This window comes from Parahoeflea halophila (assembly GCF_900220985.1).
Lineage (GTDB): Bacteria > Pseudomonadota > Alphaproteobacteria > Rhizobiales > Rhizobiaceae > Hoeflea > Hoeflea halophila.
In genome coordinates this window covers 72,302-128,002 of the sequence record NZ_OCPC01000006.1, presented here as the reverse complement: position 1 = coordinate 128,002, position 55,701 = coordinate 72,302, and the positions used below count along the sequence as shown (strand labels likewise).

57 protein-coding genes and 1 pseudogene are annotated in these 55,701 nt (G+C 60.7%); 25 read left to right on the top strand and 33 right to left on the bottom strand.

The genetic code is table 11. From position 1 onward, the window contains the following. Positions 1–34: 34 nt before the first annotated feature. The 13 genes from lpxB to rpsB form a co-directional block, all read right to left on the bottom strand. The gene (lpxB, locus tag CRO46_RS17990; RefSeq protein ID WP_097109186.1) at positions 35–1,198 is read right to left on the bottom strand and encodes a lipid-A-disaccharide synthase; all 1,164 of its coding nucleotides are present in this window, start codon (positions 1,196–1,198) and stop codon (positions 35–37) included. Beyond that, entirely contained in the window at positions 1,195–2,079 is an 885-nt protein-coding gene (locus CRO46_RS17985) for an LpxI family protein (RefSeq protein WP_097109185.1), read from the bottom strand. The genes lpxB and CRO46_RS17985 overlap by 4 nt, the downstream gene beginning before the upstream one ends. Positions 2,080–2,084: 5 nt before the next feature. Continuing rightward, positions 2,085–2,915: an acyl-ACP--UDP-N-acetylglucosamine O-acyltransferase gene (gene lpxA / locus CRO46_RS17980; RefSeq protein WP_097109184.1), complete on the bottom strand. Its 831-nt coding sequence runs from the start codon at positions 2,913–2,915 to the stop codon at positions 2,085–2,087. After that, positions 2,915–3,385 (bottom strand): 3-hydroxyacyl-ACP dehydratase FabZ, encoded by a 471-nt coding sequence (fabZ, locus tag CRO46_RS17975; protein WP_097109183.1) that lies wholly within the window; start codon positions 3,383–3,385, stop codon positions 2,915–2,917. Before fabZ ends, lpxA begins: the two co-directional genes overlap by 1 nt. Beyond that, positions 3,382–4,446 (bottom strand): UDP-3-O-(3-hydroxymyristoyl)glucosamine N-acyltransferase, encoded by a 1,065-nt coding sequence (gene lpxD / locus CRO46_RS17970; protein ID WP_097109182.1) that lies wholly within the window; start codon positions 4,444–4,446, stop codon positions 3,382–3,384. The genes fabZ and lpxD overlap by 4 nt, the downstream gene beginning before the upstream one ends. 50 nt (positions 4,447–4,496) lie before the next feature. Continuing rightward, entirely contained in the window at positions 4,497–6,851 is a 2,355-nt protein-coding gene (bamA, locus tag CRO46_RS17965) for an outer membrane protein assembly factor BamA (RefSeq protein WP_097109181.1), read from the bottom strand. A 203-nt stretch (positions 6,852–7,054) separates the two neighbouring features. Next, the gene (gene rseP, locus CRO46_RS17960) at positions 7,055–8,182 is read right to left on the bottom strand and encodes an RIP metalloprotease RseP (RefSeq protein ID WP_097109180.1); all 1,128 of its coding nucleotides are present in this window, start codon (positions 8,180–8,182) and stop codon (positions 7,055–7,057) included. Positions 8,183–8,287: 105 nt separating this feature from the next. Beyond that, a complete protein-coding gene (locus CRO46_RS17955) occupies positions 8,288–9,124 on the bottom strand; it encodes a phosphatidate cytidylyltransferase (protein ID WP_097109179.1) in 837 nt (278 codons plus the stop codon). Further along, a complete protein-coding gene (locus tag CRO46_RS17950) occupies positions 9,124–9,867 on the bottom strand; it encodes an isoprenyl transferase (protein ID WP_244577956.1) in 744 nt (247 codons plus the stop codon). The genes CRO46_RS17955 and CRO46_RS17950 overlap by 1 nt, the downstream gene beginning before the upstream one ends. Before the next feature lie 38 nt (positions 9,868–9,905). Next, positions 9,906–10,466, bottom strand: a complete 561-nt coding sequence (gene frr, locus CRO46_RS17945) for a ribosome recycling factor (RefSeq protein WP_097109177.1) — start codon at positions 10,464–10,466, stop codon at positions 9,906–9,908. A 62-nt stretch (positions 10,467–10,528) separates the two neighbouring features. Then, complete coding sequence (gene pyrH, locus CRO46_RS17940; protein ID WP_097109176.1) at positions 10,529–11,251, bottom strand: UMP kinase; 723 nt, start codon at positions 11,249–11,251, stop codon at positions 10,529–10,531. Positions 11,252–11,357: 106 nt separating this feature from the next. Continuing rightward, positions 11,358–12,281: a translation elongation factor Ts gene (gene tsf / locus CRO46_RS17935; RefSeq protein ID WP_097109175.1), complete on the bottom strand. Its 924-nt coding sequence runs from the start codon at positions 12,279–12,281 to the stop codon at positions 11,358–11,360. Positions 12,282–12,431: 150 nt separating this feature from the next. Continuing rightward, complete coding sequence (gene rpsB, locus CRO46_RS17930; protein WP_097109174.1) at positions 12,432–13,220, bottom strand: 30S ribosomal protein S2; 789 nt, start codon at positions 13,218–13,220, stop codon at positions 12,432–12,434. 371 nt (positions 13,221–13,591) lie between these two features. On the opposite strand from rpsB, the gene CRO46_RS17925 reads away from it, so the two are divergent. Next, positions 13,592–14,269, top strand: coding sequence for a type 1 glutamine amidotransferase domain-containing protein (locus CRO46_RS17925; RefSeq protein WP_097109173.1), 678 nt, complete (start codon positions 13,592–13,594; stop codon positions 14,267–14,269). 103 nt (positions 14,270–14,372) lie between these two features. Here the strand turns inward: CRO46_RS17925 and CRO46_RS17920 are convergent, their stop codons facing one another. From CRO46_RS17920 to CRO46_RS17910, 3 genes are all read right to left on the bottom strand, one after another. After that, complete coding sequence (locus CRO46_RS17920; protein ID WP_097109172.1) at positions 14,373–15,677, bottom strand: Hsp70 family protein; 1,305 nt, start codon at positions 15,675–15,677, stop codon at positions 14,373–14,375. A gap of 197 nt (positions 15,678–15,874) precedes the next feature. Further along, positions 15,875–17,578: a hypothetical protein gene (locus CRO46_RS17915; RefSeq protein ID WP_097109171.1), complete on the bottom strand. Its 1,704-nt coding sequence runs from the start codon at positions 17,576–17,578 to the stop codon at positions 15,875–15,877. A gap of 504 nt (positions 17,579–18,082) precedes the next feature. Further along, positions 18,083–18,901, bottom strand: a complete 819-nt coding sequence (locus tag CRO46_RS17910) for a cell envelope integrity EipB family protein (RefSeq protein ID WP_097109170.1) — start codon at positions 18,899–18,901, stop codon at positions 18,083–18,085. 124 nt (positions 18,902–19,025) lie between these two features. On the opposite strand from CRO46_RS17910, the gene CRO46_RS17905 reads away from it, so the two are divergent. From CRO46_RS17905 to CRO46_RS17890, 4 genes are all read left to right on the top strand, one after another. Then, entirely contained in the window at positions 19,026–19,493 is a 468-nt protein-coding gene (locus tag CRO46_RS17905) for a RidA family protein (RefSeq protein WP_097109169.1), read from the top strand. Between the two features lie 6 nt (positions 19,494–19,499). Continuing rightward, entirely contained in the window at positions 19,500–20,237 is a 738-nt protein-coding gene (locus tag CRO46_RS17900; RefSeq protein WP_097109168.1) for a glycerophosphodiester phosphodiesterase, read from the top strand. Positions 20,238–20,360: 123 nt separating this feature from the next. Further along, complete coding sequence (locus CRO46_RS17895; RefSeq protein ID WP_097109388.1) at positions 20,361–21,554, top strand: GNAT family N-acetyltransferase; 1,194 nt, start codon at positions 20,361–20,363, stop codon at positions 21,552–21,554. Between the two features lie 109 nt (positions 21,555–21,663). After that, complete coding sequence (locus tag CRO46_RS17890; RefSeq protein ID WP_097109167.1) at positions 21,664–22,092, top strand: HIT family protein; 429 nt, start codon at positions 21,664–21,666, stop codon at positions 22,090–22,092. A 17-nt stretch (positions 22,093–22,109) separates the two neighbouring features. Here CRO46_RS17890 and CRO46_RS17885 read toward each other — a convergent pair whose 3' ends face one another. Beyond that, positions 22,110–23,048: an SHOCT domain-containing protein gene (locus CRO46_RS17885; protein WP_097109166.1), complete on the bottom strand. Its 939-nt coding sequence runs from the start codon at positions 23,046–23,048 to the stop codon at positions 22,110–22,112. A gap of 297 nt (positions 23,049–23,345) precedes the next feature. On the opposite strand from CRO46_RS17885, the gene CRO46_RS17880 reads away from it, so the two are divergent. After that, positions 23,346–23,858, top strand: a complete 513-nt coding sequence (locus CRO46_RS17880; RefSeq protein WP_097109165.1) for a hypothetical protein — start codon at positions 23,346–23,348, stop codon at positions 23,856–23,858. 7 nt (positions 23,859–23,865) lie between these two features. Here the strand turns inward: CRO46_RS17880 and CRO46_RS17875 are convergent, their stop codons facing one another. The 6 genes from CRO46_RS17875 to CRO46_RS17850 all read right to left on the bottom strand — a co-directional run bounded on the left by CRO46_RS17875 (position 23,866) and on the right by CRO46_RS17850 (position 29,566). Beyond that, positions 23,866–24,237: an AzlD domain-containing protein gene (locus CRO46_RS17875; protein ID WP_097109164.1), complete on the bottom strand. Its 372-nt coding sequence runs from the start codon at positions 24,235–24,237 to the stop codon at positions 23,866–23,868. Further along, entirely contained in the window at positions 24,234–24,962 is a 729-nt protein-coding gene (locus tag CRO46_RS17870; RefSeq protein WP_097109163.1) for an AzlC family ABC transporter permease, read from the bottom strand. The genes CRO46_RS17875 and CRO46_RS17870 overlap by 4 nt, the downstream gene beginning before the upstream one ends. A 200-nt stretch (positions 24,963–25,162) precedes the next feature. Further along, on the bottom strand, positions 25,163–25,822 hold the full coding sequence (locus tag CRO46_RS17865; protein ID WP_097109162.1) for a DUF1236 domain-containing protein: 660 nt from the start codon (positions 25,820–25,822) through the stop codon (positions 25,163–25,165). A 286-nt stretch (positions 25,823–26,108) separates the two neighbouring features. Continuing rightward, positions 26,109–28,646, bottom strand: a complete 2,538-nt coding sequence (clpA, locus tag CRO46_RS17860; RefSeq protein WP_097109161.1) for an ATP-dependent Clp protease ATP-binding subunit ClpA — start codon at positions 28,644–28,646, stop codon at positions 26,109–26,111. A 10-nt stretch (positions 28,647–28,656) separates the two neighbouring features. Continuing rightward, positions 28,657–29,004, bottom strand: coding sequence for an ATP-dependent Clp protease adapter ClpS (clpS, locus tag CRO46_RS17855; protein ID WP_097109160.1), 348 nt, complete (start codon positions 29,002–29,004; stop codon positions 28,657–28,659). Positions 29,005–29,236: 232 nt separating this feature from the next. After that, entirely contained in the window at positions 29,237–29,566 is a 330-nt protein-coding gene (locus CRO46_RS17850) for a phasin family protein (RefSeq protein WP_097109159.1), read from the bottom strand. Positions 29,567–29,852: 286 nt separating this feature from the next. On the opposite strand from CRO46_RS17850, the gene CRO46_RS17845 reads away from it, so the two are divergent. Continuing rightward, entirely contained in the window at positions 29,853–31,253 is a 1,401-nt protein-coding gene (locus CRO46_RS17845; RefSeq protein WP_179759112.1) for a D-alanyl-D-alanine carboxypeptidase, read from the top strand. A 90-nt stretch (positions 31,254–31,343) separates the two neighbouring features. On the opposite strand, the gene CRO46_RS20355 is transcribed toward CRO46_RS17845, so the two are convergent. The 4 genes from CRO46_RS20355 to CRO46_RS17825 form a co-directional block, all read right to left on the bottom strand. Continuing rightward, entirely contained in the window at positions 31,344–32,039 is a 696-nt protein-coding gene (locus CRO46_RS20355; protein WP_097109158.1) for a DnaJ domain-containing protein, read from the bottom strand. A gap of 5 nt (positions 32,040–32,044) precedes the next feature. Then, complete coding sequence (locus tag CRO46_RS17835; protein ID WP_097109157.1) at positions 32,045–32,809, bottom strand: hypothetical protein; 765 nt, start codon at positions 32,807–32,809, stop codon at positions 32,045–32,047. 90 nt (positions 32,810–32,899) lie between these two features. Continuing rightward, positions 32,900–33,337, bottom strand: a complete 438-nt coding sequence (locus CRO46_RS17830; protein ID WP_097109156.1) for a DUF1489 family protein — start codon at positions 33,335–33,337, stop codon at positions 32,900–32,902. Between the two features lie 108 nt (positions 33,338–33,445). Beyond that, on the bottom strand, positions 33,446–34,846 hold the full coding sequence (locus CRO46_RS17825) for an L-serine ammonia-lyase (protein ID WP_097109155.1): 1,401 nt from the start codon (positions 34,844–34,846) through the stop codon (positions 33,446–33,448). 603 nt (positions 34,847–35,449) lie between these two features. On the opposite strand from CRO46_RS17825, the gene CRO46_RS17820 reads away from it, so the two are divergent. From CRO46_RS17820 to CRO46_RS17800, 5 genes are all read left to right on the top strand, one after another. Then, positions 35,450–36,145, top strand: a complete 696-nt coding sequence (locus CRO46_RS17820) for a DUF599 domain-containing protein (protein WP_097109154.1) — start codon at positions 35,450–35,452, stop codon at positions 36,143–36,145. Then, a complete protein-coding gene (locus CRO46_RS17815; protein ID WP_097109153.1) occupies positions 36,142–36,444 on the top strand; it encodes a DUF3253 domain-containing protein in 303 nt (100 codons plus the stop codon). Before CRO46_RS17820 ends, CRO46_RS17815 begins: the two co-directional genes overlap by 4 nt. Then, positions 36,441–37,355, top strand: a complete 915-nt coding sequence (locus tag CRO46_RS17810) for a DMT family transporter (protein WP_097109152.1) — start codon at positions 36,441–36,443, stop codon at positions 37,353–37,355. The genes CRO46_RS17815 and CRO46_RS17810 overlap by 4 nt, the downstream gene beginning before the upstream one ends. A gap of 169 nt (positions 37,356–37,524) precedes the next feature. Next, positions 37,525–38,505, top strand: coding sequence for a heparan-alpha-glucosaminide N-acetyltransferase (locus tag CRO46_RS17805; RefSeq protein ID WP_244577954.1), 981 nt, complete (start codon positions 37,525–37,527; stop codon positions 38,503–38,505). Positions 38,506–38,565: 60 nt separating this feature from the next. Beyond that, a complete protein-coding gene (locus CRO46_RS17800; protein WP_179759111.1) occupies positions 38,566–39,030 on the top strand; it encodes a methyltransferase family protein in 465 nt (154 codons plus the stop codon). A gap of 33 nt (positions 39,031–39,063) precedes the next feature. On the opposite strand, the gene CRO46_RS17795 is transcribed toward CRO46_RS17800, so the two are convergent. Continuing rightward, a complete protein-coding gene (locus tag CRO46_RS17795) occupies positions 39,064–39,450 on the bottom strand; it encodes a MerR family transcriptional regulator (RefSeq protein WP_097109149.1) in 387 nt (128 codons plus the stop codon). Positions 39,451–39,534: 84 nt separating this feature from the next. Next, a complete protein-coding gene (gene mgtE / locus CRO46_RS17790; RefSeq protein WP_097109386.1) occupies positions 39,535–40,908 on the bottom strand; it encodes a magnesium transporter in 1,374 nt (457 codons plus the stop codon). Positions 40,909–41,466: 558 nt separating this feature from the next. Here mgtE and CRO46_RS17785 point away from each other — a divergent pair. Continuing rightward, the gene (locus CRO46_RS17785; protein ID WP_097109148.1) at positions 41,467–41,754 is read left to right on the top strand and encodes a hypothetical protein; all 288 of its coding nucleotides are present in this window, start codon (positions 41,467–41,469) and stop codon (positions 41,752–41,754) included. 85 nt (positions 41,755–41,839) lie between these two features. Here CRO46_RS17785 and CRO46_RS17780 read toward each other — a convergent pair whose 3' ends face one another. After that, positions 41,840–43,117, bottom strand: coding sequence for a glycerate kinase type-2 family protein (locus CRO46_RS17780; RefSeq protein ID WP_210421544.1), 1,278 nt, complete (start codon positions 43,115–43,117; stop codon positions 41,840–41,842). Between the two features lie 461 nt (positions 43,118–43,578). Here CRO46_RS17780 and CRO46_RS17775 point away from each other — a divergent pair, with 461 nt between their 5' ends. The 4 genes from CRO46_RS17775 to CRO46_RS17760 all read left to right on the top strand — a co-directional run bounded on the left by CRO46_RS17775 (position 43,579) and on the right by CRO46_RS17760 (position 46,745). Next, on the top strand, positions 43,579–44,634 hold the full coding sequence (locus CRO46_RS17775) for a sugar phosphate isomerase/epimerase family protein (protein ID WP_097109147.1): 1,056 nt from the start codon (positions 43,579–43,581) through the stop codon (positions 44,632–44,634). 280 nt (positions 44,635–44,914) lie between these two features. Beyond that, positions 44,915–46,093, top strand: a complete 1,179-nt coding sequence (locus CRO46_RS17770) for a Gfo/Idh/MocA family protein (protein WP_097109146.1) — start codon at positions 44,915–44,917, stop codon at positions 46,091–46,093. A 229-nt stretch (positions 46,094–46,322) separates the two neighbouring features. Next, the gene (locus tag CRO46_RS17765) at positions 46,323–46,517 is read left to right on the top strand and encodes a PLD nuclease N-terminal domain-containing protein (protein ID WP_097109145.1); all 195 of its coding nucleotides are present in this window, start codon (positions 46,323–46,325) and stop codon (positions 46,515–46,517) included. A 39-nt stretch (positions 46,518–46,556) separates the two neighbouring features. Continuing rightward, positions 46,557–46,745 carry a hypothetical protein gene (locus tag CRO46_RS17760; RefSeq protein WP_097109144.1) on the top strand — a complete coding sequence of 63 codons (189 nt, stop codon included), beginning with the start codon at positions 46,557–46,559 and terminating at the stop codon, positions 46,743–46,745. Between the two features lie 336 nt (positions 46,746–47,081). On the opposite strand, the gene CRO46_RS17755 is transcribed toward CRO46_RS17760, so the two are convergent. Together CRO46_RS17755 and CRO46_RS17750 are read right to left on the bottom strand one after the other, a co-directional pair. Next, positions 47,082–47,666, bottom strand: a complete 585-nt coding sequence (locus CRO46_RS17755; protein ID WP_097109143.1) for an RNA polymerase sigma factor — start codon at positions 47,664–47,666, stop codon at positions 47,082–47,084. Position 47,667: 1 nt separating this feature from the next. Then, positions 47,668–47,958 carry a NepR family anti-sigma factor gene (locus CRO46_RS17750; protein ID WP_244577953.1) on the bottom strand — a complete coding sequence of 97 codons (291 nt, stop codon included), beginning with the start codon at positions 47,956–47,958 and terminating at the stop codon, positions 47,668–47,670. A 48-nt stretch (positions 47,959–48,006) separates the two neighbouring features. Between CRO46_RS17750 and CRO46_RS17745 the strand changes: the two genes are divergently transcribed. The 4 genes from CRO46_RS17745 (at position 48,007) to CRO46_RS17730 (ending at position 50,623) form a co-directional block, all read left to right on the top strand. Continuing rightward, positions 48,007–48,819: a response regulator gene (locus tag CRO46_RS17745; RefSeq protein ID WP_097109141.1), complete on the top strand. Its 813-nt coding sequence runs from the start codon at positions 48,007–48,009 to the stop codon at positions 48,817–48,819. A 45-nt stretch (positions 48,820–48,864) separates the two neighbouring features. Next, the gene (locus tag CRO46_RS17740) at positions 48,865–49,029 is read left to right on the top strand and encodes a DUF1328 domain-containing protein (RefSeq protein WP_097109140.1); all 165 of its coding nucleotides are present in this window, start codon (positions 48,865–48,867) and stop codon (positions 49,027–49,029) included. A 179-nt stretch (positions 49,030–49,208) separates the two neighbouring features. Further along, a complete protein-coding gene (locus CRO46_RS17735) occupies positions 49,209–50,150 on the top strand; it encodes a sensor histidine kinase (RefSeq protein WP_179759110.1) in 942 nt (313 codons plus the stop codon). Between the two features lie 137 nt (positions 50,151–50,287). Beyond that, positions 50,288–50,623, top strand: coding sequence for a hypothetical protein (locus CRO46_RS17730; RefSeq protein WP_097109138.1), 336 nt, complete (start codon positions 50,288–50,290; stop codon positions 50,621–50,623). Between the two features lie 36 nt (positions 50,624–50,659). Here the strand turns inward: CRO46_RS17730 and CRO46_RS17725 are convergent, their stop codons facing one another. Further along, positions 50,660–51,910 (bottom strand): DUF2254 domain-containing protein, encoded by a 1,251-nt coding sequence (locus CRO46_RS17725; RefSeq protein WP_097109137.1) that lies wholly within the window; start codon positions 51,908–51,910, stop codon positions 50,660–50,662. A gap of 301 nt (positions 51,911–52,211) precedes the next feature. Between CRO46_RS17725 and CRO46_RS17720 the strand changes: the two genes are divergently transcribed. The 4 genes and pseudogenes from CRO46_RS17720 to CRO46_RS17705 all read left to right on the top strand — a co-directional run. Further along, positions 52,212–52,736 carry a pyridoxamine 5'-phosphate oxidase family protein gene (locus tag CRO46_RS17720; protein WP_097109136.1) on the top strand — a complete coding sequence of 175 codons (525 nt, stop codon included), beginning with the start codon at positions 52,212–52,214 and terminating at the stop codon, positions 52,734–52,736. A gap of 113 nt (positions 52,737–52,849) precedes the next feature. Beyond that, entirely contained in the window at positions 52,850–53,047 is a 198-nt protein-coding gene (locus CRO46_RS17715) for a CsbD family protein (protein WP_097109135.1), read from the top strand. 64 nt (positions 53,048–53,111) lie between these two features. Next, complete coding sequence (locus tag CRO46_RS17710) at positions 53,112–53,894, top strand: Crp/Fnr family transcriptional regulator (protein WP_097109134.1); 783 nt, start codon at positions 53,112–53,114, stop codon at positions 53,892–53,894. A gap of 260 nt (positions 53,895–54,154) precedes the next feature. Further along, positions 54,155–55,369: pseudogene (locus tag CRO46_RS17705) on the top strand (CHASE domain-containing protein); the annotation flags it as partial. Positions 55,370–55,701: the final 332 nt, after the last annotated feature.

Here is a 55,701-nt window from a genome sequence, read left to right as displayed (position 1 = left end):
CGGCGGCAGCACGATCGGATGCCGCAGAGACGTTTCAGCGGCCGGCGAGCACGGAAAGCACTGTTGCGGCGGCCTTTTCAGATGCGGGCACCCCGACTTCCATGCGGGCACGGATCAGGTCGAAATCCGAGAGCATGGCGGCGCGGTAAAGCGTATCGGTGGCGAGCTGGTTGGCCTGGCGCGCCAGCCGCTCGGGCCGAAGCTGATTGTCGTAATACTCGGAAATGACAACATTGTCGGCGATCATGTTCGGCAGCGCGGCGGTCCAGGTGGTGACGAGCCTGGTAAGCTGCCGCGAGACCGGATCAAGCTTGTAGCAGGACATGTGCGGCACCCCGGCAAGCGCCAGCTCGAGCAGCACGGTCCCCGAGGCGGCGATCGCCACATCGGCTTCACCGAAGGCCTGCCACTTGGCCGCGTCGCCGGTCACCACCCTGCAGGGGACATCCCAACCGAGGATCTCGTCGCGAATCTGCGCCTGGACATGGGCGCCCGCAGGCAGCACGAAGCTGATCTCCGGATTGATCGCGGCCAGCGTCTTGGCGGCCTGAGCCAGGACCGGGGCCAGGCGTGCGACCTCGCTGCGGCGGGATCCGGGCAGGAGTAGACACATTGGCGGCCGCCCGGACGAAGGATCCTGCCGGTAGGCCTGCTGCGCCCGGTGCGCCGCCTCGAGTCCGGGATCCTCCATCAGCCGGTGGCCGACATAGGTCAGCGGCGGGCCGCCGAGGTCCTTGACGATTTCGACCTCGAAGGGGAAAACCGACAATACGTGATCGACATAGGCCCTCATCGCCGGTGCGCGTTCCGGCTTCCAGGCCCAGACGGTCGGGCAGACATAGTTGATGATCTTGATCCCCGGCGCTGCTGCTCGAACCTTCCGGGCAACCCGATGGCTGAAATCCGGGCTGTCGATGATCAGCAGGCAATCAGGCCTTGCGGCAATGATGGCGTCCGCAGTCTGGTTGATCCGCATGACCAGTTTGGGCAGCCGGGCAATGACGGCGGAAAAGCCGATGATCGACAGTTCGGTAAAATCAAACAGCGAGGTCAGCCCCTCGGCCGCGAGCCGCTCGCCGCCAACGCCGATCAGCTGCGGCTGTTCGCCGGTCTGGACCGCAAGCTGCCGAACCAGCCCGGCGCCGAGGATGTCACCGGAAGCTTCGCCCGCGACAACGGCCAGCTTCAGCGCTGTCATGGCGACACCTCCTGCTCTTTCGGATCTATCCCGATAACGAAGAGGCCGAGCCGGTCGGCTCCCGCGATCACCTGCTCGCGCTCAAGAACCAGGGCACGCCCGGCTTCCAGAGCGATGCCCGCGAGACCCGCGGCCTCGGCCTTGATCACCGTCTGGGCGCCAATCGATGGCAGATCGGCGCGCAGGTCCTGTCCGGGCTTGCACAGCTTGACCAGGACGCCGCCATGGCGCGAGGTCAGGCGCCCGCTGGCCCGCAGCTCCGCCACCCGCTCCAGCATCGCGTCGGTGCCTTCCAGCCCCTCCAGTGCGACCACGCGGCCGCCGACCGACACCGCACCCTGCCCGACATCCAGCCTGCCAAGCGCAAGCGCGGCGGCAGAGGCGGCACGGATGTCCTTCAGATCGGCCTTTCCCGGCCCGACGCGACCGAGCGGACCGGACTGACCGAGCAGCTCCGGCGCGACCTGCTGTGCGCCCAGAACAGCAACGCCTTCGTTTTCCAAAATCTTGATGACAAAGCGCAACAGCTTGTCGTCACCCGCCGATGCGAGAACCCGCAGTGCTGCAGGAAAGGCAATGAGCGAACGCCAGGTGGGACGGAGTTCGCTGATTTCGGGCCGCCGCCCGATGCCGCCGGCCAGAACGACAGAACCGATACCTTCGCGCCGGGTGGTGGCGGAAAACCTGGACAAATCAGCCAGGCTGATCTCGACCGTGTCGAAGCCGGACCAATCCTGGTCGGCCTCGCCCTTGATGCGGAAAATATAGGGATCATGCCCCAGATCGCGTGCTGCACGCGCAACCAGCAGCGGGAATTGCCCCTTGCCTGCGAGGATCGACAATCGTCCGCTGATGTCCGGCGTGCCGGATGCAGCACCCACCGGGATCAGCCCCGCTGACCCCGGGCCGGCGAAGACAGAGCCCGGTCACTCTCGGCATCGATGAAAGCGATGATATCGGCGATGGCTTCATTCTTGTCCGTCTGCTCGCGAACCCGGGCGATGTTTTCCCGGATCGGGGACTGCGAATCGAAAATCGTCTTGAAGGCGCGCCGCACCGCGTGGATGGCGGGTTTTTCGAAGCCGGAGCGCTGCATGCCGATGATGTTGAGCCCCATGAGGACGCCGGGATTGCCGTTGAGCATGCCGTAGGGAATCACATCATTGCTGACCGCCGCAAGGCCGCCGATAAAGGCGTGGTGGCCGATGCGGACGAACTGGTGCACGGCGGCACCGCCGCCCATGATCACGCGGTCTCCGACCGAGACATGGCCGGCCAGCAGGACATTGTTGGACAGGATGACATTGCTGCCGACATGGCAATCATGGGCCACATGGGAATAGGCCAGGAACAGCGAATTGTCGCCGACCGTCGTCTTGCCGCCGGCGTCGGGCATTCCGGTGTGCATGGTCACCCCTTCGCGGATGGTGCACGAGCGGCCGATGACCAGCTCGGTGTCCTCACCGTGATAGTGGATGTTCTGCGGCGCACAGCCGAGGACCGCGTTGGGAAACACAACAGTGCCTTCGCCAATGGTGGTGGACCCCTGAACCACGACATGGCTCATCAGGCGCACATTGTCGCCCAGCCTGACCTTGGGGCCGACATGGCAGAATGGGCCGATTTCGACATTCATGCCGATCTGCGCGCCGTCCTCGACGATGGCAGCGGGATGGATTTTGGCCGGATGCAGGGCGGCGCGCGCAGGCGTTGTCATCAGGTTTCGCTTTCTCCGGGAGCCAGCATGGCTCCAATATCAGCTTCGGCGGCCTTGACGCCGTCAACGGTTGCTTCGCAGTGGAAGCGCCAGATGTTGCCGCGCTGCTTGACCTTGGTCACGTGGTATTCAAGCCGGTCGCCGGGAACCACCGGTTTGCGGAACTTGGCATTGTCGATGGTCATGAAATAGACGATGTTGTTGCCGCCGCCGGTGGCCTTGGCGCAGATGGCACCGGCCGTCTGGGCCATGCCTTCGATGATCAGCACGCCCGGCATGATCGGGTTGCCGGGGAAATGGCCGGTGAAATGCGGCTCGCTGGCGGTCACGTTCTTGATGCCGACGGCAGACTTGTCGCCGTCAATGGATTCGATCCGGTCCACAAGCAGGAACGGATAGCGGTGCGGCAGCAGCGCCATGATCTCCCGAATGTCGGCCGATTCCAATGTGGTTGTCGCTGTGTCCGTCATCTATCCTCTCCGCCCTTCTTCGTCGTCTTGCGGCCGAATGCACGCGCATTGGCGGCAGCCGCATCAAGCAAAAAGCCTCTCATCGGGCGGGCCGGCTGGCCGCCCCAGCGGACACCGGGAGGCACATCGCCCGCAACGCCGCTCAATGCTGCAATCTGAGCGCCGTCACCAATGGTCACATGACCGTTGATGCCTGCAGCGCCCCCGATCATGACGCCGTCGCCAAGTGTTGCGCTGCCGGCAATTCCGACCTGCGAGACAAGCACACAATAACGGCCGACGCGCACATTGTGCGCAATCTGCACCAGATTGTCGATCTTCGTGCCCTCACCGATGACCGTGTCATCGAGCGCGCCACGATCAATGGCGGTTCCCGCACCGATTTCCACGTGATCCTGGATGATGACACGGCCGATCTGCGGTATTTTATCCAGACCGCGTGGCCCGGGAACATAGCCGAAGCCATCCTGCCCGATACGCGCACCAGGATGAATGACGACATTGTTGCCGATGAGCGCATGCTGCACGGTGGCCCCATGACCGACATGGCAATTCCGGCCGATCCGGGTTCCGGTGCCGATGGCGGCACCCGATGAGATGACAGTGCCAGCCCCGATTTCTGCGCCCGCGCCGACAACCGCGAAGGCCTCGACAATGACCCCGTCTTCGAGCCTGGCCGTTGCGTCGACATGAGCCGCCTCCGAAACCGCTGTCTCACCGGTCAGGCGCATAGGCTTGACCGACGACGGAACCAGAGCCGCAATAGCACGCGCGAAGGCCGACTGCGGTGCAGCAACGACCAGGGCCGCAACGCCATCGGGTACGCGGGCTGCCAACTTATCGGTAACAAACACGGCCGCAGCACGGGTTTTTTCCAGATCGGGAGCGGATCTGCCGGAACTGGCAAATGTGACTTCGCCCTCACCAGCCCGCGTCAGGGACGCAACACCTGTGACCTTGCGCGCCGACAGCGACGGATCAGCCAGTTCCGCTCCGCAAAGATCAGAAAGATCCGAAAGCGAGATGCCTTCATGCGGAGGAAAGAAGCGATGATTGTCCATAAAGTGCCCGGATGGGTGGACCGGGCGGCGTTGCCGCCACCCGGATCAAATCAGAAGCGTGTCGAGGCGCCGAAGCCGAATTTCTTGACGTCGTCGTAGCTCTTCTTGACGACCGGCTCGGCGTAATACACGCGCAACGGACCGAATGGCGATGCCCACATGATGCCGACGCCGACCGAAGCGCGCCAGTCCATGCTGTTGCCGACCAGGGTCTGGGTGCCGAAATCAGCGGCGGAGATGTCGTTGCCGTACAGTGTCGCCGCATCGGCAAACGCATTCAGGCGCAGACCGAAATCACGCGAGACCGCCGGCATTGGTGCGGACACCTCGACCGATCCGTTGAAGTAGGTGGTGCCACCGGCAGCGCCCACATCCGTCGCGCCGTTGAAGACGCGCGGGCCGATGCCCCTGGTGTCGAAACCACGGATGGTTTCCTCGCCGAGGAACAGGTGATCGAAGACCCGCAGATTGTTGCCGCCCGTGGCCATGACATGGCCGCCGCCGACAGTCACCTGGCCAATCACGTCAGCCGAATCGGACAGCATGTGGAAATAGCTGGCCTTGGCGGTGGTCTTGAGGAAGTTGGAATCGAAGCCGAGACCGGCATATTCCTGCGTGAACCGCGCCGAGACGCCTTCGCGCGGAAGGGTGCTGCTGTCGAGCGTGTTGTAAGTCAGCGTGTAGGACAGCGAGCCGATGTCATGGCTACCCTTGGCAATGGTGCGGTTGATCGCCGCCAGCTCTGGCGCCGAGGCGACCGTCGAAACACCGGTATACTTGGTCTGCGTGTACTTGAATGCGGTCGACAGATACAGCTCTTCGGTGATCGGCGCGCCCAAACGCAGGTTGATACCCTGAACGGACTCTACGAAGCCGGTATAGCTCGAGTCTCTCCTCTTGAAGACATCAAACCCGGCAGCCAGGCGATATCCGAGGAAATAGGGCTCGGTAAAGGACAGCGCATATTCGCGGGTGTTGGAACCACCACCGACGGAGCCGCGAATGAACTGGCCGCGGCCGAGGAAGTTGCGCTCGGTAATGTCGACCGAGGCGGTCAGGCCGTCAGTGTTGGAGTAACCGCCACCGATACCGAACTCACCGGTCGACTGGTCCTTCACATCAACGATCAGCACCACACGGTCAGGCTGCGAGCCAGGCTGCGTGGAAATATCGACCGAAGAGAAGAATTTCAGGTCTTCCAGACGCTTCTTGGCGCGACGCACCAGGACCTGGTTGAAGGCATCGCCTTCGGACAGATCAAACTCGCGGCGGATGACATAATCGCGGGTCCGGGTGTTGCCACGGATCTCGATGCGCTCGACATAGGCACGGGTGCCCTCATCAACCAGATAGACCACCGAGATCGTGCGGTTGGTGTAGTCGCGGTCGCCGCGCGGCGTGATCTGCGCGAAGGGATAGCCCTGGGTGGCGACACGGTCGGAAATCGCCATAATCGTGTCTTCGACGTCCTTGGCGCTATAGACCGAACCGCTGCGGGTCTCGATCAGCCGGCGCAGCGATTCCGTATCGATGCCAGGAACGGTGCTTTCGATCGAGATATCGCCGAAGACGTAGCGTTCGCCCTCTTCCACCGTGATGGTGACGACGTATTCGTTGTTGCTCTCGTCAAGCTCGGCAAAGGACGAGATCACCCGGAAGTCGGCATAGCCGCGGTTGTAATAGAAACGGCGCAGCAGCTCTTCATCGGCGCGCAGCTTGTCTTCGTCATAGACGTCCTTGCGGCTCAGGAACGACAACAGACCGGATTTCTTGGTGGTGATGACATCGGCCAGACGACCGTCGCCAAATGCCTGGTTGCCCACGAAGTTGATCGAGGAAATTTTGGTGCGATCACCCTCGTTGATTTCAAAGGCGACATTGACGCGGCCGCCATCGACAGGAACCAGGCGCGTGGTCACGGTCGCATCGCTGCGCCCGATGGCTGCATAGGCATCACGAATGGCCTGCACGTCGGCCTGAAGGATGAGATCATTGAAAGCGCCAAGCTGGCGGCTCTGAACGGCCTGCCTGAGGGCGGCGTCCTTGATCTTCTTGTTGCCGTTGAAGACGACCTGATTGATGATCTGGTTTTCAGAGACGGTTACGATCAGGGTCGAGCCGGAGACATTGATCTGAACGTCGGAAAACAGGCCGGTGGCGAACAGCCGCTTCACCGATTCATCGATATCGTTGTTGTTGAAGCTGGCACCGGGCGAGATCGTGAGATTGCCCCGGACGGTCGATGCGTCAACGCGGGAATTTCCGCGCACGTCGATGCGATTGACGACTGCTGCTTCTGCTACTGTCACCCCCGCAAGCGTCACTGCGCCCGCGCCTGTCACAACGATCCCCGCCGTCAGCGCAACTGCTGACACAGCGTTCAAAAGGTTTGAACCGGCCTTCATTGATCTTATTACCTTTTTTTACTCGGATGCCCCAAACGGCGACACACTGCGTGAGTCATGACTGGCGTCCGTTTTACCCGCTTTTGCTATACAAGCAAGGGACGGAGTTAATTTCTATTTACTTCCTTTGCAGACGTGACGATTCCGCCACGCCTACCCAATATCAGGGTAAACAGACCGTTAGCACGGCCTGACCCTCAATTTCAACCAACCAGCATGGAAACGTCATTCCATGTGGCAAACAGCATGAGCGCCAGAACCAGTGACAGGCCGACGCGGTAGGCCCATTCCTGGGCAACCTCCCCGGGCGGGCGGCCACGCACCGCCTCGATGGCATAAAACACGAGATGTCCGCCATCCAGCATCGGCACCGGCATGAGGTTGAGAAGGCCGATGGAAACCGACAGCACCGCGGCGAGCTGGATCAGCGCGCCAATGCCCAGAGTGGACATATCCTTGGAGTATTTGGCGACCCGGATTGGCCCACCCAGCTGGTCGGGTTTTTCGCGCCCGGTGATTATGTTGCCGATGTAATCCACCGTGCGTGTGACGATGTACCAGCTTTGCGCCACGCCCTCGCCGACGGCTTCAAGCGGTCCAAATTCACGAACCCGGAAATTGCCGGAATCATTGTTCGTAACGACCCCGATACGGCCGATTTCCATCTTGTTGCCGAAGGGGTCGGAGATTTCGGTACGGGCCGGTGTCAGGGTGACATCGACCATCTCGCCGGCGCGGTCGAGTGTCACGGTGATCGGGACCTCAGGACGCACGCTGACATAGCGCTGAACATCATCGAAGACTTCGACCTGGATGCCGTCGATGGCGACAAAACGGTCACCGGGAAGAATTCCTGCCGCCTGGGCTGCACTTGCGGGCTGAACCTGGGCGACCACGGGATCGGCGATCACCTTGCCATTGACGCCAAACATCACCGAAAAAATGGCGATCGCAAGAATGAAGTTGGCGAACGGGCCGGCTGCAACAGTAGCTGCACGGCGCCACAGCGATGCGGCTGCAAAGGAGCCTTCGCGCTCGATGGCATCGAGATCGGCAGCACCGGACGGCAGGCTGGTGGTGTTTTCATCACCGCGGAACTTGACGTAGCCGCCCAGCGGAATCAGCGACAGCTTCCAGCGCGTGCCGTGCCTGTCGTTGCGCCCGATGAGCTCGGGACCGAAACCTACCGAAAAGACATCGGCGTGAATGCCGCACCAGCGGCCGACCAGATAGTGACCGAGTTCGTGGACGAACACCACGATCGTCAGCACCAGCAGAAACGGTGGCAGCGCACTGAGGATGTTTCCAGCCGAGGAGGTCAGAAATTCCATGTTATCGTGTCCTTTCGTGGCGCCAGTCTGCGGGCGTCCAAATCAATCATTGCAGCTGAATCACACATCGCTCAGTCACAGGGGCCGACGCTGCCCTTGGGCGGACTATAGACCGAGCAACCTTGCGGCAAGCTCATCTATTCCACCGGCACGATCAGCAAGCGGCATCAGGTTCGCTAGCAAAAAGGCCGCAAATGCGGCGAAGACAAGACCGTCGACACGATCCATGACGCCACCATGACCGGGAATCAGCCGGCTGGAATCCTTGGCGCCGAAGCGGCGCTTGACCCATGATTCGAACAGATCACCGATCTGCGAGGCAATCGAAAGCAACAGCGCGATCAGCGGGATCATGATCCCGCCGCCCTGGCGCACGATGAGCGCCACGCCAACGCCTGCGCCGACACCAGCAGCCGCACCGAAAATGGCGCCAGACCAGGTCTTTCCCGGCGAAATCGGCGGTGCAAGTTTCGGCCCGCCAAGCGCACGTCCGCAAAAATAGGCCAGAATGTCAGTTGCCCATACGATGGCGAAGATGAACAGCATGGCAAACAGGCCGAAATGTCCCTCACCGCGGATTTCCGCAAGCGCCAGCCCCGAAAAGCCGGCATAGACAACCGCGGTCGCAGACCACAGCCCGCCACCGCGCGTCACTCCGGCCAGAACCGCGCCGCAGCCACCAATGAAGATCGCGGCCAGGGCCATCTGCGGCAGCGATGTCAGGATGAAGACGGCGGTGGCGAGAATGGCCATCCAGCCGATGGCGTTGGCAAGCGGCACCCTGGCCGTCGCATTGGTGATGGTGGAAAACTCGTAGTGCATCAGCACCATGATCAAAACCGCAAGGCTTCTGAACCAGATGCCGCCGGCCCAGGTGGCAGCCAGCACGAGAATGCCGAGTATCACCCCGGAGATGATGCGCAATCTGAGTTCACGCGACATCAGGACCCGACCGCAATGCAGGGTGCGGAAACGACACCAAAACGGCGCTCCCGGCCGGCGTATTCGACCAAGGCTTCGTGGAACGCCGCCCGGTCGAAATCCGGCCACAGGCAAGGCAGGAAGACAAACTCGGAATAGGCCGCCTGCCATAGCAGGAAGTTGGACAGCCGCTGTTCGCCGCTGGTGCGGATCACAACATCGGGGTCGGGAATGCCGGCGGTGTCCACCCGGCCGGAAACCGCTGCCTCGTCAATCGCGGCCGCATCAAGGACACCGGACTGCACATCCTCAACAAGCTTTCGTGCCGCGCGCACCAGTTCGTCGCGGGCGCCGTAATTGAAGGCGATAACAAGCGTGATCCCTGTGTTTTCCCGCGTCCGGTTTTCGGCATCGGTCAAAAGCGCGCGGATGTCGGGCTGAATGTTCTGACGGCAGCCAATCACCTTGACGCGGACATTTTCGCGGTGCAGCTCAGCAAGATCCTTGCGAACAAAGAAGCGAAGGAGTCCCATCAAATCCGAGACTTCCTGTTCCGGCCGCCTCCAGTTTTCCGACGAGAAGGCAAACAGCGTCAGGTATTCGATCCCGGCTTCGCCGGCGGTCCGCACCGCCTCGCGGACACGCTCGACGCCGGCCCGGTGGCCGGCGGTCCGCGGCAGACCCCGCGCCTCCGCCCATCGGCCGTTGCCATCCATGATGATGGCAACGTGCCGTGGCGAGCTTGTGGGTGCTTCAGATTGCATCGTTCTGGCCATTTCCCGACTGGTTACGCGAGTCGCGCCTAAACCTGCATGATTTCCTTTTCTTTCTCGACCAGCAAGCTGTCGATCTCGGAAATTTTTTCGTCTGTCATTTTCTGCACGAGGTCGGCTTCGCGGCGGCTGTCGTCCTGGCTGATATCGCCGTCCTTTTCCGCCTTCTTGATCGTGTCCATGCCGTCGCGGCGCACATTGCGGATGGCGACGCGGGCGTTTTCGGCATAGGTGTGCGAGACCTTGACCAGCGACTTGCGGCGTTCCTCGTTGAGATCGGGCAGCGGGATGCGCAGATTGGTGCCATCGACGATCGGATTAAGACCCAGATTGGCTTCGCGAATACCACGATCGACGGCGCCGACCATCTGCTTGTCCCAGACTGAGACGCCGAGCATGCGCGGCTCGGGGACGGTGACATTGGCCACCTGGTTGAGCGGCACGCGCGTACCGTAGGCTTCGACCATCACCGGATCGAGTACGTTGGCGGACGCGCGACCGGTGCGCAATGATGAGATATCACTCTTGAAGGCCGTGATTGCGCCTTCCATGCGACGTTTGAGTTCTTTCAAGTCAACGCCTTCACTCATTGCCAGTTCTCCCTGCAAACAAGCCTGTGTTCCTCGCGGCGCGCTCCTTGCGCTGACCGCGGTTAATGATCGCGTACGATGGTTGCCCGGCCTTCACCGACCATGATCTTTGCGAATGCGCCCTTCTCGTGAATCGAGAAGACGACGATCGGAATACGGTTTTCGCGCGCCAGCGCCACCGCCGCAACATCCATGACGGCAAGCCCCTTGTTGAGCACTTCGTCGTGGGTGATGTTGTCATAACGGGTGGCGTCGGGGTTCTTTTTCGGATCGGCCGAATAGATGCCGTCGACCTGGGTTCCCTTGAGGATGGCTTCGGCTCCCATTTCGGCGGCGCGCAGTGCAGCGGCTGAATCGGTGGTAAAGAAGGGGTTTCCCGTGCCGCCGGCAAAGATCACCACCCTGCCCTTCTCGAGGTGATGCAGTGCGGCACGCTGGGAAAAGCTCTGGCAGATTTCCGGCATCGAGATGGCCGAAAGCACTTCCGTGTCGATGCCGAGCTTGCGCAGCGAGGTGGCAAGAGCCAGCGCGTTGATGACAGTCGCCAGCATGCCCATGTGATCGCCGGTGACCCGGTCGCCGCCCTTCGAAGCTACCGCGACGCCGCGGAAGATGTTGCCGCCGCCGACAACAACGCCGACTTCGACGCCCATGCTGCGAACTTCAGCGATATCGGCGGCGATCCGGTCAACCACCGCGACATCAATGCCAAATCCCTGCTCGCCCATCAGGGCTTCGCCAGAGGCTTTAAGAAGGACGCGTTTGAACAGGGGCTCTGAGGACATGGATTGTTCCGGATTTGATGTGTCAGGCCCGGATACACGAAGGGCACCGCGTTGTCACGCGATGCCCTTCCGGTTTTTTCGACAATGCGCCGCTTGGGCGACCGTGTCAGCCCTTTGCGGCTGCGGCCACTTCTGCCGCGAAGTCGCTCTCTTCCCGCTCGATACCTTCGCCGAGCTGGAAACGGACGAAGCCGGCGATCTCGACGGGTGCGCCTGCATCGGCAGCGGCTGCCTCAACGGCCTCGCCGACGGTCTGGTCGGGGTTGACGACAAAAGCCTGCGAAAGAAGGGCCACTTCCTCGTAGAACTTGCGCATCCGGCCCTCGACCATCTTCTCGATGATGGCTTCCGGCTTGCCCGATTCGCGCGCCTGTTCGATGAAGACGCTGCGTTCGCGGTCGGCGATGGCCGGGTCGACGTCGGTCGAGGTCAGCGCCAGCGGGTTGGTGGCGGCGATGTGCATGGCGACCTGGCGGCCGATTGCAGCAAGAGCGTCGGTGTCGCCTGTGGACTTGACCGCAACGAGCACGCCCAGCTTGCCAAGGCCATCGGTGACGGCATTGTGAACGTAGGTGGCGACAACGCCATTGTCGACGCTCAGCTTGGCCGCACGGCGGAAACTCATGTTCTCACCGATATGGGCAATCGCGTCCTTGACTGTGTCGGTGACCGACTTGCCGGTGGAAGGCACGGTGGCTTCGCTGACGGCTTCGGCCGAACCATCGGTGGACAGCGCGACGGATGCGATCGAACGAGCCAGTTCCTGGAAACCGTCGTTGCGGGCAACGAAATCGGTCTCGGAGTTGACCTCGACCACGACGGCCGAATTGCCTTCGGAGGCAACGGCGATCAGGCCTTCGGCAGCAGTACGGCCGGACTTCTTGTCGGCCTTGGCAATGCCCTTGGCCCGCAGCCAGTCAACGGCTGCTTCCATGTCGCCGTCGGTCTCGCCGAGCGCCTTCTTGCAGTCCATCATGCCGGCGCCGGTCTTGTCGCGCAGCTCTTTTACCATTGCAGCGGTAATGCTCATGTCAGCCTCTTCATTCTGGGGTGTCCGGTTTCGCCGTCACGTCGGCACATGACCGGGTATCACCTGGCGGCATGCAACCATGCCATTGAAATGTGACAGCCCGGCAAAGCGCAATGGCTTGGCCGGGCCGGAGTTGTCCGAAACCCGGATTTATGCCTGTGCGGGAGCGTCCGCAGCAGCTTCCGGTGCGGCTTCGAGAGCCGGCTCAGAAGGTGCATCCATTTCGCCCAGATCAACACCCGAGGCGCCCTGCTGACGTGCGATGCCGTCGATGCAGGCGCGGCTGATCAGATCGCAATAGAGCGAGATGGCGCGGCTGGCGTCGTCATTGCCCGGGATCGGGTAATCGACAACGTCGGGATCGCAGTTGGAATCGATGATTGCAACGACCGGAATGCCAAGGCGCTTGGCTTCCTGGATGGCAATGCCTTCCTTGTTGGTGTCGATGACGAACATCAGGTCGGGGGTGCCACCCATGTCGCGGATACCACCCAGCGCGCGGTTGAGCTTTTCGCGCTCGCGCTCGAGATTGAGGCGTTCCTTCTTGGTGAAGCCGGAAGCTTCGGCAGACAGGATCTCATCGAGCTTCCGCAGGCGCTGGATCGAGTGGGAAATGGTCTTCCAGTTGGTCAGCATACCGCCGAGCCAACGGGCGTTGACGTAGTACTGCGCCGAACGGGCGGCAGCATCTGCAACGATCTCGGACGCCTGACGCTTGGTGCCGACAAACAGCACGCGGCCGCCCTTGGAGACGGTGTCGGACACAAGCTTGAGAGCCTGGTTCATCATCGGCACGGTCTGGCCGAGGTCGAGAATGTGAAGATTGTTGCGAGCGCCGAAGATGTACGGCTTCATTTTCGGGTTCCAGCGGTGAGTCTGGTGTCCGAAGTGCACGCCTGCTTCAAGCAGCTGGCGCATGGAAAATTCCGGCAATGCCATGCCTTTTACTCCTGTTTCCGGTTGAACCTCCGCAGGGCGTGAGCGCTAGGCGCCACCGGCGGACCGATCCGGATTTCTCCCGGACCAACCCATGCCCCACGTGTGGAATAGGCGTCGCTTACAGCCACGCGTCAGGATTTGCAAGGGCGAAGCTGGAAAAAGCCGCCGGGACGTCCTCACAACAGGTCAGATCGCGCCGATCACGAAACAGTTGATCCGCGCAGGCCTTCACAAACCCCGGAAAGTGACCAGATACAGCCTTCCCGGCCGGAACCGGTAATCCGCATTTGCGGTGCCGGGGACGGAGGCGCCTCCGACTGGCTGCGGAGCGCCGGCATTTCACATCTCGAACATGGACTGGACGTAATCCAATGAAAATCCTGATGGTACTCACCTCTCACGACAAACTTGGCGACACCGGCGAGAAAACCGGGTTTTGGCTCGAGGAGTTCGCAGCTCCCTATTATGTTCTCAAGGACGCTGGCGCCGACGTGGTTCTTGCATCGCCCAAGGGCGGCCAGCCGCCGATCGATCCCAAGAGCGACGCCGAGGACGCGCAGACCGACGCCACAAGGCGGTTCAAGGAGGATGCTGCGGCACAGCAGGCGCTGGCCCAGACCACCCGGCTTTCTGAAGTCGACGCCGATGGCTTTGACGCGATCTTCTATCCCGGCGGTCACGGTCCCCTGTGGGACCTCGCCAATGATGCCGACAGCAAACGCCTGATCGAAGCATTTGCTGGGTCTGACCGTCCGGTTGGCGCAGTGTGCCACGCACCGGCGGTGTTCAAATCCACCAATGGCGCCGACGGCAAGCCGTTGGTGTCGGGCAAGCGGGTGACCGGTTTCACCAACACAGAAGAGGAGGCTGTCGGCCTGACCGATGTGGTGCCCTTCCTGGTCGAGGACATGCTCAAGCAGAATGGCGGTCACTATCAAAAGGGTGATGACTGGGCCTCGTTCGTGCTGACCGATGGAAAGCTCGTCACCGGCCAGAACCCGGCTTCATCGGAAGAAGCGGCCAAGGCGTTGCTGGCGCTCATGAAGTAAGCTCTCGGCCAACTGGCGCGATATGAGGTCCTGCCTCTATCGCGCCATTGCATCCGTCAGCTTATCCCAAACCAAGAAACGGACCCAACGCGGCCCCTGCCCCTCATGCCGCTGCAGGCACGGTCCAGTGCTCGATGTCGTCGCGCTCGCCGATCAGGGCCAGCCCGTGGGCGATGGAGATCAGTTCGCCGCCAGTCTCGATGCGGTCCGCTGCAAAACGCCCGGTAAAGATGCGGCGTACCGCCGGCACGAACGAGGTTCCGCCGGTGAGAAACACCTTGTCAACGGCACAGGCATTGGTGCCGGTCTTTTCCAGAACATCTTCGAGCGCTGCGGTGATGCTGGCGATATCCGGTTCGATCCAGGCTTCGAAATCCTGCCGTTCGATGATTTTCTCTCCAGCCTTGCCCAGCGCCGGGAACCGGAACTCCGCTTCGTCCGCCTCAGATAGCGCCATTTTTGCTGCCGAAACCGCGCGGTGCAGCTGATAGCCCTCATCATGTTCGATCAGGTCGATGAACAGTTCCAGCTTGTCGGGCTCGACCGCCTGGCGGACCAGCGCCTTGAGATCGGCAAATTCCCTGGTGGTCTTGAAGATCGACAGCTGGTTCCAGCGCGAGAAGTTGCGGTAGTAGCTGCCTGGTACATCCAACCTTTTGCCGAAGCTCTTGAACTGGGTGCCTTTTCCGATTTCGGGCGCCACGAGATGCTCGATTATGCGGGCATCGAACTGGTCTCCGGCGATACCGACGCCGGACTGGCCGACAGGAACGGCGCTGACGCGCCCTGCCCTGCTTTCAAAGCGGATCAGCGAGAAATCGCTGGTGCCGCCGCCGAAATCGGCCACCAGCACGGTGGCGTCGTGATCGAGGTTCCGCGCAAAGTAAATGGCCGCAGCCACCGGTTCGTAGACATAATGCAGTTCAGGAAAGCCCAGCCGGGTCAGTGCATCGCTGTAGCGACGCATGGCCAGACCGGCATCGGGATTTGAACCGGCGAAATGCACCGGACGCCCGGTCACCACGCGCTTTGCGTCCGACGGCCAGTTGTCTCCGGCATAGTGCTGCAGCCGCCTCAGGAAGACCTCCATCAGGTCCTCGAACTGGAATTTGCGGGCGTGCACCATCGTGCCCTGGAACAAGGACGAGGCGGCGAAGGTCTTGATCGACTGGAGGAAGCGGCATTCACCGGGATTGTCGATGAAGGCACGGATTGCCGCACTGCCGGCTTCGACCTGAAGCGCACTGGCGCCGAGCTGCGGGTCCTTGATGAAGGACAGCGCCGTGCGCATGGTGTCGCCGGTTCCGGCGGGCGACTGGAAGCTGACGGAACTTGTTTCTGCCCCCTCGCTCACCCGGGCCATCACCGTGTTCGTTGTGCCAAAATCGAGCCCAAGCGCAGTCGCCATGGCGTTGCTCCAACAGTCTTTGAGAAAATGGATGCGGGCATAGAGGATTGCCGTCCGCAAAAGAGCGGGCCTCATGCCACAGTGCAACGGCCCAGTCCACCCGGCTGCCAGGTTCCTTCATCGCTTGAATTGCCGTCAAGCGCCGGATTGGCAGGGGGCCAGGGCCTATGGCCGGACAGTGAGTGTTCGCAACGGGGCTACTGCGTTGCGTAGCGCGGGTGTTCGAGCGCGTCGAAGCAATCGGTCAGCTCAATCTGCTCAAAACCCTCATAGGCGCGGGCATAATCCGCGAGCAGCTTCTTGCGGGCTGTGGTCACCGGACAGGTGGGCAGCAAAACGATGTCGGTTTGCGACAGCGCTTGCGCTTCCTCATCTGTCAGCGGCAGGACCGCACGGAAAGGATCGCCGCCGATCGATACCCCACGCGCCGGGGTGCGGCCCATCACAGCGGTGATGGGATTGGCGAAGTCGCGCACATCGATGACCTCGTAATGGCGCCCGAGCCGGGCTTCACGGTCGCGGAGCGCCCCGATCGCCTCATCCATGGTCTCAAGCACGGTAACCTGGAACCGGTGATCGAAATAAAGCCAGTAGGCCGGCAATATGTTGGCGTCCGCGTAGGCCTGATAGGTCTCACGGCCGCCGACAAGGATTGGCCGGGCTTTTCGGGCGGCATCGACGGTCAGGGCCTTGGCGCTGAAGCGCATGCTTTCAGGCAGGTTTCTGGTGGCGATGGAGACATCCCGTACTGAGGTGGCGACGGCACGTGCCGTCGAGTGCAGCATCTTGGTGATGGTGGGAAGCACGACCAACGCAATCAGCACGACAAGGGGCGACAGCCGCGTCCGGCGCTCGGGTGCGGTGGCGAGTAACAGCACGAGCAGAAACGGCCATACCGAGACAAAGGCTGCACCGCCAAAATTCTGCGATTCGAACAGGATGTCGGCGACAATCATGACACCCAGCCAGAGCCAATCCTGATCAAGCCGGTTCGGCCTTGGCTTCCGCGGATGATCGTGATCGAAGGCCACCAGCAGGTTGCCCGCGCCCCAAAAACGCGAGGCCAGAAGATAGGCGGCGAACAGCGAGGCCGCGAAAATCACGTCAAAGCGGGCGCTGACGGTTGTAAACAGATTGGCCACGAGCACCGCATCGTTGTTGGCAAGCAGCCGGAGTACCGAGCCCAGATAGGCCGAAACGCTGCCGGTGAGCACTTCCAGCACGGCGGCGACAGACAAACACAGCGCCGCGATGATTGCGGAGGTGGCGATGCCGATCCGGCGAGAGACAGCGGCAAACGCCAGCATCAGCCCAGCAACCGCGAACCCGTTGATCTTGGTGAAGGCGAGCGTCAGCAACAGGACCGAGACCAGACCGATCAGCGCGGCGCGGCCGCGCACAAAGAACAGCGTGGCGACCAGAAGGTACAGAAGCACTGCGGAGTGCCGGTTGTAATAGGCAAAACCGTCGACGCCGGGAAACGCGTTCCAGGACATGATGTTGAACGGCAGGATCGAGACCATGAGGTAAGGCAGCAGCAGCCCGAAGGCCGCGATGGCGCCGCGCTCAAGCGCATGGTGGCAGATCACAGCGACGACCGGCAGTGTGAGCAGCATCAGGCTCCACTGGATGACGAGCACTACATTGGCATCGGGAAAAGCAGCACTCAGCAGACCGAACAGAATGTAGTTGAGGGGGCCGACCGGGGCATGGAAATCCCTGTAGATTTCCTGGCCGAGAGACAGGCGGTGAGCACCATCGATATAGATGTAGGTGTCCCAGAAACTCTCTCCCAGGGGCAGAACGACGGGCAGGCTGAGGCAGGCAGCCAGGATGACGACAATGGCAGTCAGCGTACCATAAACTGAATAATATCCATTAGTTATATCATATTTCTTCATGTTTCAGATGAACTCCGCAGCACGTTTCGCCGGCGCGGTGTCAGGGTGACGGTATATGATTGAGGTTGGATTAATCGCGCGCGGTACGGGGACTGCCTCGCTCGGCGGCAAGCGCTCGCTGCCCGTTTGCAGCTCACCGTGGTAACCGACGCTGCCACGGTGCGGGTCGCGTCACGCGAGTCGTCGCCCTCCATCGCGGCAGCGAGATCAACCGGTGCAGTGCTCAGCCGGTCAGGGCCGATGCCGAACACCAAGCTGTCCACCGTCCCGGTGAAATACGGACCTTTCTTGACATCGCCGATGAAGGAAACGGCCAAGCCGCCTTCAGCTCAGTGTGGATAGAGCCGGTGCTGGGCCGGGTTGGGATTGCCGCACCCATTGCCGGGTGGACCCTACATCGCAAATTCGGCGACCCGTTCTTTCAAAACACAACCGCGGAGCAGGTCGAAGAATTGCAACGGTCTCGCTGGATTTACCGCCATCAATGCCGGCCCCGCCGTCGGGTTACTCCTGGCACGGCTCCGGATCGTAGAGCTCGAGCTGGGCCAGCTGTCCCTGCAGGACGAAATCGCCGTAATCCAGGGTGAGATCGCGGGTGATGCCATTGTCGTATAGCTTGAAGGCGATGGAATAGACCGGCAGGCCGTCACCTTCCGCGGTTTCCTCGAAATAGGACATCGAAACCGGCCAATAGGCATCATCGGCAAGCTCCCCTGCCCGCTCGGCTTCGGCGTCGTCGGTCCCGGCCGGCTGCTTATCGCCCAGGACCGTTGTCGTGATCATCGCCTTGTCGCCTTCGTCGGAGCCATCATAGATGCGCGATTCGTAGAACCGCTCACCGTTACGGGCCTTGTCGATCAGCTCAATCATGTGCTCGGTCGGAAAATGCGCCATGGCAAGGTCGAGCGCGAGCTTCCTGGGCTGTTCGAGATCGACGGCAAGCGCGTCGCCCTTCACTTCGGCCGAGCCGCGGATCTCGTGGTCGAGCTTCTGATCAACATAGGACCGGGTGACGAAGCTGAAGGTGCCGTTGCGTACATCTTCGAAAGTCGTGGTCTGCTGGTCGGTCAGCCGCGAATCCTCGCCGGTGGCGATCTCGGTGACAAACCGGAAGCTGACAGTGTAGCCCTCGCATGCGGAGCCGTTGAATTCATAAACCATCCGGCCGACCATGCCGGAAATGCCAGACCGGTCCGAAGCATCCTTGAGCGACAGATCATAGACCGCGCGATGGGCCGCAAGCCCTCCCGCAGCCGTCGCCGGTGTGGCCAATACCGCCGGGGCGGCCAGTAGGGCAAGTGATACAATCGCAAGCATGCGCATCAGGTTTTCTCCTGTCGAATCCTGAGCCGATGTTATATGACCGGAGGTGGCAAAAGCGAGGCGGAACTTGAATGAGCCGCCAATTCGTTTGAGCAGCCTTAACAAAGCGATCCTGGAGCCCCTGATGACCGACACGATTGAATCCCGCCTTGAGGCGCGCGGCATAACGCTGCCCGAGGCCGCCGCCCCTGCCGCCAACTACCTGCCCTATGTGATCACCGGCTCGCAGCTGTTCATTTCGGGCCAGTTGCCGATGGAAAACGGAGCAATCGCGATCAAGGGCTTGCTTGGCCGTGATGTCGACGTCAAAACCGGACAACGGGCTGCCGAGTTGTGCGCCATCAATATTCTGGCGCAGGCGAAGGCGGCGCTTGGCGGCGACCTCAACCGCATTGCGCGGGTGATCAAGCTGAGCGGCTATGTCGCCTCGGAACCGTCGTTTACCGACCAGCATCTGGTCATCAATGGAGCCTCGAACCTGATTGCGGAACTGCTTGGCGATGCGGGCAAGCATGCGCGCGCTGCTGTCGGCATGGCCAGTCTTCCGCTCAACGCGGCGGTTGAAATCGATGCCGTCATCGAAATCGGATAGACCCTGATGCCCTACGACGCCACAGACATGAGCTGGTTGATCAGCCGCCCCATTGCCCATCGCGGCTATCACGACATGAACAAGACGATCTGGGAAAACACACCCAGCGCGTTCCAGCGTGCGATTGACGCCGGCTACGCGATCGAATGCGACGTGCACATTGCCGCCGACGGTGTGCCGGTGGTGTTTCATGATGACGATCTCGAGCGGCTGTGCGGACTTCGCGGCGACGTGCGGGCCCGCACGTCCCAGGAGCTCGGGCAATTGACTGTCGGCGGCACCGCCGACCGAATTCCGTCGCTGCCGCAGCTGCTCAAGCAGGTCGCAGGCAAGGTCACCCTGGTGATAGAACTCAAGGGCCGGCCCGGCGATGACGACGGCTTTGCAGATGCCGTGGTCGAATGCCTGGAGGGCTATGACGGGCCGGTTGCGCTGATGAGCTTCGACCATGCGCTGCTGCGTGATCTCAAGGCCAGCGGCGCCACCTGCCCGCTCGGCCTGACGGCGGAAGGGGTCAAGCCGGAAACCTTCTTCCTTCACGAGGAGGCCATGCAGCTGGGGCTGAACTTCATATCCTATTGCGTGCACCATCTGCCCAACGCCTTTGTCGAAGCCCAATGCGCGCAGGGAATGTCGGTCATCACCTGGACGGTGCGGGATGCCGAAGCGCGCGAAAAGACCCGGGCCCATGCCGACCAGATGACGTTCGAGGGTTTCGACCCCGACACGACGGAAGACGACTGACCTTGCCGACTGGCGTCGCGTTCATAAGTTGACGAACAGAGATATCGCGAGCGGAATGTTTTCGCCGGACGGAGACGCATGAGCACTGATACACCCGAACATACGTTGTCGACCGTCGAGGGCATGGAGGCGGTTGCCGCCGAAGAGTGGAGCAGGCTGGGAGGCGCTTCCCGCGGTTCACAAACTGAGTCAGATGCCTCGGATCCTGATTCCGGAACCGTCTATAACCCGTTCGTAAGTCACGCTTTTCTGTCTTCCCTTGAAGCATCGGGCTCGGTGTCGGCCGAGACCGGATGGCTGCCACGCCACATCGTGTTGCGTGCTCCGGACGGGGCGTTGGAAGGGGCGATGCCGGCCTATGTCAAAAGCCATTCGATGGGCGAGTACGTGTTCGACCATGCCTGGGCAGACGCGTTTGAGCGGGCCGGCGGACGCTATTATCCGAAGCTGCAATGTTCCGCGCCGTTCACGCCCGCGACCGGCCCGCGGCTGATGGTGTTGCCAGGACCGGGAGCGGACACACGCAGGCGGGCGCTGGCCGCAGGCGGCCGCTCGCTTTGCACCCAGCTGGGGCTGTCCTCGGTGCACGCTACCTTCGTGCCGGAAGCCGAGATCCCCGCCTTCGAGGCGGAGGGATATCTGCACCGCACCGACCAGCAGTTCCATTTTCAAAATACCGGCTATGAAGACTACGACGATTTTCTGGGGACACTCGCCTCGCGCAAGCGCAAGCAGTTGAAGAAGGAACGCAAGGCAGCGCTGGAAAACGGCATCAGCATCGAGTGGCTGACCGGCCGGGATCTCACCGAGACTGTCTGGGACATCTTCTACCAATTCTATATCGACACCGGCGGGCGCAAATGGGGGCGGCCCTATCTGACGCGCCGGTTTTTCTCGCTGATCGGCGAGCGCATGGCAGAGGATGTGCTGCTGGTGATGGCCAGGCGCGACGGGCGCTATGTTGCCGGGGCAATCAATTTCATCGGCGGAGATTGTCTTTACGGCCGTCACTGGGGATGTGTCGAGGATCACCCGTTCCTGCATTTCGAGGTCTGCTATCACCAGGCGATCGATTTCGCCATCGCCAGGGGGCTCGCCCGGGTCGAGGCCGGGGCACAGGGTGAGCACAAGCTGGCGCGCGGCTACCTGCCGGCGACAACGCATTCGGCGCACTATATCGACCACCCCGGGCTGAGGCGGGCAGTCGCCGACTATCTCGACAGCGAACGCCGGGATGTGGCGCATTTCGGGCAGGTGCTGAGCGAGCACGGCCCGTTCCGCAAGGGCAGTCGCCCGGCGAACGGTGACGACGGCTGACACGCATGGCGCTTCTTCCACGCGCTTGGCCCGTGGGCTAGACCCATGCGCTTGACCCGTGCTCCGGGCCGGATAAAAACAAAGTCAAAAGATCAAATGGAGACCCGCCATGACCGCGCCCCAGTATGACGACAGCAATGTGTTTGCAAAAATTCTGCGCGGAGAACTACCGGCAGAGCGTCTTTACGAGGACGAGCATACGCTGGCGATCATGGACATCATGCCGCGCGGTGACGGGCATTGCCTGGTAATCCCGAAGGCTCCGGCGCGCAACATTCTCGATGTCGACCCCTCCAGCCTGGCGCAGGTGATGGAGACCACCCAGAAACTGGCCCGCGCCGTGATCAAGGCTTTCTCCGCCGACGGGGTGACGATCCAGCAGTTCAACGAAAGTGCCGGCGGCCAGGTGGTGTTTCACCTGCATGTGCACGTGATTCCGCGCTTTGACGGTGTCGCGATGAAGCCGCATACGGGCACGATGGAAGATGCCGATGTGCTGAAGGCCAACGCCGGGAAGATCCGCGCCGCGCTTGACTGAAACTGCTGCGACCGGCATCAGATTCTTGCCAGCAACTCGGCCTTCTTGGACTGAAATTCCTCATCGCTGAGAATGCCCCTGGCGTGCAGGCTCGCCAACCGTTCGATCTTTGCGAAGATATCGAATTCGTCCACCGCACCTGACGCCGCCTCGGTTTTCGCCTCGGCTTCATCAAGTCGGAGAGGGTCTTGCGTTGTTGCTTTGGGCTGCAACGGCTCAATACTGTCCGGGGCCGGGCCAGCGGCTGACAGCGATGGAGCGGCGGGACGGGTTTCGCTGGCCGCCTTCAGAAGCGCTTCAGACAAGGCCGGTCCACTCTTCCCGTTCACCGCTCCGGTGCCAGCGTCACCGGGCTGCTCCAGGTCGATTTCCCTGAGATCGGACAGCTTCACCAGTCCGTACTGGGAGGTAAAGCTTAGTGACTGATCTGCTGACTGCTGCTGCGAAAAACCACCGATGCGGTGGTCTGCCGTATCGTAAACACGGACCTTTCCATCCCCGGTATCGATGGCAAGACGGGCAGTGTCGGGGAACCAGGCATAACGCATCTGGTTCTGGGCACCGTTCGATGCCGCATGACCAAGGCCCGCGGGCCACCAGTTGCCCGGCGTTGCACCGCCGACAGACAGGCTCGCGCCGTCACCCTGGTATTGAGACTGCGATGCCGGGGCTGACGATACGTCCAGCAATGCCGACTGCCGCATCGATTGCGCCACGTCCGTGCACAGCGCATCCACTTTGGCCTTCAGCGCGTTGTTGAACATGTCGCCGACCATGGTCATGCCGCCCTGGGACCATTGGCCCATGCCGCCGAGCTCCGGATGATTGAATTGCGCCTGGGTGCCCTGTCCGGCGATCAATGCCATCAGCAGATGTTCGACACCGTCTTCACTGACGCCATGACGGGCTGCAATATCGGCAAGAGCCTTGCGGCCCTCTTCGGTCAATTGGGTCAATCTGCAACCTCCTGTTGGGCCCGCCCGATCAGCGTCGCGCAGAACCGATACATTCAACATTAGTAATGACTTGTTGTCCAGATCTGAACAAGCGCATTATCTGAATGACAGGGCGCAAGGACCATCGACAAGCCTGGGATACAGGTCCGGGTCGAAAGAACCGATCATCGGCGTTTTCCAGCCAACCGCGACGGTTATCGGTTTCGGACCGACAGCAAGTCGCAGTCGTTGCCTTTTTTTCGCGGTATTGAAGCGCCATGAGCATTCCAGGTCCAGTTCCAGATCCACGAGGTTATCATGCAGGCCGCCCTTATCATCATGACAATACTGGGATGTGACGATTCGGCAACGCAGTGTCACTTTGTCGAAACGCGCGATGAACGCTGGGCGACCGTACAAAGCTGCGACGCGGCTTCCGAAGACAGGCTGAGCACCTACTCCGACCTGAACTACCCGGTTGTCGTCGCGGTGTGCCAGACCCCCGGCGATACCGGTCTGGCAGAACTTGTCGACGAACCGGCGCAGGAGCCCGCACTACCGGACCCGCTGTCCTCCGGCACAGCGGTTGCATCCAACCAGCAAGTTCCGAAGGCCGATATCCCGCAAGCCGGCCCGGAAAATCTCTTCGGCCAGGAGATGGCAGCATTGCCCGAACCGGAGACCGAGACCGAACCCGGCATCACCACGCGCGTGCTAAACCTGGTCCGGGAAGCGCTGCCGGAAAAGGCGAGCGTCAAGGCGCTTGTCAGTCAGCCGGTTCATGTGGTCACCGACAGCTATTCATGGGTGGTGCAGCGCTTCGAGAAGTAGCGTTGCCCTATCCGGCATCAATGAGTGCGCCGGTCAGGAACTGGCCACCGGCAAGCAGGCCAAGCGCCACGGCAATGCCCACCCAGATGCGCTTGCCGCTGATCAGGAAAGCGGCGAAACCTGCAGCCACTGCGACCAGACGCACCGATACCGGAACGTTCTGCAGCTCGCCGACCGGGTAGAGCACGAGCTTGGCGATCACCGCGGCAAGCAGCGCGGTAGCGACCGAGCGAACCCAGGTCAGGGCGGCCGAATCCTGTTTCAGACGATTGCCGATCAGCACGCCAAGCCAGCGCCAGATATCGGTGGCGAGCCAGCCGGCAATGGCGATGAACACATAGGGCCACCACCAGGCTTCGAAGCTCTGATAGCTGATCATGTACGCGCCCCGCCTTTCCAGACACGGTCTATGATGAATGCCAGCGTTCCGCCAACGACGCCGGCGTAAAGAATATCGAATTCCGGAGCGACCTGGTGAAACAAGGGCCCAAGCGCGAGGCCTACAACCATGGCGATGTGCCCTGCCCTGTCGCGCGTCGACGCCCAGATCGACGTGAGGAAATAGACCGGGGTGAGAAAGAACAGGGCCCCCGCGACCATGGCCGGCAGATTGGCAACTGTCGAGTAGATCACCGCAACCAGAATGATGTTGGCCGTCGTGACAGTCATGCCGAAGCCCGCGAAAAACGACACCCGATGCTCGTAAGGCACATTTCGGATGCGCTCCATGGTGAAGACGTAGGCGGTGATCGCGACGAAATGCGACAGCAGCAGCAGCAGCCAGGTCGGAGTTTTCTGGGTGCGGATCTCGGGGATTAGCGCTGCCACCATCGGCATCAGCCGTATCGAGGACAGCGCCACGGTCAAGAAGGCTGCGGGAAGCGACACACCGGCAAGAATCGAGCCGACGAGAAGGACCTTGGCCGGCAGCGCCCAGATCATGCCGGTCATGAAGACGGTTTCACCGAGCGGGACGCCGGCCTCAACGGCGAAGCCGCAAAAACCGACAAAGGCGCTCATGAGAATGATGGCCGGAAGAGATGCAATGCCGCGCGCGCCCTTGAGAAACCAGTAAGTCGCGCCGCCGCCTTGGTGAACTGTCATATTGTTCTGTTAGCCTCAATCGAGAGCAATTGAAAGCAGCACGCATGGGCTTTTGCGGACGGCTTGACCGGCCTGTCCGGGGAGATGCTCGCGGACATCTGAAGGGTGCAACGGTCGCGTTCGCAGACAGGTTGGTGTCCGAATACAAAAACGCCTTCGGGGCAGTACCCCGAAGGCGCTTGACAGCGTCGCGTTACCGCTTAGCGGTAGACATAGACGATCTGGCGGGTGCCTGCCTCGACCAGGACCGGCTGACCGTTGATGTAGACATATTGATATTCGTAATCGGGAACCGGGTACAGTTTGACGGTGTCGGGAACGCCAGCACCGACCACGACCTCACCTTCGAGGTAGACCGGGTCAATCCGGTTTTCGGTGACATAGGTCTTCACGGTCGGCGGGGGCGATGCCGTCAGGCCCGCGGTCGCACCGGCGACGCCGCCGATTGCTGCACCGACAGGACCACCGATCAACGCACCGGCAATTGCGCCTCCGGCGGCGCCAACGGTTGCGTTGGTCCCAGCCTGGTTATTCTCGACCACGGGAACAACGGCCGTCTGCGGCGCCATCGAGATTACGGTCTGCTGACCATCGAAATCAGCCGAAAGGTATTCCGAATACGACCATCCAGTCGTGCCGTTATAGCTGACCTGACACCATTTGCTGCCTTCAATGCAGCCTTTGACGGTGGCGGTATCGGAGTTCGCAATGGCGCCCAGCACTTCGTACTGCGGTCCGGGGCCGCTGCGAATGTTGAGGTCGGTGGTTGCAGTGGCATTGAAGTCCGCCATGGCGGCGGTGCTCGAGAGCAGAGCTGCGGTCAGGCCGGCAGCAGCGGTCATAACAATGTTGTTTCGCATGGATAACTCCTTTGTCCGATAAGCCGCCGCTATCCCGATCAGATAAGCCCGGCGCTTATGCCGCAACAATTCGCTCGCCAGCTTTTCGTTCCCGCCACATGTTTGCTCTTTTCATGGCCGTTCGAAGACTATGGCTGCCACTTATTTTACCTTGTTGCGAGCCATTTCCGCTTGGCCGGGTGACAGGGCCTTCGACATCCCGCGCCCGAACGCAATCCGGCCCCGGTTGCAAGCGGGGCCGGACATTTCTCAAAAGAATTTCCGAACTGGACCTGTTGCGCCAGGACTACTTCTTGCGCGGCACCTTGGGTACAGCGCTGGACGTTTTCTTGGCCGCCGGCTTGTCGGCAACGGCCGCGCTTGCCTCTCCGGCGCCGTCGGGCTCCGGCTTCTTGGTCTTGGCTGGCCCCTTTCCGGCTGGAGGCTTGCGCGTCGACTTGGACTCCGCTGTGCCGGTTTTGGCCTTGGCCTGAGCGCGCTTCCGGGCCGGCGCTTTCTCCTTTTTGGGCTTGACCGGCGCTTCGGCCGGAACCGCCTCGAGGATCAGGCCATGCTTGCCATCGGTTTTTTCGCCGACGGTGACCTTGACCGTGCCGCCATCCTTGAGCTTGCCGAAGAGAAGCTCGTTGGCGAGTTCCTTCTTGATGTTCTCCTGGATGACGCGGCCAAGCGGCCGGGCGCCCATGCGCTCGTCATAGCCTTTCTCGGCAAGCCAGGCGACCGCGTCCTCTCCGAGATCGAAGGTGACGTTGCGCTCGGCCAGCTGGGCTTCCAGCTGCATCACGAATTTCTGCACCACCATGTTGATGACCGAAGTCGGCAGCGATGCAAACGGAATGATGGCATCGAGACGGTTGCGGAACTCCGGCGTGAACAGCCGGTTGATCGCCTCCATGTCGTCGCCTTCGCGCTTGGAAGAGCCGAAACCGATTGCCGCCTTGGCTGCATCGGCCGCACCCGCATTGGTGGTCATGATCAGGATCACGTTGCGGAAATCGATCTTCTTGCCGTTGTGGTCTGTGAGCGAGCCGTGGTCCATGACCTGCAACAGGATGTTGAACAGGTCCGGATGGGCCTTTTCGATTTCATCAAGCAGCAGCACGCAGTAGGGATGCTGGTCGACGCCATCGGTGAGAAGCCCGCCCTGGTCGAAGCCGACATAGCCGGGAGGCGCACCGATCAGACGCGAGACGGTGTGGCGCTCCATGTATTCCGACATGTCAAAGCGCAGAAGTTCGACGCCCAGCGACGAGGCCAGCTGCTTGGCGACTTCGGTCTTGCCGACGCCCGTGGGGCCTGAGAACAGGTAGGAACCGATCGGCTTGTCGGGTTCGCGCAGGCCGGCGCGGGCCAGGCGGATCGCCGCGGTCAGCGCATCGATCGCGGTATCCTGGCCATAGACCACCGAGCGCAGCTCCTTGTCGAGATTGGCGAGAACAGCGGTGTCGTCCTTCGACACCGTCTTGGCCGGAATCCGGGCCATTGTGGCGATGGTGTTCTCGATCTCGACGTCGGTCAGCTGTTTCTTGCGGCTCTTTTCAGGCAGCAGCATCTGCGCGGCGCCGGTCTCGTCGATCACGTCGATTGCCTTGTCGGGCAATTTGCGGTCGGTGATGTAGCGCGCCGAGAGTTCGACAGCAGCCTTGATCGCATCGTCGGTGTAGCCAACCCTGTGATACTCCTCGAAATAGGGCTTCAGGCCCTTGAGGATCTCGATGGCATCGGGAATCGTCGGTTCGGACACGTCGATCTTCTGGAAACGGCGCACAAGAGCCCGGTCCTTCTCGAAGAACTGGCGATACTCCTTGTAGGTGGTCGAGCCGATGCACCGGATGGCGCCCGACGACAGAGCCGGCTTCAGCAGGTTGGAGGCGTCCATTGCACCGCCCGAGGTGGCGCCGGCGCCGATCACGGTGTGGATCTCGTCGATGAAAAGCACCGCGTCCGGCAGGTCCTCAAGTTCCTTGACCACCTGCTTGAGGCGCTCCTCGAAATCACCGCGGTAACGGGTTCCCGCAAGGAGCGAGCCCATGTCGAGCGAATAGATCACTGCATCGGTCAGCACGTCGGGGACATCGCCCTCGACAATGCGCTTGGCCAGCCCTTCCGCTATTGCCGTCTTGCCGACACCGGGATCGCCGACATAGAGCGGATTGTTCTTGGAGCGGCGGCAGAGAATCTGGATGGTGCGATTGACCTCACTCATGCGCCCAATCAGGGGATCGATCTTGCCTGTCTTGGCCTTCTCGTTGAGATTGACGCAATAGGCGCTCAGCGCATCCTGCCCCTTCTTCTTGCCGGCTTCCTCGCCGACGCCATCGGTTTTCGCGGACTCGGATTCCGGCTCCTCGACCCCGCGCACCGGACGGCCTTCTTCGGCCCCGGGGCGCTTGGCGATGCCGTGTGAGATGAAGTTGACCGCGTCATAGCGGGTCATTTCCTGCTCCTGCAGGAAATAGGCAGCGTGGCTTTCGCGCTCGGCAAAGATTGCCACGAGCACATTGGCACCGGTCACCTCTTCGCGACCGGACGACTGGACATGAATCACCGCACGCTGGATGACCCGCTGGAAGCCCGACGTCGGCTTGGAATCCTCGTCATAACCGGTCACCAGATTGCCGAGTTCCTTATCGACGTAATCGCTGACGGTGCGGCGCAGCTGGTCGATGTCGACATTGCAGGCGCCCATGACCGCCGCCGCATCCGGATCCTCGATCAACGCCAGCAACAGATGCTCAAGCGTGGCATATTCGTGATGCCGCTCATTGGCATAGGTCAGCGCCTGATGGATCGCCTTCTCGAGACTGTTTGAAAAGCTAGGCAATTTCAGGTCCTCATTTCTTTTCCATCACGCATTGCAGCGGATGATGATTTTCGCGTGCACAATCCATGACCTGGGTCACTTTGGTTTCCGCCACTTCGTAGGTGAATACACCGCACTCACCGACGCCGTGATTGTGCACATGCAGCATGATCCGGGTGGCCTGCTCGCGGTCCTTCTGGAAAAAGCGCTCCAATACGTGAATCACGAATTCCATCGGGGTGTAGTCATCATTGAGCAGCAAGACCCTGTACATGCTGGGTTTTTTCAGCTGCGGCTTGGTCCGAGTGATGACGGATGTGCCCCTTCCGGAGTCCCCGCCATCGCTTTTCTTGTCCGCCTGCAAGCGTATCAGATTCATGCTTTCAATCACTCTGGCCAAATCCTGTCATGTGCACCCGGCGCGCGCGAAAACGAAGCACCGGGCATTGCACCTAACTTAGTCTTTCCTGCGGGGATTTTAAGCCCCCTTGATTGAGGAAGGAAGAGATTTCCATCGGCGTAGGGATTGACGAAAAAACCCGACCGCAGAGTATGCGGCCGGGTTGAAAATTTTCGCTCAGCCGCTGTTCGCGGCTGATCGCTACCAGCGCTTAGGCGGAAGCCTTGGCGGCAGCTTTTTCGAAAGGCTTGTAGGCTTCCTTGGCGATGTCGGCGTAGAGTTCGCTCATCTTGGTAGCCTGGGCAACGAATGCCTCGTAGGAATTCTTGGCGTAGTCGGTCTGAATTTCGATCGCCTTGTCGAGGCTCTTGGCAGAGACCAGCTTTTCGACAGTGGCGGTGCCGTCTTCATAGGACTTCTTGGAATATTCGGTCGCTTCAGCAGCGATCTGCTGGAAACCCTTGGTCATCGAGGACATCGTGGTCAGCATGCTGTCCATGGCTTCCTTGCTCATCTTCGAAGTGCTGTCAAAATTCATCATCTCAAGGTTTCCTCTCGTTGGGGAAGTTGGTGACCGAGATTTAGGTGCAGCGCACAAAATTGTCAAGCTATATTGTGCGTCGCACCAAAACCTCAGATGGATTTTCCCGTTTCACTCGGGCACAGCGAGGTCTTTTGTCCTGAGCGTTTTCGGGACGGACTGCGGAAAGGAATGATTCATCATAAACGGATTGGTAACGACGGCGCACTAAGATCCACCACAATGACTGATCATGGAGGGCGTCGGTCAGAAACCCTTTCACCCGCAAGTTCATGAGTGAGTTCCAGTGTACCAGCGTAAATTGAGTTCAATCGACCGGTTTGCCGCCCTTTCCTCCTCCGTGCTCCAATTGCTTGCCCTTGTTGGCCTTGCACTGGCTTTGGGAAGCGCGCCGGCAGCCGCCAATTCGAAATATGCAGGCATTGTGGTCGACGCCAAGACAGGTAAGACACTGTATGCCCACGATGCCGACGAGCTGCGCTATCCCGCCTCCCTGACCAAGATGATGACGCTTTACCTGGTGTTCGAAGCGCTTGAGCGCGGCGCCATCAGGCTAGATACGCGGATCAAGTTCTCCGCCAATGCAGCCAAGGAACCGCCGACCAAGCTTGGCGTCGGCACCGGCCGCTCGATCACTGTGGAGCAAGGCATCTATGCGCTGGTGACCAAATCCGCCAATGACGCGTCGACCGCGATTGCCGAGCACCTGGGTGGTTCAGAAGCAAAGTTCGCCCGCATGATGACGGCCAAGGCCCGCGCACTGGGCATGTCGAAAACCACGTTCCACAATGCCCACGGACTGCCGAACTCGAAGCAGGTGACGACCGCACGGGACATGGCCCGGCTCGGGATCGCCCTGCGCGAACATTATCCGCGGCAGTACAAGTATTTTTCCGCCCGCTCCTTTACGTTCGGCAAGACCCGGATGGGCAATCACAACCGGCTGCTGGGCACCGTACGTGGCGTCGACGGCATCAAGACCGGCTATACCCGCGCATCCGGCTTCAACCTGGTTTCATCGGTCATCGACAGGGACCGCTCGATTGTCGCCGTCGTCATGGGCGGGCGTACGGGCGCCAGCCGCAACGCACAGATGAAAGACCTGATCGCACGCTATCTGCCCAAGGCCTCCACCCGCGGCTCCGGCAATCTGATTGCCCGTGGCGCGATGACGAACATGGCCATCGACGTTGCAGCGCTGGAGCTTCCCAAGGTTGGGCCGGTGCCGTCGCAACGACATGAGGCAAATCAGCGGCTGGCCTTCGCCTATGCGGCGCCGACACCGGAACCGGTCGTAGGCCGCTCCGCGCTGGTCAATTCGCTGATCGCTCAGAAAGTCGCCATCCCGACGCCAGCCCCGGCTGTGGTCCCGCCAATGCCGGTGGCAGCCGCGCCGAACGAGGCTATCGATCCGGTCACCACCGCGTCGACCGCCCCCAGGGACGGTTGGATGATCCAGATCGGCGCGATGCCGGACCGCAATGCGGCAGTGGCGCTGCTGACCGAGGCACAGGACGCTGGCGGTAACTCGCTGACCGGCACCGAGCCGTTCACGATGGCCTATGCCAAGGGCAATGAGCAGCTGTACCGGGCACGGTTCGGCGGATTTGACGGTCAGGCTGCCGCGACGCGCGCCTGCGCCACACTGAAGAAGAAGGGTTATGCCTGTTGGGCAACAGCCAACTGAACTGAAAAATGCGCAGCGCTTGTTCAGCGCTGCGTCCGGGAGTCCCAGTCCCGGACTATCCACGTTTTTTGTACTGCGTATTCGGGGAATTCAGTCATGTCGACTCAAGAGAACAGCTTTGGCCTCGTTGATGCGGCCAGCAAGAAAGGCAGACCCGCCCGCATCGGGATGCATCCGCTTCATGAGGCGGCGATGCGCCTCGCGGATCTCGGCTTCACTCGCCCCCGGGCCAAGACCAAGGACCTCGTAAGCCTCCTTCTGTGTCATGGCGCCCGAGCCATGCGAAGCTCCCACGCCCGCGTCGTCATCCATGTCAAAGCTGGCACGCCAGTCGGGCGTTCGGCGGTCAAGATACGCTTCCAGTAGACCGAGACTCTCGGCATCGGCGGCCAGTTCAGCATGCAGTTGCATAAGATCGGGTTCGTCGAGATGGTTGAGTTCGGCACCCTCGAAGCTTCCCGCCAGCACCAGGCCGTTCATCTCGCCGGTGTCGAGATCGAGCTCCATTTCCAGCGCCGCTGAACGGACATAGGATTGGCCGCCCGGTTGGCGTGTGGCGCGGGCAGCGCGACGCGCGCGCGTATAAAGCACTGCGGAAAACATAAGCAGCGGAATGCCGAGCCCGGCCCGTCCAAGCAGGGTGAGGACAGCCCCCACCCCCGCAGCGGCGACAGGAAAGCCATAGCGCAGGGTAGTGGCCAGGGCGGAAGGCTTGACGCTGAGCACGCCCGCCACCAGAGCCATCAGGATCAGCAGCCCACCCAAAAACACCGCAATCGCACTCATGATCGTTAGGATCCTCCATCCCCGGACGGTCCCGGTCCGAGCTGTTCCAGCAACAGCTGAGCGGCCTTTGCTCCCGATCTTTCCAGCGCCAGCCGGCCGCCGGTCGCATAGGCTGCGACAGCGCGCAGCAATGCCGCGAGTTCCGATGCGGCATTCTGATCGAAGCGGACATAGGCGCCGCCGGTGACACGGGCAATTTCGCGAAATCCCGTTGCCGCAGCCGGATCGTGGCCTTCATGAAACATGAAGCATGGCACTTTTCGCAGGGCCAGTTCACCAGCGATGACGGCGAGCTTGTCGATGTCTTCTTCCATCGCATCGCCGATATAGACGAGCGCGCTTACCGGGTTCTTCCTGGCCTCGTCGGCGACATGGCGCAGCAACCGTCCGATCTGGGTCTGGCCGCCTCGGCAGTCGATTCGGGACATCAGATCGGCAAGCTGGCGGGTGTCGTCGACCCAGCGTGAGGCGCGGCATTCGCCAAGACCGCGGAAATAGACAAGCTGCACAGACAGACCGCCGGTTTTGCCGACGGCGTCGAACATCTCCGCCTGAAGTTTGCAGGCGCTGTCCCAGGTCGGTTGACGGCTCATCGTGGCATCAAGCGAAAAGGCCAGTCGTCCGGAACCGGTGGCTGCGGGAACGACAGACTTAGCGGCTGAGAGGAAGGCTGCGATCTCGGAGCGCGATGACACAGGCACATTGCCCGCAGACCCGGCGGCACTGCGTTTTGACAGGGCATTGTCAGATCCGGTTTTGTCTTTGGCCATGGGATCCGGGTATCAACTCATCGGTTGCTGCATTTATCCTCAATGTGGCGCTTTATCCGGATAACACAAGTCCCGGGTGGCAAGTCCGTTCTACAGAAGTCCGAGGCCAGCCAATTCGCGCTTGAGTTCGGGTGGCAGGTCCTCGCCATCGGCGCCAGAAGCCGCAAGATCGGGCGGCGCATCCTTGGGATCGAGATAACGCCAGCCCTGAAACGGGCGGCGCGGAGCCCAGGAGGTCTCGTGCAGAACCGGTTCCAGGACCAGATGACAGCGCGAAATGCCGTCTGCGTCGGTAAAGGGGCGAATTTCGAGCAAACGCTGACGGGCCTGGATGTTGCCCTTGATCACCCAGTAGAGCGATCCGCCGTCGACGAGTTCGGCGGCGCGCTTGGGGACCATGCGGGTGGTGTGAATTTGCTCCGGCGTCTGCGCGGCTGCTACAGCCATGGCGAGACGGCGCTCTATCCAGTCACGCTGATCTTCGACGCTTTCCGCGCCGACACATAGTTTCAGTAGGTGAAGTGCCATATCCAATTACATCGGGTGCCGGTGCTCCCGGGTCAAGACGGGTGCAGACCAAACCCGGCACCATCCACAGAGCGTGCGATCAGGACGCCTCTTGTCCTTGCCCGAATGTCAGCACTCGACCACGTTGACCGCGAGGCCCCCGGTGGAGGTTTCCTTGTAGCGCTCGTTCATGTCGAGACCGGTCTGCCGCATGGTCTCGATACAGGCATCGAGCGGCACGAAGTGCTTGCCGTCTCCCTTCATCGCCAGCGACGCGGCGGTAACTGCCTTGACCGCGCCCAGCGCATTGCGCTCGATGCAGGGGACCTGGACAAGCCCGCCAACCGGATCGCAGGTCATGCCGAGATGATGCTCGAGCGCAATCTCGGCGGCGTTTTCGATCTGCTCGGGCGTGCCGCCCATGACGGCGGCCAGACCCGCCGCAGACATAGCAGCAGCCGATCCGACTTCGCCCTGGCAGCCGACTTCGGCACCGGAAATCGAGGCGTTGTGCTTGATTATGCCGCCGATGGCGGCCGCAGTCAGCAGGTAGTCGCGAATGGCTTGCTGATCGGCGCCGTCATGAAACTGCATGACGTAGCGGATGGTGGCCGGGATGACGCCTGCCGCGCCGTTGGTCGGTGCGGTGACGACGCGGCCGCCCACGGCATTCTCCTCATTGACCGCCATGGCATAGACGCTGAGCCAGTCGTTGGCGAGCAGCGGGTTGCGTCGGTTCTGCCGCCATTCATCCTGAAGTTTGTCATGCAGGATGCGCGCGCGGCGGCGCACCTTGAGCCCGCCCGGCATGATGCCCTCGCCCGACAGGCCGCGGTCGATGCAGCCGTTCATGGCGCTCCAGATCCGGTCCAGCCCGGCATCGAGCTCTTCGCCCGAGATGTGAATTTCCTCGTTGGCGCGCTTCATCTGGGCGATGGTCAGCCCGGTCCTGGCCGCCATCTCCAGCATCTGCTTGGCATTGCGGAAAGGATACGGAACGGCCTTGTCGACCGGAGCCTTTGTCTTGCTCTTCATTGCTTCCAGCTCGGTGTCGGAGACGACAAATCCGCCGCCGACCGAATAATAGATTCGCCGCAGCAGCGTGTTGCCGTCCGGGTCGAGGGCGGAAAACGTCATGCCGTTGGCATGCCCGGGAAGGGCCTGCTTCTTGTCAAAAACCAAATCCGCCTTCGGGTCGAAATGGTAGTCGGGATGGCCCGGAGGACTGATCTTCCGGTCCTGCTCAACGCCGGCGATGATCTCATCCATGCGGTCGGGGTCGACCTGGTCCGGCAACTCGCCGGTGAGGCCCAGCACCACTGCCCTGCCCGTGCCGTGGCCAACACCGGTGAACGCCAGCGAGCCGTGCAGGCTGACCCGGATGCGGTCTATTCTGGCGCCGGCAGGACGAGGCCAGTCAGGCCCCGCCACCTCGTTGAGAAAACGCACGGCCGCAGACATCGGCCCCATGGTGTGGGAACTCGATGGGCCGACGCCAATCTTGAAGACATCAAAGACTGAAAGAAACATGGTTCGCGGAAGCTCCGGTATGTTCGCACAGCTTACATGCGGTTTGCGCTTCCGCACGTCAATCTACCGACTCCTGATGCCGCTCAAGCGACACTGGTGACCAGAATCAGGGAACCACCTGAAATCCGGACACAAAAAAGCAGCGCCGACCGGGTGGCCAGGCGCTGCCTCTGTCAGATCACTCTGTCGCTCAGATGCCGCCGAAAAGGTAGGCCAGTGCGAGAATACCCGAAAAACCAATCACTGCGCGGGCGGTAATGCCCCAGCAGGATTTCTGTGCGGTCTCTTCCATGATCACTCCGGTGATAAAACTGTGACTCTGGCCGCGTCGCCGCCGGGGGGCACGCTCAGCGCAGGACCGGGTGTTTAACGTTTTGGTAATTTTTACGCAACTGCAAAAAAAGGCAATTCTGTGACAACTTTTTCATATCAGATCCCCCGTTTGTGCATGGCTCAATGTGAGATCAATGACTTACACGGAAGCTGGCAAATCCGTACAATCTGACAGGCCCACAGTTTGGCCATGGAGATGAAGATTTTATTAAAACGCGCAGCGCGCACGAAGGCTTTGCCTCAGGTGGCGCTTCATGCCAAAACCAGCCCATGACAAACTATGATTATCTGGCCATCGGCTGGTTGGCGATTTCCTGGTTCCTCTTCTCGCTGGCATCGAACAATCATCTCCCGATCAAGCGGGTCAGCCTGACGACAGCGATGAACCAGCACCGCAAGCGCTGGATCCAGGTGGCAGCACGGCGTGACCTGCGCATGATCGACACCGCGATCATGACCGGGCTGCAAAACGGCACCGCCTTTTTTGCTTCCACGACGATTTTCGCCATCGGTGGGTGTTTCGCGCTGCTGGGTGCGACCGAACGGGTGCTGGCGGTTGCCGATGACCTGCCGATTCCCCTGGTGGCGGACGCTGCGGTTTTCGAGATCAAGCTGTTCGGGTTGATCGGTATCTTTGCCTACGCGTTCTTCAAGTTCGGATGGTCCTACAGGCTGTTCAATTACTCCTCCATTCTGTTCGGCGCGATTCCGATGAAGGACGACGTCAAAGGTAATGCGGAGGAACTGGAAGCCGCGGCCAATCGCGCCGCGTCGCTGAATGTGCTTGCCGGACGTCACTTCAATGCCGGGCTAAGGGCGATCTTCCTGTCGATCGGTTATCTGGGCTGGTTTGCCGGACCATTCGTGCTCATGGGCTCGACGACGCTGGTGATCCTGGTGCTGCTCCGCAGGCAATTCTTTTCCAATGCGCGGGACGCCATTCTCAAGGACACCGTACTGAGTTGACCCAGCAAAAAGCCTTTTCGCCCGAGCAATTGCGCCGTGCCATCCTCGACCTGCTTGCCGAGCTGCCACCGGGAAAGAGCATTTCACCAACCGAAGCAGCCCGCAGACTTCTGGGCTCCGACGAACGTCAGTGGAGCCGGCTGATGAAGCCGCTGCGTGCGGTTGCCATCGAGATGGCACACAACGGAGAGATCGTCATCCTGCGCAAGAACAAGCCTGCCGATCCGGCAGCCTTCCGCGGGGTCTACAGACTGGCACTGCCCGGTGCGGGCAATTCGCCGGCCAGCGAAACGGCATGAGCCAGCCGTCGCCAGCCATACGTGAACCGAACCGCCTCGATCTCGGTCTCATGGTGATGACGTCCTTGATGCTGGCCTCGGGCTTCATCGCGGTACGTGTGGCGGTCCCGGAGACAGGCCCGGTTTCGCTGGCCGCAATCCGCGTCGGGATCGGCTTCCTGGTCTTGCTGCCCTATGCGATCTGGCGGGGAATGGTCTGGCCGGCCAGCCCGTCGCAATGGATGCTGATTTCAGGCATGGCGCTCTTGAACGTGGTGGCACCGTTCATACTGATCGGCTGGGCGAGCCAGAGCGTCGAAGCCAGCGTGTTGTCGCTTTTAATGGGAACCGGCCCCTTCCTGGCGCTCATCGGCAGCCACCTGATGACCGATGATGACCGGCTGACCCGGCGCAAGCTTGTGTCGGTGCTTCTGGGCTTTTCAGGCATCCTCGTGCTTGTCGGACCAAGCGTGTTCAACGGGCTCTCCGGAAACTCGCTGATGGGGCAGCTCGCAGCCCTTGGCGCATCGTTCTGCTACGTTGCCGCCGGGCTGCTGATCAGGCGCATCACCATACCTCCGGTGCGGCTTGCCGGACTGGCTCTGGCAATCGGCTCGGTGGTGCTCGTTCCGCTGGCGCTGATCACGGAAGGGCTTCCGACCGGAGCCTATTCAGGCCCGGTGATCGGCGCCCTGATCTTTCTCGGCCTGTTCCCCACGGGCATCGCCTACATCCTGCGGTTCTCGTTGATCCGGACCGTCGGCTACACCCGGTTTTCGCTGTCGATCAATCTGATTCCTGTCTTCGGCGTGGCGCTCGGGGTGCTCATCCTGGATGAACCGTTGTCAGTGGGCCTGGTGGCGGCACTGGTGCTGGTTCTGGCGGGGCTGTATGTGAGCAGCGGGAAAACGCCGGCGCAAAACGCGGGTTGAAGCCGCACCCGGACCTCTACTGCCTGGCGGCATTTTTCTTTCGAACGGGTGCGGCCATGCGCGATTGATCCACAGGCTGGATGGCTGCGGCGGCTGAATCCGATTGACCGCCCCTAGCTTTGGCCTACCATTTGCCGCTGCCGCCGATGCGGCTCATGGAGCGAAAAGTTTGAGTGACACTGCCGGCGACCCGCCATATTCCGCACCATCGGTCAGGCGCATCGAACTGCTCGACCTGGCAAGAGGCCTGGCACTTTTCGCCATGGCAAGCTATCATTTCTGCTGGGATCTCGAGTTTTTCGGCTATCTCGAACCGGGAACAAGCACACAAGGGCTGCTCAAGGCCTATGCCCGGCTGATCGCCGGGAGTTTCCTGTTCCTCGCAGGAGTCAGTCTGGTTCTGGCGCATGGCTGGCGGCTAAGGCCGGCTGCCTTTCTCAAGCGGCTTGCACTGGTTGCCGGAGCCGCCGCGATGATCAGCCTGGCAACCTTTCTCGCCATACCCGGAAGCTTCATCCACTTCGGCATCCTGCACGCCATCGCCGCCAGCAGCCTGATCGGTCTGGCTTTTCTGCGCCTGCCCTGGCTGGCCACGCTTGCGATCGGAGTAATCTGCCTCATCCTTCCTGCGGTCTATCGCAACGAGGCCTTCAATCCGGTGTGGCTGTCCTGGGTCGGCTTGTTCACCGTGCCGCCGCGGTCCAATGATTTCGTGCCGCTGCTGCCCTGGCTTGGCCCCTTCCTGATCGGCATGGGCCTGACCGGACTTGCGGTATCGCGCGGCTGGACCGAGCGGCTGGCATCGGTCGGAACCGGCGCTTCCCGAGCCGCCCTTGCAACACGATTTTGCGGACGCCACAGTCTGGCCTTTTATCTGGTGCATCAGCCCGTGCTGATCGCTTTGGTGTGGACGTTTTCGCAGATAAATCCGCCCCCCGCTCCGGACCCGCTGCCCGGCTTCATCTCGGAATGCCGGATCAGCTGCGAGGCCAGCAGCAGCGTGGCTTTCTGCAATCAGTTTTGCAGCTGCGTGACCGACGAATTGCTTTCACAAAACCTGTTCCAGCCCTTCGTAACGGGACGGATCACACAGGAATCAGACACCCGCATTCCGGCTATCGCCGAACAATGCACCGCCAGGTTCAAATAGGACGAGTTTGGGTAAGACATGATTTTTCAGGCCACTCCTGCTCTATCGGGATTGAGATCGATGAACATTTACAAAGAGAGACCGAATTCCATTCCTTGGCCGCCCTTGCTGCTGTTGGTCTCCACACTGGCAGCCATCCTGCTCGGCCGGACCGTCCCGCTGCCGCTCGAGTTTGGCGGCATCCGGATCCTGGGTGGCTTGCTGATCATCGGGGCCATCGGCATCGATCTCTGGGCGATGCGCACCTTGCACGAGGCGCACACAACGATACTACCCAATCGTGGAACAAACCGTCTTGTCGACCACGGGCCGTTCGGCTTGAGCCGCAACCCGATCTATGTCGCCAACATGGTACTGCTGGTAGGCATGGGCTGCGTTACAATGAATGCCTGGTTCCTGCTGCTGGCCCCGGTCGACGGCGTGATGACGCATTATCTTGCCATCAGGCGGGAGGAGAACCACCTGCTCGCCAAGTTCGGGTACCAGTTCGAAGCCTATTGCCGCAAAGTCAGACGTTGGATCTGAGTGCTACGAATCTTCCGGAGAGGATGCGAGGTATTAAGTATTGACGCCGATCTCGGCCAGCCGCGTCAGGCAGGATTCCTCAATGTGGTCGAGTTCCAACAGCGTCTCCTCGATATCCCTGCGCTTCTGGCGCAAGTCCTCACGCTTCTCCTCGACCTTGCGCATCAGCAGCCGCAATTGGCCCGCCTCGCCGGGTGGGTCCTTGTAGACCTGTATGATCTCGCGGATTTCCGCTATGGTGAAGCCAATGCGGCGGCCGCGCAAAATCTCCTGAATCAGCCGCCGGTCGGTCGACCGGAACAGGCGGGTGCGGCCACGGCGCTCGGGATGGATCAGCCCCTCGTCCTCGTAAAAGCGCAAGGTCCGTGTCGAAATCCCGAACTCGCGGGTCAACTCGGTGATTGTGTAGTACTTGTCCAAAAGCTTGGATCCCAAAACTCGTTACGACTTACTTTTACGTATAAGTCAAAACCAGCCTCGTGACCACCGCACTCCGGTGACAATTCAAGCCAGTGACAACCACCAGCCTGCCAGGCCGAGAAAGGCGAAGAAGCCGACCACATCTGTCACCGTGGTGACAAACACAGCCGAGGCGATGGCCGGGTCCGCCCCCACCTTGTCCAGCAGCAGCGGCAGCAGGATGCCTGCCAGGGCTGCAGCCAGCATGTTGACTATCATCGCCGCTGCGATGATTCCGCCAAGGCCGTTGCTGGAAAACCAGTAGCCTGCGACGACGCCGATGATGACCGCAAACAGCACACCGTTGATCAACCCGACCGATGCCTCGCGGCGGATAATTCGGCCGGCGTTGTAGATATCGAGGTCGCGGGTGGCGAGCGCCCGCACGGTCACGGTCATTGTCTGGGTTCCGGCGTTGCCGCCCATGGATGCAACGATCGGCATCAGCACCGCCAGCGCCACCATCTGCTCGATAGTGGCGTCAAACAGGCTGATTACGGCAGAGGCGAGAATTGCCGTTGCGAGATTGATCAGCAGCCAGCTGAAACGCGAGCGGACAGTCGACAGGATGCTGTCGGAAAGTTCCTCGTCGCCGACACCCCCGAGGCGCTTGATGTCTTCCTCGGCTTCCTCGTTGATGACGTCGACCACGTCGTCAATGGTCAGGACACCCACCAGCCGTTCGTTCTCATCGACCACGGCCGCGGAAAGAAGGTCGTATTGCTCAAACAGCTGCGCGGCTTCCTCCTGATCCATTTCGGCATCGATGCGATAGCGGGTTTCGTCCATGACCTCCTCGATGCGCACCAGCCGCTTGGTGCGAAGGATCTTGTCGAGCGCGACGGCGCCGACGAGCTTGAAGGTCGGATCAATGACGAAGATCTGGCTGAAACTGTCCGGCAGGTCTTCTTCGTCGCGCATGTAGTCGATGGTCTGGCCGACGGTCCAGAAGGGCGGCACCGCGACGAATTCCGTCTGCATGCGCCGGCCGGCGGTGTCTTCTGGATAATCGAGCGACCGGCGCAACCTGACCCGCTCGGTGAAGGGGAGTGCTGCCAGAATCTCCTTCTGGTCTTCCTCGTCCAGATCTTCGAGAATATAGACCGCGTCATCGGAATCGAGATCGCCCAGGGCTTCGGCGATCCGGGCGTTCGGCAATGCCTCGATAATATCGAGGCGGATCACCTCATCGACCTCGGTCAGGGCCGCAAAATCGAAATCATCGCCAAGCAGCGACACCAGGGCGTGACGCTGCGGAGCAGTGATCGATTCCAGCAGGTCGCCGAGTTCGGATTCATGCAGCCGCACAACATGCTCACGCAGGAACAGTACATCGCGGTCGGCGATCGCCGCCCCGATCGCTGTCAGATAATCCTGCCGGATCGACCCGTCTTCGCCATAGATTTCGTTGTGATCCATCGCGTCCGATGGGGTCACAGGCGTATCTTCATCGCGGTCAGCGGAATCGGTCATGGACAGGTCTCGCGGGCAGGTTCTGGTCGGCCGGGACCGTACCAGGGGTTTCAATGCTGATGATGGCTGCACCATAGTCGCATCCCGGCGGGCAACCAAATCGAATCGATGCAATTCCGGCCAGCAAATCCTGTCTAATTCAAGCATGACCTAAAGAACAGGCGAAATTAGCTGTGGATAGCGGTGCCGGGACAGAGCCGGAAGAATTGCCCGCAGAGGCCTCGCATGCAAACCTTGAGGGGAACAATCAACACAGCGGAATTGGCTGCGACCCCTGCCGGGTTTCGGGAGGGTTTGCCTGTGGCATGCGTCCAGGAGCAAGCAACCGGGACCGGAAACCGAATACACCCGCGAGCCGGAAGCTTGCGCCGATTGAGTGCCGTCACCGGCGAAACTGGACATTTCGATGCGAATCATGGCTTCTTACATTATAAGTTTCAGTAGAAAAGTATTCTTGTCGCATGATTTGAGTGTGTCTGATAACACCCCTCAGGATAACTACGCATGACAGCCTCGCATCGCCTCGCAAGTCTGCAGTCAATTTATGAATCCAAGGCTTCGGAAATTATCCGGATGGCCGAGGACAGCAACATTCCTAACCGTCAGAAACAGGTGATCTACGGTTGCCTGAACAATATGTGCCGAATCTCGGCCATCCTGTATGGCGAAATTTCCTCGGAACCCGCAGATTACGACCTGCTCGAGCAGGCCGCCAAGCTTGACGACGAACTGGTTCAGTTGCGCAGCTATGTCGGCAGCCAGATTTCGCACAGGGTTCATACCGCAGCCTGACACCATTGTTCCCGGCCTCCGGCCCGTGAGCGATTCGCGAATTTGCCTGTGCCGGCGCTGACTAGCGTTTCGTCGCTCTCCAGTTTCACAGAGGCAGGTCGCCGACGAGAATTGCCCGGAAATCGTTGACATTGGTGCCTGTCGGCCCGGTGACAAACAGTTCCCCGATCGCTTCAAATGCCGACCAGGCGTCGTTCGCGGCCAGGCTGACCAGGGGATCGAGCCCTTGCGCCCGCATCTCGCGGGCCGTACCGGTTCCTGCAAAGGCACCGGCATTGTCCTCGGAACCATCAATGCCATCGGTGTCCGCGGCCAGCGCTGCAATGCCGTCGACGCCGTCGATGGCAGAGGCCACGGACAGCAGAAATTCCGTGTTGCGCCCGCCTTTCCCCTTCGTGCGCAGGGTGACAGTGGTTTCACCGCCGGACAGGATGACGACGGGCTTCGGGAACGGGCGGTCGCGGGCCGCCACCTCCCGGGCAATCGCGGCGTGTACCAGACCGACGTCGCGGGCTTCGCCCTCGATCGCGTCGGACAGGATGGCGGCGCCGACACCTGCGTCCCGGGCGGTCTGCGCGGCGGCTTCAAGCGACAGTGCGGCAGACGCGATGACATGGACTTCGTTGCGGGCGAAAACCTTATCGTCCGGTCGCGGTGGCAGGTCCCGCCCGCTGTCAAAATGCTGCCGAACCTTGTCGGGCAGCGCGATGTTGTAAGCGGCGACCATGCCCCGGACGTGGTCCATGCCAATCGCATCGGGCACGGTCGGCCCCGAGGCCACCAGACAGGGATCGTCACCGGGCACGTCGGAGACCACCAGCGAGACCACCCGGGCCGGCCAGGCCGCGGCGGCAAGTCGCCCGCCCTTGATCCGGCTTGCATGTTTCCTGATCGCGTTCATCACCCCGATCGGCGCACCAGAGGCAAGCAGCACCTGATTGAGCTCCTGCTCGTCGGCCAGTGACAGGCCCTCGGGCGGTGCGGGCAGCAAGGCCGAGCCTCCGCCGCAGATCAGGGCCACCACGAGGTCATCTTCCGTCAGCCCGGTCACCTCGTCGAACAGGGCCTGCGCGGCGTCGAGACCCGCCTCGTCCGGCACCGGATGGCTGGCTTCCAGCACCTTTATCGACCTGCACGGGGCAGCGTAGCCATAGCGGGTGACAACCGTTCCGGTGAGCGGCCCCTCCCACAGGTCCTCGAAGGCTGCGGCGAGTTGTGCAGCTCCCTTGCCCGCTCCAATCACCACGGTTCTGCCAGCAGGTTTGGCCGGCAGGGCCTGGCGCAGCGCCCGATACGGATCGGCACGCTCGACGGCCGCGTGGAACAATTTGGTCAGGAACTGTTTCTTGGTGGGATCAATCACGCCTTGCTACCGTCTTTCACCTGATCATTGAGCGCGGCCCTGCTCTAGCTGGAACTGCGTAGAATTCCAAATCTGGAACTGGGGCACTGCAAACAGTACTACTGACAGCTTGGTGCACGAAGTCAAACGATCCCGTGGCGCGTCATCGGAACACGGTCCGGGCGGCAAGCAATCTCCGCACCCGGCCAACAATGCGGACGAGGATCGCGAAGGTTTTGCCGAAAACCGGCAGGGAGTGTACTGGAGGGATACAAACGATTTAAGAATGCGCCTACAGTCCCGCGCGAAATGGCATGTGGGGCAATGAGGAGCATGACCGAGCAGGCTGGAGGGGGATCAAGGAACCCGTAGACGAGCCGAACAGTGGAGCAGCCCGACACCAAAGGCAACGGGTGCAAGCCCCATGCTGAGCTGCCCGCCCCGCCTGGCGGGCGCGAATTGAAATGAGGAGGAAGAGATCAATGAAAACCATCAAGGGACCGGGGCTGTTTCTGGCACAATTTGCCGGTGACGAGGCGCCGTTCGATTCGTGGGACGCGATCACCAAATGGGCCGCCGAGTGCGGTTACAAGGGGGTGCAGGTGCCAAGCTGGGACGGGCGGCTGATCGATCTTGCGAAAGCGGCATCGTCCAAGGATTACTGCGACGAGTTTCAGGGTGTGGCGCGTGAGAACGGCGTCGAGGTGACCGAGCTGTCGTCGCATCTGCAAGGCCAGCTGGTGGCCGTGCACCCGGCCTATGACGAGGGTTTTGACGGGTTTGCGGCGCCTGAAGTGCGCGGCAACCCGAAAGCGCGGCAAGAATGGGCGGTCGAACAGGTGCGGCTGGCGCTTTCGGCCTCGAAGAACATGGGCATCGGCGCGATGGCAAGCTTTTCAGGCGCCTTGGCCTGGCCCTATCTCTATCCCTGGCCGCAGCGGCCTGCGGGCCTGGTGGAAACCGCCTTTGACGAACTGGCGAAACGCTGGCGGCCATTGCTCGACCATGCCGCGGAGTGCGGCGTCGACATCTGCTACGAGATTCACCCGGGCGAGGACCTGCATGACGGCGTCACCTTCGAAATGTTCTTGGAGCGTGTCGGCAACCACGCCCGCTGCAACATGCTCTATGATCCGTCGCATTATCTGCTGCAGTGCATGGACTATCTCGACAATATCGACATCTACAAGGACCGGATCCGGATGTTTCACGTCAAGGATGCGGAGTTCAATCCGACCGGTCGGCAGGGTGTCTATTCAGGCTACCAGCCCTGGGTCGATCGCGCCGGGCGGTTCCGCTCGCTCGGCGACGGGCAGATCGATTTCGGTGCAATCTTCTCGAAGATGGCCGCCAATGATTTCGACGGCTGGGCTGTGGTCGAATGGGAATGCTGCCTCAAGCATCCGGAAGACGGCGCGCGCGAGGGCGCACAATTCGTCAAGGATCACATCATTCGCGTCACCGAACGGGCATTTGACGATTTTGCCGATGGCGGCACCGATGACGCCGCCAACCGGCGCATGCTCGGAATCGGCTGATGCGGGTTGATGTGGAGGACCGAAAGTTCGGTCGTCTCGAGCCTCACTATTTCAATCGCGGGGGTGGAACCAAGCTCGATCGCTTCGGGAGGCAGGAAGGCTATCGCTGCAGTCCTCCTGGCCTGGGTCGCAACACATCCCGGACCGGGATCTGTTTCCGGACCGTGGATGAGCTGGCGGATCATCTGCTGGCGAACCCGGGATGGGGAATTTGTGTCAAAAAGCCAGGGCACCCCGCCTCATTGCGTTACACAAACATCATCGTCGATGGGAGACCGTTATGAATGACCTATCAAACCAACCGCGCCGTATCCGTCTTGGCATGGTCGGCGGCGGCCGTGATGCGTTCATTGGCGGCGTCCACCGCATCGCCGCGCGCATCGATGACCGTTACGAGCTGCTTGCCGGGGCTTTTTCCTCGACACCGGAAAAATCGAAAGCCTCGGCGGCAGACCTGGGTGTGGCTGCGGATCGCGCCTATGGTGACTATGCCGAGATGGCCAAGCGCGAAGCGCGGCTCAAGACCGGCATCGAGGCGGTGGCGATCGTTACACCGAACCACTTGCATTACCCGGCGGCGCGGGAGTTTCTCAAGCGCGGTATCCACGTCATCTGCGACAAGCCGCTGACCTCTACGCTTTCCGATGCACGCAAGCTGAAGAAGGCGGCGGAGGCCTCCGGCGCGCTGTTCGTGCTGACCCACAACTACACCGGCTACCCGATGATCCGTCAGGCGCGCGAGATGATCGCAAGCGGCGAGCTCGGCAGGATCCGGCTGGTGCAGGTCGAATATGCGCAGGACTGGCTGTCGGAAAATCTCGAGGAGACCGGCCAGAAGCAGGCTGGATGGCGCACCGACCCTGCCCGCTCGGGCCTGGGTGGCTCGACCGGCGACATCGGCACGCATGCGTTCAATCTCGCGAGCTTCGTCTCCGGCCTGGAACTGGCCGAGCTCTGCGCAGATCTCGACAGTTTCGTCGAAGGCCGGCAGCTTGATGACAACGGCCATGTGCTGATGCGATTTTCGAGCGGCGCCAAGGGCATGCTGTGGTGTTCCCAGGTGGCGCCCGGAAACGAGAACGCACTGAAGCTGCGGATCTACGGCGAGAAGGGTGGGCTCGAATGGGCACAGGAGGATCCGAACTATCTCTGGCATACACCGCTCGGCCAGCCCAAGCGTCTGCTGACCCGAAACGGCGCCGCCGCCACGGCAGCGGGCCGACGCGTCAGCCGCATCCCCGGCGGCCACCCCGAAGGCTATCTCGAGGGCTTCGCCAACATTTATTCGGAAGCCGCGGAGGCCATCATCGCCCACCGCAACGGTAACCCCCGGCCAGAAGGCGTGGTGTTTCCCGGCATCGAAGACGGCCTGGCGGGCGTCGCCTTCGTGACGGCCTGCGTCGACTCCTCAAAGCGTGGCGGCGCCTGGGTCAAGTTCGGCAATTACAACAAAGGCTAGGGCATTCCCGGGCGGTCTGCCGACCGGACTTCCTCCCGCTTTCATAGCTGTAACCGCATGGGGCGCTCCGGGGTGGAACCGCGCGGGAACAAATGTGGCATCAGTGCGTTGGACTTGCGAAGGCGCCCGCGCGATTGCGGTGCCAGAGTGGCGCCTGACTCCTTCTTCCGTGGCCTGCTTCAAACAGGTTCGAGAAGGTGGTGCCAGGCCTCAAGTCAAGGAGCACGAAATGGGTATCGAAGTCGGCGGCCTGCTGGGCCTCATCCTTCTCATCGCCGTTGTTTGGGCAATCTACAGCATTTTCCAGTCTTCCGCCTCCACCGGCGCCAAGGCCTTGTGGACAGTGCTGATCATCGTCCTGCCAGTCGTTGGTCTGATCATCTGGTTCCTGGCCGGCCCGAAGGGTAGCACGCGCACCGCCTGATTTCTAATCGGCAGAATTAGCGCTTAAAGGGAGTCCAAGATGTCCAGCATGAACCCCACGATCGCAGGCCAGGTTCTCGGCGTGAGCACAAATGCGAGCTGCGAGATCAAGCCGGCCAACGACCAGCCAACCCGCGAGGAAATGCTGGAAAAGCTGAAAGCAGATGCGGCTGCTCTGCTGAGGAGGCTCGAATCGGCCTCGGCTGACATTGACCTCGGCAACAGGTAAGCGCCCCCTCACCCGTCGAGCTGTGATCAAAACATGAAAAGCACGCCGGAACAAAGTGTCCGGCGTGCTTCTCTTTACCTAGCTTCATGAAAATCATCTCTGCAAACGGCACATCGATAGATTGCCGCAAACAAGTTCGCGACGGTAGGATGCGCCGCAGCCGAACGCTCTCTTCCGGCAAAACGAGGCTTCGGTTGACATGGTGACCGCGCGCCCACGCGACAGCAACAATGCCCGCCACACAGCCGGTTGCGGGCATTGTGTTGTGTTCCTGCCCTGTCCAACCGACCTCAACCCTGCCCGCGTGGCGCCGGTGCCGGTTCGGCGATTTCCGTTCTAACGGCCCGGAAAGGCCTTGTTGACGAGAGGCCGGGAGGTTTCATCAGGACCGTAGTCGCTCTCGCCCTCGATGGTGAGGATCTCCTGCAGCTTCACGCGGGCGCGATTGACACGGCTCTTGATCGTGCCGACCGCCACGCCGGCGATCTCTGCCGCTTCCTCGTAGGAAAAGCCCGACGCACCGATCAGGACAATGGCTTCGCGCTGATCGTCCGGCAGAGAGTCCAGTGCGCTCTTGAAGTCGGCGAGATCCAGCTTGCCGTATTGCTCGGGATGGGTCGCAAGATTGCCGGCGAAAACCCCATCCGGATCCGGCAACTCCCGGCCCTTGCGGCGCATCTGGCTGTAGAACTCGTTGCGCAGGATGGTGAACAGCCAAGCCCGCATTGATGTGCCCGGCTGGAAGCTTTCCTGTTTGCCCCACGCTTTCATGACTGTTTCCTGCACCAGATCATCCGCCCTGTCGTGACGGCGCGCCAGCGACACAGCGAAAGCCCGCAGGCTTGGCAGGACCGCGAGCATCTCGCGCTTGAAGGAAAATGCAGTCAAAGTTTCAGTAGGGATGGTCTCAGGAGCACCCATCTCAGTTTGCTCCATTGGTGCCGCCGGAGCGTTCCGCTTGATCGAGTTTGTCAAGCAGGCCCAGAAGGCGATCGGGAATCGGCTCTTCTTCAACGGAGGTGTAAAACTGCTTCAGCTGTGAAGCGATCGCGTCTGTGGGTCCGAGATCAGATGTCCGCCCTCCCCTGGAGGTTTCGCTCTTTTCTTCTCGATCAATCATGCCCTTGCCAGCCCTTTCAGAATGCACACATATATCCCAGAATGCGCCACACAAAAAAAAGTTCCAAGAGGCTGGAACTTTTTTTTGGTTCATGCGTTTCGAGTCCGTTGCCACGCCAAGTGGACCACAAAGGGGTACCTAATGACGACACTGTCCATGCGCATTGCGCCGCACCTTCCTTATCTCCGTCGCTTTTCGCGTGCGGTTACCGGATCGCAGACTTCAGGCGACGCTTATGTAGCAGCAACGCTGGAGGCCTTGATTGCCGATCTGAGCATTTTTCCCAAGACTGCCGATGATCGGGTTTCCCTGTACCGGCTGTTCTCTCAACTCTTTGACACGCTTTCGGTTCCAATCCCTGACAATCCGACGCCCTTCAGTTGGGAAAAAAGAGCCGCCAACAATCTCGAGGCAGTGACGCCTCAAGCCCGGAAGGCTTTTCTTCTTATCGCGGTCGAAGGCTTCAGACCCAGTCAGGCCGCTGAAATCCTTGATGTTGACGAGGCCAGTTTCAACAAGCTGCTTGAGACTGCGGCGATGGAAATTTCCAGGCAGGTGGCCACCGACATCATGATCATCGAGGACGAGCCGCTTATCGCCATGGACATCGAGGATATGGTCGAAGCGCTGGGACACCGGGTAACCGGCGTTGCACGGACCCACAAGGAAGCGGTGGAGCTTTACAAGAAGACCAAGCCGAAGATGGTACTCGCGGATATCCAACTGGCCGACGGCAGTTCCGGAATCGATGCCGTCAACGACATCCTTAAGGATGAAATGCTGCCGGTCATCTTCATTACCGCGTTCCCCGAACGCCTGCTCACCGGGGAGAAGCCGGAGCCGGCATTTCTCGTCACCAAGCCTTTCAACCCCGACATGGTCAAGGCGCTGATCAGCCAGGCCCTGTTCTTCAACGACGCGGGGGAAAAACTGGCAATGACCGGAACCAACTAAGATCGGCGGCGTTGGTCCCGCATCGAAGAACAAAGGAGATTTTCGATGCTGTACTACGCCCTAATCTTCCTGGTTGTCGCAATCATCGCCGGCGTGCTCGGTTTTGGCGGCATCGCAGGTGCTTCCGCCGGTATTGCCCAGGTACTTTTCTTCCTGTTCCTGGCCTTCCTGGTCATTTCGCTGGTCATGAATTTTGTCCGGAAAGTGTGATGCTGATCAAGGTGCAATTCTTGAGGCCAGATAAGGTGCCGGATAACCTCCGGCACCTTAATTGCTTGAAACGCATGAAGTTATGAAAGAGTGAATTTCCCAGCATGACGATGACATCGGTTAACGAATCCGATCGGTTGAGATTCGTACTGGCGGGCCTTCGCAGCGCCGGAGTATCGATGATGTATCAGGATTCCGGGCTGATCATCCGGTTTGCAGCAAATATCCCTGAATCCTGGCCATTGAAGGAACTGCTTGATGGCGGCACCGACGAGACGGTGTTTTCCCCCACACACGCCACCAAGGTAATTCAGGCGAAGCGCCGCGTCATGGAGACCGGTGAGCCGACAAAACTCGAAATTCATCGCGATGCCGGCCAGGAACGGCACTGGTACATGCTCAACATCGAACCTGATGTGGATCCGGAAGGCCGGGTCATCGGTGTGTTCACCACCATTGTCGAGATAGATGACCTCAAATACCGCGAAACCGTGTTGAAGACACTGTTGCGCGAACTCAGTCACCGGTCGAAAAATCTGCTCGCCATTATCCAGTCAGTGGCCTCGCAGACCGCCCGGCATTCACAAGGACTGGAAGATTTTCTGCTTGCCTTTCGCAACCGCGTGCAGTCGATGGCGCAGTCCCAGGACCTGGTTACCGCATCGGATTGGCGCGGGGCGGAGCTTTTCGCCCTGACGCAATCGCAACTCCACCCCTTGATGGGCGACCTTCCTTCAGGATTCAAGATGGTGGGCAAGGATGCCTATCTCTTTCCGAACGCAGCGCTGCACCTGGGACTGGCGCTTCATGAACTGACAATCGATTCACTGGCCAGGGGTGCATTGGGACCTGCCGGAGGCACCGTCGAACTGTCTGCCGAAGAACAACGCAATGCCAAGGGGGATTCAGAGCTGGTTCTGACCTGGCGCGAGATTTTTGCGCAGCGGCAGGATGCGCCCGAGACCGGTTCCAAATCCAAGAGCGGTTTCACCGGCACCGTGCTGGGACGCATCGTGCCGCAGGCCCTGTCGGCCGGTGTGGAGCATGTGATCGAACCCGACCACATGGTGTACCAGCTTACCATTCCGGGCAACCAGTACGAACTTCACGCGCCAGGGTGAGCGAAACACCCCTTCTTAACTTGCCGGGCCCGACCGCGTTCACGCGCCCCGCCCATTTAAGACATTCTTAATACATGTGACCCGTCATTTGGAACTTCCATGTCGCCTTGGAGTTGTTCTGCCAAAGGAGACGTGTCATGGAACACATTGCTGCATTCATGGTGTTGATCGCCTGCAGCGACGACCTGCAGGCTTGCAAGGAGTACCCTGCTCCCGCCATTGCCTATGAGACCACCGAGGAATGCCAGGCAGAACTCATGCCTGCCATTCGCGACATGGGGTCAGACCAGCCCAGAACCTACGGCAAATGTGTGGAGATCGACCCGGCTCTGTTCTACGAGGATGCAGAGATCGTCTGGGACGTCACGCAGGAAGGCGGCATTGAAGTCACGCTCGAAGTAATAAACCCGCACATGGCGGTGCAGTCGGTGGCAAGTGTCGAGGAGAACGGGCGCTACAACAGCATCAACTGAGACAGGCACGGGGGTCGCGGCTCGCATCGCCGCTGTTCATTCGCCGATATCGAAGTCCAGACGGCGTTGCAAATACTCAAGGTCGTTGCTGATCGGTGTACCGGCGCGCGCAGTTTCAATCAGCGCCCTGCCATGAGACACGATGAGCTCCCTGGCGTCGTCCCCAGCGATCGAGTAAAGCGAATTCAGCACCACTCCGATGTGGTCAAGCATGAGAATGTTGCCGCGGGCTGCCTGACGCAGCGGGTGCAGGGTCAAGTTCAACAGGTCTTCAAGAGACAGCCCCGGAACCACAAGGCGCGGTACCCCGTCTTCGTCGCACCTGACGTCACCGCGCAGTCCCTCTGACACTGGCCTGACAAGCGCGGCGGCTATACGGTCTGTGCAGGCGACGGCGGTGAAACTGTCGTTGACACCCGGAGACAACGCGCGCAAGGCGATTTCCAGCAGGATCTTGATCGAAAACCGAATGTCGTCGACCGCGCCGCGGTAAGGCTGCAGTACGATTGCGGAGTAGACAGCCTCGGCGATTTTCTCCTCGTTCTTGCCAAAGCCTGCGACCGCCAGCGTCTGACCCGTGAGCACGAAATCACCAGGGGCCACACGGACCGCAATTTGTGTGTCGTGCTTCCGTGCGATGCGCAGCAGCTCCGCCTCTTCAAGCATGGTGACATATCCCGACTGTCGCGCAGCCAAAACCGTATCAAGCCCGGATTCGTTCAGATCCTGCCTGTCAGCCCCGGTTTCGACAACCAGTGCATTGACCTGTTTTTCCAAGTGCTCCGAGATCTTTGCAACCTCGGCATCGATGGTGACGCTGCGGGACACCGAATGCACGAAATGGATCACCTGCAGCACGGAGAGGGCAGCCAGCAGGAAGGCCATGAAAATCGAGAATTCCGGGCGCAGTTCCGGACCTGATGCCCTGAGCACCGTAAGCGCATACAGGAAAGTACCACCGAGTACTCCGGCGGTGATCTGGTTGACCCTGTCGCGCGAAAACCGCTGCAACAGCCGCGGCGCGATGTTGCCCGCTGCCAGCGTAAACACCACCAGCATGATCGAGTAGGCCATGCTCAGCGTCGTGATCGCCGCCGTCGCAATGGTGGTGAGAAGGGAACGCGCAGTTTCAGCTGAAATTGCCAGCCAGAAGGGCAGCCGATCGCCGATGATCGTATACTGGGTATCGACCCAGATCATTGGAAACGCCAGCATCCACAGACCGATGGCAATGGCTCCGGGAACACCGAGCAGGCCGTTAATCGTAAGAAGCGACCACAATTTCATTGAACCATCCTTAGGTGCGAACGGCCGGAAACCGGCGGAAATTCATGAAGATCAGGCAGAAGCGGTCCCTGGCGCCAAGCGCAGCTGCCTCAATGAAATAGGTCATTAGGTGACTGCCGTCCATGCATCAGCGCGGAGTGCTGTCAAATTTGGGCCTAGTAGACCGGCTTGAGCTTGGGGCCCGGCAGAGGGTGTGCTGCCGTTTCGCACTGCTCAATGCCTCTATCCGCCCTGTTTGGCAAATCAGGAACCTGCGCCGGTCTCAGGCGTTAACCGATGCCAACTTAAAAAGGACCTCCCCATGACAGACCTCCACAAGACACGACACGAACCGATCAGCCAGCTGTTCGATATCATGGACGACACGCATGCAGTCATGACGGGTCTCGACAAGACCGGCCATTCGATGCAACCGATGGCGCCGCAGGTGGACGAAGACAGACGCGGCATCTGGTTTTACTCCAAGCGTGATTCCGAGATGGGCAGCGCAATTGCCAATCATCCGGCAAGCCGGGCCCGCATTTGCGTGATCAGCAACGACCACGATTATCACGCCTGCATTTCAGGGACGATGAGCGAAGAGAATGACCGCTCGCTGATTGACAAGTTCTGGTCCGCTCCGGTTGCCGCATGGTTCGAACACGGCAAGGACGATCCCAATCTGATCCTGTTGCGCTTCGATGCTTCGGAGGCCGACATCTGGGCTTCCTCGGGCAGCGCGATCCGGTTTGCCTGGGAAATCGCCAAGGCCAACATGACAGACGAGAAACCCGACCTGGGTGAAAAGACCCATGTCGTGTTCCCGGCAACCGCGCCCGCTTCCTGACATCGAAAGATACGCGAAAAGCTGGAACCATTCACCGGCTTTGACGTTATGAAAACAGGCCGGACGCGAACAGCGCCAAATGGCCAACAGCTTCAAAACCAAGGAGAAATCAGATGAACTGGGATATTGTTGAAGGCAAGTGGAACGAATACAAGGGCAAGGCTCAGGCACAGTGGGGCGAGCTCACCAATGACGATCTGGACCAGGTTGAAGGACGCCGCGACGAACTGGCCGGCAAGATCCAGGCCCGCTACGGCAAGACCCGCGACGAGGCAGAGCGCGAAATCGACAGCTGGTTGAACCAGAACTGATCACGTAGAGTTTCAAAGGCCCGGCGATATTGTTGCCGGGCCTTTTGATTGCGAAAGTTCCTGCATGCCCGGCAAAAACCAGAGCGCGATTCCCAAGAACGCAAGTCCGCTTGTCCGCCGGCTGGGAAGATCCGTACTTCTGACATCGGAAGAAGTCGATTATCTCGAGACCATGCAGGTAAACCAGGCCGAGGTCGCAAAAGGCGACGTCTTCATACATGACGGCGAACCGCTGCGCGTAACCCTTCTGGTGCGGCGCGGCTGGGTCATCCGCTACAGGATAACGCCCGCTGGAAGGCGCCTGATCATCGGGGTGTCACTTCCGGGCGACTTCATCGGGCTACATGTCAATTTCAGCCATTCCTCGATTTACTCTGCAGCCGCGCTGACCAACAGCTCGCTGGCGCTGATCGAACCGGTTCGGATCCTGGAAATCCACCGGCGCTTTCCCGTGCTTGCTTCCGGCCTGGACTGGATGACGATGCGTCATGCCAACATTCTCGCCGAACACAAGGTATCACTGGGGGCGCGCACGGCAGCCCAGCGAATTCTACATTTCCTGCTGGAGTTGTGGATAAGGCTTGAGCAGGTTGATCTCGCCAGTGACTACGGCTTCGACCTTGAACTGACCCAGGAACAGATCGGAGATTGCATGGGCCTGTCCACCGTTCACGTCAATCGCTCGATCAGCCGGCTGAGCAGGGAAAGACTGCTGAAGATCGACAAGGGCTTTGTGAGTTTCCCGGAAGTCTCCCGGTCGGTGAGTTTTGCAGATTTCGATGAACGATTCCTGATGGAATTTTCAACCAAGTCAGGAACCGGCAGATCCAGAAAACAGCTTCCCTGAGTACATCGAACAGCTTAACCTGTGTAATAGACGCGGCGGAAACACGTCCTATCTTGGCACACTTGGCCTCACTTTCGTTTGGCCGAATACGCAGCCGGAGGCTCTTGCAGCAATCGGTTGCGACCCGGCGCGGCGTCAGTAATCTTGCATCTGTGGCGTAAACAGCTTAGCCGGTATAGCACGTACCGTATTGAGAGACCCCCGATTTGTTTTACCGATTCCAGCCAGTCCTGGTCTTCATCGTAGTGGCCATCGTCGGCATGCTAACGGCCGCCGCCTCATGGTACACGATCGATCAGACCAACAGGCTGACTTTCCTCGGGATTGCCGAGGATGCGGTTCAACGGATCGGTGACCGCGTCGAAAACCACATGCTGCTGATCAAGTCGGTCGAAGCGCATTTCCAGGCCACGGGCGAGGTGCCCGGTATCGAAGCGTTCAAGGTCTATGTGAGTTATCTGCAAAAGACCGAGCAATTCAACGGGGTTCAGGGGCTGGGTTTTGCCCGTTATGTGCAATCCGGGCCGCAATCTGACCAGGCAATCTCGGCTGAACTGGAGCGGAATTACGGCCTGGAGCGCACATCCTGGCCCGAGACCAACGAGCCTTACAGAACCCCGATTGTCATGCTGGAACCCGATAACGAGCCCAACAGGCGGGCGCTGGGCTACGACATGTACTCGGAGCCGGTCCGCCGGGCAGCGATTCTGGCGGCGTTGACCGAACAGCGCCTGCGTGCCTCCGGCTCGGTTGAACTGGTGCAGGAGGACTTCGGCAATCCGCAGCCCGGGTTCTTGATGTATACTCCGTTCTTTGCCCCCAATTCCGGGCGGCCGCTTGGCTTCATCTATGCGCCGTTCCGCATTCCGAACCTGTTTGAGTCGGCGCTCAACCGGTCGCCAATGTTGCCTATTCATGTCACCGCCTGGGATGGCGAACCCACCGATGCAAGCCGGATCTACCAGTCGGTGAACCGGCCTAGCGAAAGCTTTGATGCGCCGCCGCCATCGCTGATGACGATTGAAGTCGCCGGACGGACATGGACTGTCGAAATCCAGGCCTCCGAGATCTACAGCCCACCGGTTGACCAGACCAGGACCATCATGCTGGCAATTGCCGGCTTTCTGCTGGCCGCCGCGCTGGCCGCGTCCTCACGTGCTCAGCAGCGTATCATCGAAGTCGGCGAAGCCCTGCGGCTGCAGTCGGAACGGGCTCTGAGCGACCGTGAATTCCTGCTGCAGGAAATGAAGCACCGGATCAAGAACATGATTGCCCGGGTGATGGCCATGTCACGACAGACGGCACGGTCGGCCGACAATCTTGCGGATTTCAACCAATCCTTCACCGCCCGGCTGCAGGCGATGGCCGCCTCGCAAGACCTGCTCGCCCGCACCTCCTGGCAGAGCGCCGATTTGAAAACCCTTCTCGCCCAGGAACTGCGGCAACTGCTTGGCAACACAATGGATGAGGACAAGCTCGAGGGCCCGACAATCGAGCTCAATGAAGTTGCGGCCCAGGCTTTCGGGCTTGCGTTTCACGAACTCGCCACCAATGCGCTGAAATACGGCGCGGCCCAGTCGGAGACCGGCAAGTTGGACATCTGGTGGCGAGTCGAGCCGGATGCGAACAGGCGCAAATCACTGATCTTCTCATGGCGCGAGCGCAGCCAGACACCGCTTGATGACCAGAATTCGAATGCGCTGACCCAGAAAGGCGGTTTCGGGACCAAGCTGCTCGACGCAACGATGCGGGTTGAACTGGGTGGATCGCTGCAGATCACACCCGACGAGTACGGCATCGACGTGAC

What these genes read in the sequence shown, in the direction of transcription:
- CRO46_RS17910 (WP_097109170.1), bottom strand. Translation starts at nt 18,901, where the DNA reads ATGCGCATGCTTGCGATTGTATCACTTGCCCTACTGGCCGCCCCGGCG.
- CRO46_RS17785 (WP_097109148.1), top strand. Translation starts at nt 41,467, where the DNA reads ATGACAGCCTCGCATCGCCTCGCAAGTCTGCAGTCAATTTATGAATCC.
- CRO46_RS17850 (WP_097109159.1), bottom strand. Translation starts at nt 29,566, where the DNA reads ATGATGAATTTTGACAGCACTTCGAAGATGAGCAAGGAAGCCATGGAC.
- CRO46_RS17955 (WP_097109179.1), bottom strand. Translation starts at nt 9,124, where the DNA reads ATGTCGCGTGAACTCAGATTGCGCATCATCTCCGGGGTGATACTCGGC.
- CRO46_RS17835 (WP_097109157.1), bottom strand. Translation starts at nt 32,809, where the DNA reads ATGGCCAAAGACAAAACCGGATCTGACAATGCCCTGTCAAAACGCAGT.
- fabZ (WP_097109183.1), bottom strand. Translation starts at nt 3,385, where the DNA reads ATGACGGACACAGCGACAACCACATTGGAATCGGCCGACATTCGGGAG.
- CRO46_RS17775 (WP_097109147.1), top strand. Translation starts at nt 43,579, where the DNA reads ATGAAAACCATCAAGGGACCGGGGCTGTTTCTGGCACAATTTGCCGGT.
- CRO46_RS17875 (WP_097109164.1), bottom strand. Translation starts at nt 24,237, where the DNA reads ATGATCAGCTATCAGAGCTTCGAAGCCTGGTGGTGGCCCTATGTGTTC.
- CRO46_RS17895 (WP_097109388.1), top strand. Translation starts at nt 20,361, where the DNA reads ATGGAGGCGGTTGCCGCCGAAGAGTGGAGCAGGCTGGGAGGCGCTTCC.
- CRO46_RS17865 (WP_097109162.1), bottom strand. Translation starts at nt 25,822, where the DNA reads ATGCGAAACAACATTGTTATGACCGCTGCTGCCGGCCTGACCGCAGCT.
- CRO46_RS17890 (WP_097109167.1), top strand. Translation starts at nt 21,664, where the DNA reads ATGACCGCGCCCCAGTATGACGACAGCAATGTGTTTGCAAAAATTCTG.
- CRO46_RS17820 (WP_097109154.1), top strand. Translation starts at nt 35,450, where the DNA reads ATGACAAACTATGATTATCTGGCCATCGGCTGGTTGGCGATTTCCTGG.
- CRO46_RS17730 (WP_097109138.1), top strand. Translation starts at nt 50,288, where the DNA reads ATGGAACACATTGCTGCATTCATGGTGTTGATCGCCTGCAGCGACGAC.
- CRO46_RS17770 (WP_097109146.1), top strand. Translation starts at nt 44,915, where the DNA reads ATGAATGACCTATCAAACCAACCGCGCCGTATCCGTCTTGGCATGGTC.
- lpxD (WP_097109182.1), bottom strand. Translation starts at nt 4,446, where the DNA reads ATGGACAATCATCGCTTCTTTCCTCCGCATGAAGGCATCTCGCTTTCG.
- CRO46_RS17800 (WP_179759111.1), top strand. Translation starts at nt 38,566, where the DNA reads ATGAACATTTACAAAGAGAGACCGAATTCCATTCCTTGGCCGCCCTTG.
- tsf (WP_097109175.1), bottom strand. Translation starts at nt 12,281, where the DNA reads ATGAGCATTACCGCTGCAATGGTAAAAGAGCTGCGCGACAAGACCGGC.
- lpxB (WP_097109186.1), bottom strand. Translation starts at nt 1,198, where the DNA reads ATGACAGCGCTGAAGCTGGCCGTTGTCGCGGGCGAAGCTTCCGGTGAC.
- CRO46_RS17720 (WP_097109136.1), top strand. Translation starts at nt 52,212, where the DNA reads ATGACAGACCTCCACAAGACACGACACGAACCGATCAGCCAGCTGTTC.
- CRO46_RS17765 (WP_097109145.1), top strand. Translation starts at nt 46,323, where the DNA reads ATGGGTATCGAAGTCGGCGGCCTGCTGGGCCTCATCCTTCTCATCGCC.
- CRO46_RS17750 (WP_244577953.1), bottom strand. Translation starts at nt 47,958, where the DNA reads ATGAACCAAAAAAAAGTTCCAGCCTCTTGGAACTTTTTTTTGTGTGGC.
- CRO46_RS17725 (WP_097109137.1), bottom strand. Translation starts at nt 51,910, where the DNA reads ATGAAATTGTGGTCGCTTCTTACGATTAACGGCCTGCTCGGTGTTCCC.
- CRO46_RS17810 (WP_097109152.1), top strand. Translation starts at nt 36,441, where the DNA reads ATGAGCCAGCCGTCGCCAGCCATACGTGAACCGAACCGCCTCGATCTC.
- pyrH (WP_097109176.1), bottom strand. Translation starts at nt 11,251, where the DNA reads ATGTCCTCAGAGCCCCTGTTCAAACGCGTCCTTCTTAAAGCCTCTGGC.
- rseP (WP_097109180.1), bottom strand. Translation starts at nt 8,182, where the DNA reads ATGGAATTTCTGACCTCCTCGGCTGGAAACATCCTCAGTGCGCTGCCA.
- frr (WP_097109177.1), bottom strand. Translation starts at nt 10,466, where the DNA reads ATGAGTGAAGGCGTTGACTTGAAAGAACTCAAACGTCGCATGGAAGGC.
- CRO46_RS17925 (WP_097109173.1), top strand. Translation starts at nt 13,592, where the DNA reads ATGAAAATCCTGATGGTACTCACCTCTCACGACAAACTTGGCGACACC.
- CRO46_RS17905 (WP_097109169.1), top strand. Translation starts at nt 19,026, where the DNA reads ATGACCGACACGATTGAATCCCGCCTTGAGGCGCGCGGCATAACGCTG.
- CRO46_RS17900 (WP_097109168.1), top strand. Translation starts at nt 19,500, where the DNA reads ATGCCCTACGACGCCACAGACATGAGCTGGTTGATCAGCCGCCCCATT.
- CRO46_RS17880 (WP_097109165.1), top strand. Translation starts at nt 23,346, where the DNA reads ATGCAGGCCGCCCTTATCATCATGACAATACTGGGATGTGACGATTCG.
- clpS (WP_097109160.1), bottom strand. Translation starts at nt 29,004, where the DNA reads ATGAATCTGATACGCTTGCAGGCGGACAAGAAAAGCGATGGCGGGGAC.
- CRO46_RS17920 (WP_097109172.1), bottom strand. Translation starts at nt 15,677, where the DNA reads ATGGCGACTGCGCTTGGGCTCGATTTTGGCACAACGAACACGGTGATG.
- CRO46_RS17950 (WP_244577956.1), bottom strand. Translation starts at nt 9,867, where the DNA reads ATGCAATCTGAAGCACCCACAAGCTCGCCACGGCACGTTGCCATCATC.
- CRO46_RS17755 (WP_097109143.1), bottom strand. Translation starts at nt 47,666, where the DNA reads ATGGGTGCTCCTGAGACCATCCCTACTGAAACTTTGACTGCATTTTCC.
- CRO46_RS17715 (WP_097109135.1), top strand. Translation starts at nt 52,850, where the DNA reads ATGAACTGGGATATTGTTGAAGGCAAGTGGAACGAATACAAGGGCAAG.
- CRO46_RS17825 (WP_097109155.1), bottom strand. Translation starts at nt 34,846, where the DNA reads ATGTTTCTTTCAGTCTTTGATGTCTTCAAGATTGGCGTCGGCCCATCG.
- CRO46_RS17710 (WP_097109134.1), top strand. Translation starts at nt 53,112, where the DNA reads ATGCCCGGCAAAAACCAGAGCGCGATTCCCAAGAACGCAAGTCCGCTT.
- bamA (WP_097109181.1), bottom strand. Translation starts at nt 6,851, where the DNA reads ATGAAGGCCGGTTCAAACCTTTTGAACGCTGTGTCAGCAGTTGCGCTG.
- CRO46_RS17745 (WP_097109141.1), top strand. Translation starts at nt 48,007, where the DNA reads ATGACGACACTGTCCATGCGCATTGCGCCGCACCTTCCTTATCTCCGT.
- mgtE (WP_097109386.1), bottom strand. Translation starts at nt 40,908, where the DNA reads ATGGATCACAACGAAATCTATGGCGAAGACGGGTCGATCCGGCAGGAT.
- CRO46_RS17740 (WP_097109140.1), top strand. Translation starts at nt 48,865, where the DNA reads ATGCTGTACTACGCCCTAATCTTCCTGGTTGTCGCAATCATCGCCGGC.
- CRO46_RS17735 (WP_179759110.1), top strand. Translation starts at nt 49,209, where the DNA reads ATGATGTATCAGGATTCCGGGCTGATCATCCGGTTTGCAGCAAATATC.
- CRO46_RS20355 (WP_097109158.1), bottom strand. Translation starts at nt 32,039, where the DNA reads ATGAGTGCGATTGCGGTGTTTTTGGGTGGGCTGCTGATCCTGATGGCT.
- lpxA (WP_097109184.1), bottom strand. Translation starts at nt 2,915, where the DNA reads ATGACAACGCCTGCGCGCGCCGCCCTGCATCCGGCCAAAATCCATCCC.
- CRO46_RS17760 (WP_097109144.1), top strand. Translation starts at nt 46,557, where the DNA reads ATGTCCAGCATGAACCCCACGATCGCAGGCCAGGTTCTCGGCGTGAGC.
- rpsB (WP_097109174.1), bottom strand. Translation starts at nt 13,220, where the DNA reads ATGGCATTGCCGGAATTTTCCATGCGCCAGCTGCTTGAAGCAGGCGTG.
- CRO46_RS17915 (WP_097109171.1), bottom strand. Translation starts at nt 17,578, where the DNA reads ATGAAGAAATATGATATAACTAATGGATATTATTCAGTTTATGGTACG.
- CRO46_RS17870 (WP_097109163.1), bottom strand. Translation starts at nt 24,962, where the DNA reads ATGACAGTTCACCAAGGCGGCGGCGCGACTTACTGGTTTCTCAAGGGC.
- CRO46_RS17830 (WP_097109156.1), bottom strand. Translation starts at nt 33,337, where the DNA reads ATGGCACTTCACCTACTGAAACTATGTGTCGGCGCGGAAAGCGTCGAA.